Genomic DNA, 55,237 nt, shown 5'->3' with positions numbered 1-55,237 from the left:
ATCGCTTCGACCTGCCAGTCGCGCGGCACGAAGAATGAGGCGGTTTCGCCCAGCGCCACGCGCAGCGAGCGGACCAGCGGCGCGACCCGTTCGGCGAGCGAGAAGCTGCGATCCTCCGCCTGCAATCGCGCCAGGCCGGCGCCGGCGGTGTAGCGCCGCCCGTCGCGGGCCAGATAGCGGCGATCGACCAGCGTGTTAAGCAGGTAGGACAGGCTGCTGACCGGGATCGACAATGCGGTCGCGATTTCCCCCGCGACGACGGGGCGCTCACTTGCCACGACATATTCGATGATGTCGAGCGTGCGCATGGCGGATTTGACGGGCGGGGTGTCAGCCATCGATCAGGCTATAGCGGATAGGGGCGGACGTGCCAGTCCGATTGTCGTGTTCCCGCACGGACAGAAGGTGATCGCCGCAGGCGCCGGTGCTCCCGCCGCGGGATCACGGGCGCGTCATAGACGCGAATCCGCCAGGTCGGCGCCTTCGCGCAGGTTTGCGAGCTTCTTCCACGCGACGGCGGGATCGATCTTGCCATAGCCGGCGAAGGTGCCGAAGCCGCAGTCGGTGCTGCCGATGACGCGGTCCTTGCCGACGATGCCCGCGAAGCGCTCGATCCGTTGCGCGATCAGTTCGGGATGCTCGAGATAGTTGGAGCAACTGTCGATCAGCCCCGGCGCCAGGATTTTGTCGTCGGGCACGCTCGCGTCGCGCCAGACGATCCATTCGTGCTCATGCCGCGGGTTGGCCGCTTCGAACAGGATCGTCGCTGGCCGCGCCTTCAGGACGATCTGGATGATCCGCTCCAGCGGGATGTCGTGGTCGTGCGGCCCCTCGTAATTCCCCCAGCAGACGTGCATCCTGAGCTTGTCTGGGGGCAGGTTGGCGGTGGCGGCGTTCAACGCTTCGACGTTCGCCTCGATCACCTTCAGGAAATCGTCCTCCGCCATGTCCTGATACCCGGTGTGGCGCGACATGGCGAGGTCGGGGCAATCGAGCTGCAGGTCGAAACCGGCCGCGACGATCGCCTCGTATTCCGGCGTCATCGCGGTGACGAGGTCCGCGAGATAGGCCTCGTGGCTTGGATAGAAAGCGTTCTTCTGGAACGCGGTGATCAGGCCAGGCGAGGCGGCGTTCATGAAGGCGCGCACGGCGTTGCCATTATCGTTCAGCGCCGTCTGGAATCGGCGGATGTCGTCGTGGAGCGGGGCGAGCGTGACCAGCCTTACCGCGTCGATGCATGAGGCGCGGACGAAATCCTGCGACCCCATCATGTGCGCGAGCTTTGCGCGCAGGTCGGGCAGGGGGGCAAGGTCCCTTGCCGGCATCCGGTCGGTATGTCCGCCGAAGCCAGACAGCCGCTCGATCATGTAGGTCGAATAGCCGACCTTGCCGAGTTCGCCATCGCTGACGACCGTGACGCCCGCCGCGACCTGATTGGAGACGGCTTGCGTGACGGCCGCCTGAACCACGGTGTCGAATGCCTCGGCGTCGTAGGGCTCGCCCTTGTCGCGCGCCAGCAGGAGCGGGGTAAGCTCTGGGCCGCGCGGCAGGCTGCCGACATGCGTCGTCGCGATGGTCATGATGGCCCTATCCGAAAAGCGTCGTTCGTATCGGCGTAGCAATCACGCATGTGAACGACAAGGTCGGCCTGCTCACATCATGGCACCACCAGCACCGGCGTGATGAGCGCTCCGCTCTCGGAATCCGCGATGGCGCAGGCGGCATCGGCGCGTGGGCACGCGCCCGCGAGTGCGAGCGTAGATTGCGCCAGCAGTTGCGGCGCCGTGCCGGGGGCAGGGAAAGAGAACGGCTCCATCGCCGCTGCCCCCCGTCGCTCCGCCTCGTCAGACCTACGCGTCTTCCAGCGCGACGGCGTTGATGATGTGCGCCTGCGTATATTCGTGCAGCCCGGCTTCGCCCAGTTCCCCGCCCAGGCCGGATTGCTTCGTCCCGCGGAACGGGATGTTCGCGTCGATCGCGAGATACTGGTTCACCCAGACGGTGCCGGTGTCGATCCGCTTGGCGATCTCGGTCGCGCGGGCGACGTCCTTGCCCCAGATCGTGCCGCCAAGGCCGTATTCACTGTCGTTCGCGCGGGCAACGACGTCGTCGATGTCATCGTATTTCAGCACCGGCAGGACCGGGCCGAACTGTTCCTCGCGCACCAGGGGCGCGTCGTCATCCAGATCGCGGACGATCGTCGGCGGGATGAAATAGCCCGGCCGGTCGAGCGGCTCGCCTCCGGCCAGCACGGTGCCGCGGCCTTTCGCATCTGCCAGCAAGGCGCGGACCTTCTCGAACTGCATCCGGTTCTGGATCGGTCCGATGGTCGTGCCCTGCTTGGATCCGTCGTCGACGACCGCAGCCTTGGCGAGCTTTGCCAACTCGTCGCAGAATTCGTCGTACATCGATGACGGGACGTAGGCCCGCTTGATCGCCACGCAGATCTGCCCCGCGTTGGTCATGGCGCCGCCATAGACCTTTTTCGCAACGGCGCGCGGATCGACGTCGTCGAGGACGATCGCCGCATCGTTGCCGCCCAGTTCGAGTGTGACGCGCTTAACCCCTTCCGATGCGCTCGCCATCACCTTCTTGCCGGTCGCCGTGGAGCCGGTGAAGGCGACCTTTGCGACGTCTGGATGACCGCTAAGTTGCGCCCCAAGGTCGTTCTGGTCGCAGATGACGTTGACGACGCCCGGCGGCAGGATGTCAGCGCACAGTTCGCCGAACAGCAGCGTCGTGAGCGGGGTGGTCGGTGCGGGCTTTATGACCATCGTATTGCCGGTCACCAGGGCCGGGCCTGCCTTGTTCATCACGAGGATGACCGGGAAGTTCCACGGCGTGATGGCCGCGACCACGCCGAGCGGGGTGCGGTGCTCGATCACGGTCTGGCCGGGGTGGCCGGGCAATTCGCGTGGTTCGATCCGCATCGCGGTGAAGGCGCGCAGCGTGAAGACGCTGCCCATGATCTCGTTCATGGCTTGGTCGATGGGCTTGCCCTGTTCGGCGGTCAGCAGGCTGGCGAATTCACCGGCGCGCGCCTCCAGCGCGTCGGCCAGCTTGCCGACGAGCGCCGCACGATCCTCTATCGAGCGGGCGGCCCAGGCGGGAAACGCCCGCTTGGCGGCGGCCACCGCATCATCGAGGATTGCCGAATCGGCGCGCGGGCATTTGGCGAAGGGCTCGCCAGTCGCCGGGTTCGTGACGTCGAACGTGCCGCTGCCGGAAATCAGGGTGCCGTCCACTACCATGCGATATTCGCGATCCACCACCACCACTCTCCATCAATAGGGTCGATGCCGACCCGGTCTGTCGCCGGCGGCTCTCGACACTATAAGGCGATCGTGTCGATACCGCTCACGGCATATTGTGTTCCAGGCGTACAATCTTTGCAAGATGGTGAATGATGAAGTCCGATCCCGTTCTCGATCATCTGTTGGGATATCGGTTAAAGCGTGTGGCGATCGCGACCGATCAGGAGGCGCGGGGCGTACTGGAGCCGTTTGGCGTTACGCCGGCACGCCTGACGACGCTGCTGCTCGTCCGAACGAATCCGGGCTGCGACCAGACCGCGCTCGGCCGTGCGCTGTCGATTAACCGATCCAGCGCGATGAAACTGGTCAACGTGCTGAGCGAGCGCGGGCTGATCGAGCGTCGCCCTGGCCGCGATGCCCGCACCAACGCGCTGTACCTGACTCAAGAGGGCGGCGCGCGCCTGGACGAGATGGTCGCCGCGATCGAGCGATCAGACCAGGCGCTTGCCGACCGCCTGACGGCGGACGAACAGGCGGAGCTCGCCCGACTGCTCGACAAGCTGGTGTCGCAAACTACGGGCGATTGAAGCGACGACCAGCGAGATCAAAACAGCATTTGCAATATTGTTTGCCTAGGATACAATAACCCTCGGCGGCCGGCAGAGTTGCGACGTGGAGGAGGCCATGATGAGGCAGGGGGTATACGCATACGCTGCCGCCAGCGCGCTGGCATCGCTCATGGTCGCAGGCCAGGCGCTGGCGCAGACGGCGCACGCGACCACCGTCGAAGGTCCGCCGGACGCCGCGGTACCGGCCGGGCCGGTGGCCTGGTTCGATGCCAAGCTGTCGTTCGGCTGGCCGGATGCGAAGTATGACGAGGTTGGGGCCGGGCTGGCGCCGAGGCGGACCCTGCCGATCACGCTGGCATCGCGGTTCGCGAAGGCGCCCGAGTGGACGGTCCGCACCGGCGCCGAGGTGCGCCACAACTTTTCCGGCGGCGGTCGGGCGGCGTTCGGCGTCGACTGTACGCGGTACAGCCGCATCTTCCACGACGTCGCTAATTCGCCGATCATCGCCGACGACGGCTATCGCCTGTTGAACGCGCGGGTGAACTATACGCTGCCGAACGATCAAGTGACGCTGTCGCTGTTCGGCACCGACCTGACGAAGACGCTCTATCTCGTTTCCGGCAACGTCTTGCCCGCCTTCGGCGTGGCAGAGGCGAGCTATGGCCGTTCGCGCGAATGGGGTGTGAGTGCCGCCTAGAAGTTCTGATGGAGAGCCGATTGACCGACGCCGCCCCACCGCTTGCCCTCGACCGCCTCTTGCGTCCGCGATCGGTCGCCATCGTCGGTGCGTCCGACAAGCCGGGGTCGTTGGGGGCGTCGGTCCTCGCCAACCTGCTGCGGGACGGATATGACGGGGACATCTACCTGGTGAACCCGAAACGCGCGGAGATCGGCGGCCGGGCGTGCGTCGCAACCGTCGACGACCTGCCGCAGGGCGTTGACGCCGCAGTGCTCGCGATCCCCCGTGCGGGGGTGCTCGAAGCCGTGCGCGGGCTTGCTGCGCGCGGGGCTGGGTCTGCGGTCATTTTCTCCGCGGGCTTTGCCGAGGACGGGGCGGAGGGTCTGGCCGAACAGCAGGAGATCGCCCGTATCGCCCGGGCGAGCGGGATGGTGATCGAGGGGCCAAACTGCCTCGGGCTGGTCAATTTCGCCGACGGGATCGCGCTGTCCTTCGTCGAGATGCCCAGGGTGACCGCGATCGGCGTTCCGCGCGTCGGCATTGTGTCGCAATCGGGCGCGATGGCGGCGGTGCTTGCGACGACGATGATCGCGCGGCAGGTGCCGCTGGGTGCCTTCGTTTCCACGGGGAACGAGGCCGCGAGCGGGATCGAGGATTATCTGGCGCACATGGCTGCCGATCCCGGGACGACGGTGATCGGCCTGATCGCGGAGCACATTCGCCGGCCGCGCGCGTTCCTGTCTGCCGCACGGGCCGCACGGGCAGCCGGCAAGACGGTCGTGCTGCTGCATCCGGGTTCCAGCGAGGCAGGCAGGGCAAGCGCCGCGACCCATACCGGCGCGCTCGCGGGCGACCACGACGTCATGCGCGCGCATGTCGCGGCGGCGGGCGTCCTGCTGGTCGATACGCTGGAGGCGCTGGGCGACGTCGTCGAGATCGCGCTGCGCTGCCCCGGCATCACGGCTCGCGCGGTCGGGATGGTCGCGGAATCGGGCGCGTACAAGGCGCTGACCCTCGACCTTTCCGAGCGTGTCGGGCTGGCGCTGCCGGTGTTGACGGATGCCGATAGCCCCGCCCTGCGCGCGGCTATCCCGCCGTTCGTTCCGGTCAGCAACCCGGTGGACGTGACCGCGCAAGGTCTGGTCGATCCGTCGCTCTACGGCCGGACCATCTCGGCGCTGGCGGGCGACGTGCGCATCGATTCGATCATCGTTACGCTGATCCAGACCGATACGCACACGTCACACGTCAAGTTCGCCGCCGTCGCCGAGGCGGTGGAGATGCTGGGCACTGCCAAGCCGCTGATCGTCGCCGGTGTGGACGAGGGCGGCGGGGTGTTACCCGAAGACATCGCCGCCCTGCGCGCGGCGGGTGTCCCCTACCTGCCGACGGCCGAGCGGGTGGTACGCGCGCTGGCGGCGATCGGCGCGGGATTGGATGTGGTCGATGGCGCCTCTGCCATGGCCACCGGACTGACAGATGTGCAACCGGGCGCGACCATTCCAGAATACCGGTCGAAGGCGTTGCTGGGCGCGCACGGCATCGCCTTTCCACCGCACGACCTCGCGACTTCGATCGCCGGTGCTACAGCCGTTGCGAACCGGCTGGGCTATCCAGTCGTATTGAAGGCGCAGGCGGCGGCGCTGTCGCACAAAAGCGACGCTGGCGGCGTCATCGTCGGAATCGCTGACGACGCTGCCCTGGCTGCGGCCTGGGAGCGTATGCACCGCGATGTCGCGAGCGCACGCCCAGGGCTGGTGCTCGATGGCCTGCTGGTGGAAAAAATGGGCGCGCGCGGGGTCGAGTTGATCCTCGGCGCGCGCAACGATCCCGAATGGGGCGCGACGGTCCTCGTCGGGTTTGGCGGCGTGGCGGCCGAATTGCTGGAGGATGTCGTCCTCCTGCCGCCCGGCCTGTCGATCGAGGCCATCGAGGCGCGGATCGATACCCTGCGGATGGCGCCGCTGCTGCGCGGGTTCAGGGGTGCGGTGCCGGCCGATGTGCGCGCGGTTGCCGTCATGGCGCAGCGGCTCGGGGCAATCGTCGCGGCGACCCCGAACATCCGGGAGGTCGACCTGAACCCGGTGATCGCTCTGCCCGAGGGGCAGGGAGCGGTCGCGTTGGATGCGCTGATCTCAGGATGAGGCGAAGCTCGTCACGGCACGCGAGGTAAAGTCCCGCGTTAGTCGCGCGGGTTCATGTTGGCCGGATGATGGCTGCGGCGGGAAATGGACGGCTGCAGCGGGTTGGGGGGGCACTGAACCCACCCCCCCTTTTCCGTTATCGTGGGGATGGAGCGCTCAGCGTCCCGCCTTGCTCTTGTCGTACGCACCAAGCCCGGGCTTGTAGCTTTTCTCGTCGATGAACTGGCGGATGCCTTCCCGGCGGCCGTCGGTCTTGTCGTGAAAATTCGCAGCTTCCTGCATCCGCACCAGATAGTCCTCAGCCTCGTCATAGGTCATGGTCTTGACGCGGCGGACGGCGTCCTTCGCAAACTTCAGCGCGACCGGGTTCTTGTCGAGCAGCTTCGCCGCGACCTCCCGCACCCGAGCCTCCAGCGCGGCAAGCGGGACGCTTTCGTTGACCAGCCGCATCGTCGCAGCCTGCTGGCCATCGATCAGGTCGCCGGTCAGCGTCAGCCACATTGCGTCGCGCATCGGCAGCAGGTCGACGACGACCTTCGTGACGCCGCCGCCGGGCAGGATGCCCCAGTTGATTTCGCTCAGGCCGAATTTGGCTTCGTCAGCGCAGATCGCCAGATCGCAGGCGAACAGCGGACCGAAGCCGCCGCCGAAGCACCAGCCGTTCACCATCGCGATCGTCGGCTTCTGGAACCAGCGCAGGCGGCGAAACCATCCGTAGCTCTCCCGCTGCGACTTGCGCACGCCGCGCAGACCCTGCGCCTCGGTTTCGCGGAAATACTCCTTCAGATCCATACCAGCCGACCAGGCCGTTCCTTCACCTCCAAGCACCAGCACGCCGACATCGTCGCGGAACTCGATCTCGTCCAGCACGTCCATCATCCGGCGGTTGAGCGTGGGGCTCATGGCGTTGCGCTTTTCCGGTCGTGCGAAATTGACCCAGGCAATCCCGTCCGCGATCCGGACCGAGACGACGTCCTGCTCCTCACCCTGTGTCATGCATCCTCCTTGAATGTATCCTAGGGATACAATAACGAGCCGTCGAAAAAATGCAAGAGGTGCCCGGTCGGCGAATTTGGCGATTGCGGGGGCTTTCCGAAACAGATATTCCATCAATCAGCGGAAATATTCGCATATGAGAAGGGAGGATATTCGGGTGGATGTGAGCCTCCGTTCGTGACGGCACGTTGCCTCCATGTCGCGGCACGTCCGGTCGCTGACGACGGAACCGTCCGCCACGCCGTAACGTCCTTCCTGCGCGACATCGGTCTGACGACGATCTTCGGCAATCCCGGTTCGACCGAAATGCCGCTGCTGTTGGTCGGTCCGTTCCTGTTCGCCGAGCGACCGACCGGATCGCCGCAGCCGTTCGGCAAATGGGCGTGTGAGCCCGCGCGGGCGCAGGATGTTCCGGCGGCGATCGCGCGCGAGATCGAAAGCTCGCGGCCCTGTGCGATGGTCCACACGGTGATCAGCTACACCACGCAGGGCCGCAAGCTGAAGGCCGGCCCGTTCATGAAGAAGAGGTCGACGTTTTCCGACCGAGCCGCGCGTTCGCGCTGGCGACGGGACGGCGGATCGGCGGATCGGCGTCACCCGCCTGCCGCCGCGCACCTATGGTTTCGCAGTGGGATCGCGTTTTGATGATGGTGGGTGAATCGGACCGGATCGCGATAGAATGGGCCTGCACGACGCTCATCAACCGCTACGCCCTGTTGAACGACGCGGCGCGGTGGGAAGAGGTGGCCGCGATGTATGCGCAGGACGGGTCGATGACCCGTCCGACCGCGCCCGACGCGCCCATCGTCGGGCGCTCGGCGATACTGGCCGCGTTTCAGGCGCGTCCGCCTCGTACGACGCGACACGTCGTCGCCAACGTCGTGGTCGACGTGATCGACGAGACGCACGCCACCGCGTCCAGCGCGATGCTGCTGTTCACCGCGCCTGACGCGGCCCCGCTGGTCGGCGGCTTCGAAGACCGGTTGGTACTGACCCACGAGGGTTGGCGCTTCGCCGAGCGGCGCGGCACGCTGACCTTCCAACCCTGATGCGAGGATCCGTTCGATGAGCAATGCCGCCTGCCTATCCGCAGGACAGATGGGGTGGCGGCAGGTCGTCGCCGTCACCGTCGCGGTGCTTTTGAATGCGCTCGATGGATTCGATGTGCTTGCGATCACCTTTGCCGCGCCTGTCATCGCGCGCGAATGGGGGATCGACAATATCGCGCTGGGGGCGGCGATCTCCGCCGGGCTGGTGGGCATGACGATCGGATCGCTGCTGCTCGCTCCGGCAGGGGACAGGTTGGGACGACGCCCGCTCGTATTGTTCTGCGTCGCGATCATGGGTGCGGGGATGATGCTCACCGCCACTGCCACAACCGTCACCATGCTGTGCGTCTGGCGGGTTGTGACTGGTATCGGGATCGGCGGTATGCTGGCGGCGATCAACGCCGTCGTGGCCGAATTCTCCAACGAGCGACGGCGCGACTTCGCGATCGCGTTGATGACCGTCGGCTATCCGATCGGGGGGCTGGTCGGCGGGTTCGCATCGGCGGCGCTGGTCGCGGACGGGTGGCAGGCGATCTTCATCGCAGGCGGGGCGCTGACGCTGATCATGCTCCCGGTCGTCTGGCTCGCGATGCCAGAGTCCATCGCGCTGCTGGAACAGCGCGGGCGACCTGGCGATCGTGACCTCGCCGAGCGGCTGATGCGACGGCTGGGACACGAACCGTCGCGAGAAGTCGTCACACCCAAACCGGTCGCGCGACTGGCCACGATCGAGCTTTTCGCGGCAAGGCACCGCGCGCTGACGCTATGCCTGATCGTCAGCTATTTCCTGCACATCGTAACCTTCTATTTCTTCTCGGGCTGGTTGCCGAAGCTGATGACCGACCTCGGCTTCGCGACCCCCGATGCGATCCGCACGTCCGCGATCATGAGTATCGGCGGCGTCATCGGCGGCAGCCTGCTGGGCTGGTCGGCGCCGCGGTTCGGGCTGGGGCGGCTCGTCCCGCTGGTCATGGTCGGGACGACGATCACGATGGCTACTTTCGCGCAACTGAGCACGCTGGCGGCGTTGCAGATCGCGGCCTTTGCGACCGGGACGTGCGTTTTCGCCGGGATCGTCGGGCTTTACGCTCTGCTCGCCCGTGGCTTCCCGCCAGATCTGCGCGTTACCGGCACCGGGGTTGTCGTGGGCTTCGGGCGCGGCGGTGCGATCGTCGGGCCAGTGATCGGCGGCTTCCTGCTGCAGAGCGGCGTATCTCTCGGCACCTGCATCACCGTCGTCGGCCTGTTGTCGCTCGGCGCCGCGATTGCGGTGCGGGGGGCGGTCGCCCGCGTCTAGGGCGCGAATCTCCGGTTCAGGCTTGCTCCGCGGGCTCGCGACCCCGCTTCTAGTGACGCGCTGTTGCCTTGATGGCGCGTGTTCGCTGACCGTCGTCGCGCCTACCAACCAGCATATAAAGATATCTTTATATCATTATTGACAACCTCTGGCCGATGGTGTTGAACGGCCACGTCGAGGTTCCCCATCCCAGGCATGGCGATGGGGCTAAGACGGGAAGCCGGTGATGTCCTTCGGGGCAGAATCCGGCGCTGCCCCCGCAACTGTAAGCGGCGAGCGGCGGCTCCAATTCGTGTCACTGGGTTCCCGCAAGGAGCCTGGGAAGGCCGGAGCCACCGCGTTGACCCGTGAGCCAGGAGACCTGCCTTTCGACGCCATAACGTTCCTCGGACGGGGGTTCCTCCGGTGGATCGCGCTTGATGCGACGGTCCGTGGCTTGCCGCCATCCGGGCCTGTTCACGCCTTGAGCGCTTTCGCCTGACCTCCCCGCCCGCAAAGCCTGGGTGAGTCATGACGAATAGCGGGTTCACATTCTCGATCAGCAGCATCCCGTTCGACGAGGATTATCGTCCGGCCGACAACACGCGCATCACCACCAACTTCGCCAATCTCGCGCGCGGGGAAAGCCGCCAGGAGAATTTGCGCAACACGCTGGTGATGATCGACCACCGCTTCAACGCTCTGATGCACTGGGACAATCCCAGGGGCGATCGCTACACGCTGGAGCTGAAGATCGTCTCGGCCGCGCTCACGCTCGGAGATGGCGCGGACGACGAAGCATTTCCGCTGATCGAGATCCTGCACACCACCGTCACCGACCGGATCAGCGGCGAGCGCAGCGACGGGATGATCGGCAACAACTTCTCGTCCTATGTGCGCGATTACGATTTCAGCGTCGTCCTGCCGGATCACCTGCAGGCCGGTGGTGGCGGCGCGCCGGAGGGCTTCGGCGATCTGCACGGCAACCTGTTCAAGCATTTCCTCGGATCGAGCGCCTACCGCGACAATTTCAGCAAGCCCCCGGTCATCTGCCTCAGCGTATCGAGCAAGGAGGTGTATCGCCGGACCGCCAACGTGCATCCGATCCTCGGCGCCGAGTATCGCACCGACAAATTCTCGCCCACCGACCAGTATTTCGCAAAGATGGGCATGAAGGTGCGGTATTTCATGCCGCCGCACAGCGTCGCGCCGTTCGCCTTCTACCACACCGGCGATCTGGTCAGCGACTACACCAACCTCGAACTTGCCAGCACCATCGCCACGATGGAGACGTTCCAGAAAATCTATCGTCCGGAAATCTACAACGCGAATTCGGTCGCGGCGGAGCATTATCAGCCGAGCCTGAAGTATCAGGACTATTCGCTGACGCGCATCGTTTACGATCGCGAGGAGCGCAGCCGCCTCGCCGCCCAGCAGGGCAAGTTTGCCGAAGAGCATTTCATCAAGCCGCACTGGCCCACGCTCCAGCGCTGGTCCGCGACCTGCGGCCGCTGATCCCCACCCACACGACAGGTATTTGCATCATGACGACATTGTTGCCGACGACGACCGCGGGCAGCCTGCCCAAGCCATCCTGGCTGGCCCAGCCCGAGACCCTGTGGTCGCCCTGGAAGCTGGAGGGCGAGGAACTGGTCGCGGGGAAGCAGGATGCGCTGCGCCTGGCGGTCGACGATCAGCGGCAGGCCGGTATCGACATACTCGGCGACGGCGAACAGACCCGCCAGCATTTCGTCACGACGTTCATCGAGCATCTGGACGGCGTCGATTTCGAGAAGCGCGAGACGGTGCGTATCCGCAACCGCTATGACGCCAGCGTGCCGACCATCGCCGGCGCCGTCTCGCGCCCGACGTCGGTGTTCGTCGACGACGCCCGCTTCCTGCGCGCCCAGACCGATCAGCCGATCAAATGGACGCTGCCTGGGCCGATGACGATGATCGACACCCTGTACGACGCGCATTACCGGAGCCGCGAGAAGCTGGCATGGGAGTTCGCCTGCATCCTCAACGAGGAAGCGCGCGAGCTGGAGGCCGTCGGGGTCGACATCATCCAGTTCGACGAACCCGCCTTCAACGTGTTTTTCGACGAAGCGAACGACTGGGGCATCGCCACGCTGGAGCGCGCGGCCGAAGGGCTGAAGGCCGAGACCGCCGTCCACATCTGCTACGGCTATGGCATCAAGGCCAATACCGACTGGAAGAAGACGCTCGGCTCCGAATGGCGCCAGTATGAGGAAACCTTCCCGAACCTCCAGAAGTCGAAGATCGATATCATCTCGCTCGAATGTCAGAACTCGCGCGTGCCGATGGACCTGATCGAGCTGATCCGCGGCAAGAAGGTGATGGTCGGCGCCATCGACGTCTCGACGGACACGATCGAGACGCCGGAGCAGGTCGCCGACACGCTGCGCAACGCGTTGCGCTTCGTCGATGCCGACAAGCTCTACCCGGCCACCAACTGCGGCATGGCGCCGCTGTCGCGCGCCATCGCACGGGGAAAGCTGCAGGCGCTGGGTGCCGGTGCCGAAATCATGCGAAAGGAACTGGCGGCCTGAGCGACGGCCGACATCGTCCGGCGCGAACGATGCCGTGCCTTGCCTGAGGGTTTGCCCGGTGCCGTTGATCCCGCCCGCTCATGATGATGAGGGGCGGGATCAACGGCACGGGGAAATCGATGCACAAGCGGTTCGCACGCGCCTGCGCGTCACGGTGACCGCCAGGCCGGGTTATCGTCTGTGAAGGTCACATCGTTAGCCGGGCGCGGATCGACGCCCACATCCTCGCGATTGTCGGGATGGTGGTGATCGCCGCGATCGTCCACGTCCCGGCGCGCTGCGAAGGACGTGCTCGGCATCGTGGTGCGCGCTGCCATCGCGCTCCTCTTCTTCATCTACGGCGCGCGGATGTCTCGACCGGCGATCTGGACGGGCGTCCTCCACCGGCGGCAGCGCTCGCTGGTGTTCGCGACGATATACGTCCGACGCTTCAGCCGCTCTGGTAAGACGGGACGCCACTCGATCGGATCTCAAACAAGGTCTGCTCCCAATTCAGCAGCCCAGTCCCGCACCTACGTGCAAGCTTCTCACCAAAAGGAGTGAACCGCTCCGGGTTTGCCGGAGGCCATGCGGCATGGTTGGGAGCCCGCGAAGCATTCGCTTCCGAAAAGATCGCTAAAAATGGAACTGGATATCGGTTTGAGTGTGGCTCCCTCCGTCTCCGCCATTATTGCCGGTCGCCGCTTGCCGACAATCACACCGGTGCGGGCTGTGGCGTGGCGCGCATTTCCGGGGCACAACGGCTTCTGCGTTACGAAACATCAGGAGAGGTTGCATGCTCGTGGTCCATCATCTCGGGCTTTCGCAGTCCGAACGGATCGTCTGGCTCTGCGAGGAGCTCGGGTTGGAATATGAGCTGAAGCGGTACGATCGCCGCGCGGACAACCGGCTCGCCCCTGATTCCTACAAGGCGCTTCATCCGATGGGGATCGCCCCGGTAATCTCCGACGGCGATCTGGTGCTCGGTGAAAGCGCCGCGATCTGTGACTATATCAACGCGCGCTACGGTGGCGGGCGGCTGAGCCCCAGGCCGGACGACGCGGATTTCGCGGACTATCTGTTCTGGTTCCACTGGTCGAACGCCACATACATGGCGACCAAGATGATCGCCATGGGGATAGCGTTCAGTGGTGGCGACGCCGCGAAAGTGCCGTTCGTTGCGGAACGCGCGCAGCGAAGCGAGGAATTGCTAGAACGGCGGCTCGGCGAGGCACCTTTCCTCGCCGGTGAGCGGCTGTCGCTGGCCGACATCATGATGGTCTACAGTCTCACGACATCGCGCGCGTTCGGAGCGGCGCCGCTGACCGGCCTGGACAACACCCAGGCCTATCTTCGCCGCATCGCCGATCGGCCGGCATACCAGCAGGCGATGGCCAAGGCGGAGCCGGGAATGCGGCCGATGATCGACTGACGTCGCCATCGCGCCCGCCGCGCGGGATCAGGGGCTCGCGTGACCTGCCGTCGACTCACGCGAGACCAGGCGGCGGGGCCAGCGATATGACGGCAGCAATCCCGTTCAGCCCGGACGGCCGCTCACAATTCCCGTAGCGCTTCGGCAGGGCGCGCGCGCAGGGCTGGCAGGCTTCCCGCCACGCCGGTGCCGAGCGTCACCGCCATCGCCGCGACAAGCGTCGCCGCGACGGTATCCCAGCGCGGCGCCCAGCCGATCGCGAACACCTGCGTGACAACGTACCATCCGGCACCCGCGCCGATCGTCAGCGCGACGACGGCGAGAAGCAGCGACAGGATCGCATATTCGATCGCCTGCGCGCCAAGCACCTGCGCCCGGCTGCCACCGAGCAGCTTGAGGATCACCGCGTCGTAACGTCGCGCGCGGCCCGACGCCGAGACCGCACCGATCAGCACCGCGATTCCCGCCGCCACCGTCACGGCCGCCGCCGCGCGGATCGCGACCGCGACCTGGCCGAGCACCGCGCCGAGCTGACCGATGACGTCGCCGACGCGGATCAACGTGACAGATGGCAGCGCCGCCGCCACGCTCCGAGCGACCGCGCCGTCGTGTGCGGGCGCGGCATAGACACTGGCGAGCAGCCCGTGCGGCGCCTCCTCGATATAACCGGGGGAGAAGATGATCGCGAAATTCAGGCCCAGCCCGCCCCAGTCGATCTTGCGCAGTGCGGCGATGCGGGCGGGCACGTCCACACCGAGCACGGATATCGTGACGCTGTCGCCGATCTTGAGGCCAAGCGCGCTGGCGGCCTTGTCCTCCAGCGATACGAGCGGCGGGCCGCGATAATTCGATGGCCACCACTGGCCTGCGACGATGGCGTTGCGCGGCGGCAGCGTCGCCGACCAGGTGATCGTGCGGTCGCCGCGCAATACCCACGCGCCTTCCGGCAGCGTCTTCATGTCCGCCACGCGCTGCCCGCGCAATGCCACGATCGAACCGCGCAGCGACGGCAGCGTCTCGATCGTCGCGCCCGGCGCCGCGCGATCGACCGCCCGCCTGAAAGCCACGGCATCATCGGGCTGGAGATCGATCGCAAAGAAGCGCGGGGCTTTGGCCGGCGCGGCGTTTCGCAGTTCGGACGACAGGCTGGAATCGATCACGGCCAGCGCGACGAACAGCGAAAAGCCCAGCCCCAGCGCCACCACCAGCCGGTCGGTCTGTGCGCCGGGCCGGTGGAGGTTGGCGATCGCCAGCCGGATCAGCGGCGCTTTCGGGCGTGGCAAGCGCGATGCCAGGAAGCGCAGCGAAATGCCGACAAGCCAAAGCAACACGATCAACGCGCCGACAGCGCCGACGAAGCCGAGCGCGAGCAGCCGGTCCGATGCTGTCAGCACCGCCAGCGCGACCAGCGCGGCGGCCAAGGCCGCCATCAGCGCGATGATAACAGGCGCAGGCCAGCGGCGCGGCGCCAGTGCATCCCGCAGCAACGTGGCGGCGGGCACGTCGCGCGCACGCGCCAGCGCGGGGATCGCAAACAGCAGCGCAACCAGCACCGCCAGCAGCGCGGCGGTCGCCAGCGGCACTGGATAAAGCGCCAGCCGTGGCGGCACCGGCAGCGCAGCGCCGGCCACGGCCGTGATGATCCACGGCACCGCCGCACCGACCGCAAGGCCACCCGTCACGCCCACCGCCGCGACGATGCCGAGCTGCGCCAGGAAAATCCCCGCGATCGTTTGCGAGCGTGCGCCGAGCACTTTCAGCGTCGCGATGATCCGCGTCTTGCCGGCAAGGTACGCCGCAACCCCGCTGCCGACCCCGACGCCGGCGATCGCCAGCGCTGCCAGCCCGACCAGCAGAAGGAACTGCCCGAACTGATCGATGCCGCGCCGCAGGCCGCCCGCGGCGCGGTCGCTGGTCCTGGCGGTCCACCCCGCGCCCGCAAGCCGCTTGAGCAACCGGTCGCGCACGATGCCCGCGCTGGCGGGATCGGGCAGGGCGATACGGTAGCGGCTTTCGTAGAGGCTGCCGGGCTGGACGAGCGCCGTAGCCTCCAGCCCCGCGATGTCGATGATCGCGGGCGGCCCCAGCGCGAATCCCGCGCCAAGCCGGTCGGGCTCGTCGGCGATCAGCCCGATCACGCGCAGGCGCGCCGCTCCGACGCGCAAGCTATCGCCCGGCTTGACGCCCAGCCGCTCGGCCAGCGCAGGGGCGATCGCGATCTCGCGGCCTCGCGGTCGATCCGACAGGGCGCCAGCCGCCAGCCGGAATCGCCCCACCAGCGGCCATGCCGCATCCGTGCCGCGTAGATCGACAAGCGTCGCCGGCCCGCCCGCATCCGCCATCGCGCGCATTGATATTGCTTCGGAGACACGGCCGGCCGACGCGAACGCCGCCAGCTCTTCCACCGTCGCGCGGCGCTGCGATACGAGCAACTCCACGTCGCCGCCCAGGATCTGCCGTCCGTTCGCATCGAGCGCCGCCACCATGCTGGCGGCAAGGCTGCCGATCCCCGCCAGCGCCGCCGTGCCAAGGAACAGGCACACCGCAAGAAGCAGCAACCCGCGCCCGCCGCGCCGCAGATCGCGCAATGCCAGCCGCCAGACGGTGCTCAAGCGGTGCGCCGATCGTCGATGATCCGGCCATCCGCCAGATCGATCACGCGGGCGCAGCGCGCCGCCAGCGCCGGATCGTGGGTGATGATGAACAGGGTCGTGCCGCTCGCGGCGTGGCGCGCGAACAGCAGATCCATGATCGCGGCGCCCGTGGCGGTGTCGAGGTTGCCGGTCGGCTCGTCGGCGAAGATCAGCGCGGGCCGCGAGACGAGGGCGCGGGCGATCGCGACCCGCTGCTGCTCGCCGCCTGAAAGCTGCGCGGGATAATGATCGATGCGATGCGCCAGCCCGACAGCGGCAAGCTCGGCCGTGGCGCGCGCGAACGCCTCCGGCTCGCCGGCGAGTTCGAGCGGCACCGCCACATTCTCAAGCGCCGTCATCGTCGGCAACAGGTGAAATGCCTGGAGCACGATGCCAATCCGCCCTCGCCGCGCAATGGCCAGGGCATCCTCGTCCAGGGCCGAGAAATCCAGATCCGCCACGCGCACCGTGCCGCCGCTCGGCCGCTCCAGCCCGGCAAGGATCGCCATCAGCGATGATTTGCCCGATCCTGACGGGCCGAGCAGCGCGACGCTCTCGCCGGCTTCGACGCGCAGATCGATCGCGCGCAGGATTTCCACCCGCGCGGGCGCGCGGCCGAGCGCAAGGGATACGTTGCGCGCTTCGATCAGCGCGCTATCGGGGAGGGATGATCGGGTCACGGTTCAAGCGATATGGACGGCGATGGGCAATTGTCCATCTCGCATTGCTGTTGTTCGCCGGTATCGTGCCGGCCGCGCAGGCCGCGCCGCGCGCGCCGCTGATCTGGGCGTTCGGCGACAGCCTGAGCGCAGGCTATGGCCTGCCCCCCGCGCAGGGCTTTACCGCGCAGTTGCAGGCGGCGCTCCGCCGCGCCGGTGTAGCCGCCACGGTGCGCAACGGCGGTGTCGCCGGGGATACGGCCGCGCAGGCCCGCGCGCGCCTGCGATGGGGCCTGCGGGGCTTGGGAGCGACGCCTGATCTGGTGATCGTCGAGCTTGGCGCGAACGATATGCTGCGCGGCCTGCCGGTGGCGCAGGCGCGCGCGAATCTCGATGCGATCCTGATCGAGCTGCGCAACCGCCGCATCCCGGTGCTGCTCGCCGGGATGCGCGCCGCGCCAAATCTCGGCCCCGATTACGTCCGGGCGTTCGACGGCATGTATCCTGCACTGGCCAGGGCGCATCGCACGCCGCTCTATCCGTTCTTTCTCGATGGTGTGGCGGCGAATCCGCGCCTGCTTCAGCCCGACGGGCTGCATCCCAACGCCCGAGGCGTGACGATCATCGTCGCGCGCCTGCTGCCAAGCGTGCGTCGAGCGCTGTCAACGGGATAGCGCGACGGGCCTTGCTGCCGCTAAATTGTTGCAGCTGGGCGAAAAGAGTAAAGCTTTGCCAACCCTTTCGTGCCACAGGCGCGGTCATGAGGGCGTTCGCAAAACGGCGGGTGACTATATCGTGCCGGTTGGCGCTGGCGCTTCTCGCGTTGCTCTGCGGCCTCTCCGCCGAGGCACGCGCGGTGAACGCCAAGCCCGCGTCATGCTACGCCGTCACCGATCGCGCGGCGGCGGACAGCATCCTGTCGTCATTGCGCTTTTCGTGCACCGGTACGCCGCGCGACTATCAGCGCGGGAGCCTGTGGATCACGGTGCGGCTGGATCGTCTGCCGCTCGACCCGCGCGATCTTGCGTTGCTGATCCACCAGTCGCGCTTCGATCGCCTCGCGGTGGGATTCACCTACGCTGACGGGACCATGCGCTGGCAGGAGGTGAGGGGGGGCCGTTTCGGCGCCCACTGGCGCGCCGGTGGCCAGATCCTGTTCGAAGCACCGGAGGAGGCAACGCCGGTCACCGCCGTGACGATGCGACTGGACCGGCTGGCCGCATACGAACTCGTGCACGCGCGCCTCATGCCCAGGGGCGAAGCGGCGATGCAGGCGATGGGGCTGGCCGCCGCCGTCGGTGCGGCGCTGATGCTGTTGCTGATCGGCGCCGTCTACACATTGTCGCTCGCGATCGCGGTGCGTCGTCCGTATCTTGGCTGGCACGGCGCATGGGCGGTGTGCATGTTGCTGTGGGGGTTGGTCTGGTCGCAGTTTCATCTCTTGCTGCTGCCCGGCATGGCGGGCAGTGCTTCCGCGCAACTCTGTACCTTTCTTTCCTGCCTCGCCGTCACGCTGGCGACGATGAGCGCGCTGACGTCCTTCGCGACGGGGCTGGTGCCACGCGCGTTGAAGCGGGCGACGCTCGTGCTCGGCGGCGCGGTGGCGATCGCAGGAGTGCCGATCGCCTTGGTGCGTGGCGGCGATCTGATGATGCTCGGCGCCGCGCTCGGCTATCTTATAGTTGCCGATCTGCTGGCGGTTTCGGCATGCGTTGCGCTGGCGTGGCGACGCGGGGCGCGCGAGGCGCGCGATTTCGCGGCGGCGTGGTCCGTGCCGATGGCGACGTTGGCGTCGATCCAGTTCGTCGATATCGACGACAGTTTCTGGGGGGGCGGTTCGAAGCTGGTGATCCTGCTCGCCGCGACGTGGCAGACGCTATGGCTGGTCATCGCGGTGACGCGGCGGCTGGGCCGGCTGCGGATCGAACGCGATCGCGCCCGCGCCGGCGAGGTTCAGGCCTATGAGCTGGCGCGGCGCGATTCATTGACCGGGTTGCGCAACCGGCGCGGCTTTGTGGAAAGCGTCGCCCCGCTGCTCAATCGCGCGCGCGCCGACGGGCTGCCGGCAGCATTGCTGCTGGTCGATATCGATCGCTTCAAATCGATCAACGACATGCACGGTCATGAGGCCGGGGACGCGGTGTTGAACCGGGTCGGCCGGCGTATCGCATCGTGGGAGGGGGCGATGTGCACCGTGGGCCGGATCGGCGGGGAGGAGTTCGCCCTGCTCAGTATCGGCCTGGAGGGCGCGGTGCTTGAGCGTTTCGCGGAGAGCGTGCGCGCCGGGATCGCCGATTGCGATCACAGCGACCGGATCGGCGGAAAAGCAGTTACCGCCAGCATCGGCGTGGCGGAAACGCATCCGGCCGCCGAATTCGGGCTGCTGTTCAAGCTATCCGACGAGGCGCTTTATGATGCCAAGCGCGGCGGCCGCAATCAGGTGGTATTGCGCCGGCTGCTGCTGGAAGAACCGGCGCGGCCAGAGCGGCGCGGAAGCGGACGTCCGTTCGCCGGCCGGCGTTGATCGTGCCTCCCGCCCAGTCGAAAGGCTGCGCGCGGTGCGCCGTCAGCGCACCGGCCAGCGGCGGAACTCCATCCCAGTGCGGCCGGCGGGCAGGCTGAAGACCATGCCGTCCTCACCCACGGTGATCGTCCCGCCGAAGCGTTGTCGCGCGCTGCCGAGGAAAGCGGGGTACATCACCCGTGACGGGAGCGGTGGAATGTTGTGGCTGAAGACGAGGTTCCTCACCCCGGCCGCCTGCGCTTCCGCAGCGGCATCCTCCGGCGAGGTGTGATAGTTCAGGATATCCCGCGTGATCTTGGTCAGCCCCGGCTGGCCGCGTCGTGCCAGCGCCTCCGTCATCAACCCCACGAGGCGGGGTTGCAGCCCTTCATGCACGAGCAGGTCAGCGCCCTGCGCGTTGCGGGCGATCGATCGGGTGGCGCTGGTATCGCCGCTGAAAACGATCGAGCGCCCCTTGTACGTGAAGCGGTAGCCGACGGCCGGCTCGACCGGCCCGTGATCGACGCGAAAGGCGGTGACGGTGAGGCCGTCGCCTTCGAAAACTTTCACGGGTGACCAGTCGCCACGAGGGGGCAGCGCAAATGGCAATCCCCGTCCGCCAGCGCCGGACGGCGGGGCGACTCCTGCGCCATGGTGCGCGGTGCGGAAGCCCGAATCGATCGCATAGGCCCGATCGAAGCCGGCGACGACGCTATCGGTGCCGGCTGGCCCGTGCACGGGTAGCGGGCGCGTGCGCGCCGCGCCAGTCCAGGCATAGAGCATCATTGGCCCGAGGCCATCGATATGATCGGAATGGAGATGCGTCAGGAACACCGCCTCGATCCTGCCAGTGGGAATGCCCATCAGCATGATGTTGCGCGCGCCTCCTTCGCCCGCGTCGACGGCGAAGACATGTCGGCCCGCGATCAAGACGCTGCATGTTCCGGCGCGGGTCGGGTCCGGCATCGGGGAGCCGGAGCCGCACAACGCCACGTGGAGGCCATCGGGCAGCTCTCGCGTGACGTCCACGCCGGCACGGGCATCGATCGCGGCGCGCGCGGCGCCCCGGCCGACCGCGCCGGGAAACGCTGCCACAGCAAGGGTCAGCGCGAGCGCCACGCCGCCGCCCACCCATCCGATCGCGCGCATCATCCTGCCCTCCGACAATTACCTGAACGACAGGATACGCGATATTATGGCATTATCAATGCCGATACCTTGCGGATCGCACCGCGCGTGTTAGGATTGCGTCGAAGACGAACGGGGAGGATGAAATGATGACTCAGCTATCGCGGGTGCTGGTGGCGCTGGTCGGCTTGTTCAACGTCATCTTGGGGCTTGGCTTCCTGCTCGATCCGGCGGGCTCGGCGCTGCGCTTCTTCCTGTCGCCGCTCGGGACGCAGGGGATGGCGACCCTGCGCGCCGACTTCACCGCGTTCTTCGTGGTCGGCGGCGTGTTTGCGGTAATCGGCGCCTGGCGGCGCGAGGGTGGGCCGCTGCTGGTGCCGATCGCGTTGCTCGCCGTGGCCATCACGGGGCGAGCGGTCAGCCTGATCGCGGACGGCGCGGCCGCGACGGCTTTTCCGCCGATGGTGGTGGAAGCGCTGATGATTGCGCTGCTGCTTTTCGGGCGCCGCGCTTTTGCGGGCGCGCGGCCATGAAGCGCTGGAAGAAGATCGCGCTCGGCACCGTCGGCGCGGCGGCGGTCGCCGGGTTTGCGGCGAAAGATTATGTGCTGCTGCATCTGCCCGGCTGGCTCGCGCCGCGTGTGCATCCGTTCCGCGAGATCGCCTGGCAACCTGGGCCGGCAAGGCCATTGCTGCCGCCCGCGCAACGGCCGCCCAACATCGTGCTGATCGTGGCGGATGACCTTGGATACAACGATATCAGCTTCAACGGCGGAGGCGTGGCGCGGGGATTGCTCAAGACGCCGAACATTGACGCGATCGGGCAGCAGGGCGCCAGCTTCGCGCAAGGCTATGCCGGGAACGCCACCTGCGCGCCATCGCGCGCGGCCTTGTTGACCGGGCGTTATCCGACGCGCTTCGGATTTGAGTTCACGCCGACCGATACGCGCTTTGCCAAGACGATCGCGGGCTTTCCGAGCAAATGGCAGTACAAGACGATTCTCGATCAGGCGGCGGTTGACCATGATCCCCCGCCTGATGCGAAGGGTATCCCGACCAGCGAGCGCACGATCGCCGACATGTTGCGTGGCGGCGGCTATCACAGCATCCATCTCGGCAAATGGCATTTGGGTGGAGAGCGCGGGATGCGCCCGGAGCAGCGCGGCTTCGACGAGAGCCTCGGTTTCATCATCGGCGCGCAGATGTTCATGGATCAGCGCGATCCGAACGTCGTGAATGCGCAGCAGGATTTCGATCCGATCGACAAATACCTTTGGGCGAACCTGCCGTTCAGCGTGCAATATAACGGCGGCGAGCGCTTTCATCCCGATCGCTATATGACCGATTATCTGACGCATCAGGCGATCCGCGCGATCGACGCAAATCGCAACCGGCCGTTCTTCCTCTATCTCGCCTATAACGCGCCGCACACGCCGCTTCAGGCGCTGAAGAGCGATTATGACGCGCTATCGGCGATCCCCGATCACCGCACGCGCGTCTATGCCGCGATGATCCGCGCGCTCGATCGCGGGGTGGGGCAGGTGATGCAGGCGCTGAAGGCGCGCGGGCTGGACGATAACACGCTGGTGATCTTCACCAGCGACAACGGCGGCGCACATTACATCGGGCTGCCCGAGATCAACCGACCGTATCGAGGCTGGAAGGCGACCTTCTTCGAGGGTGGAATCCGCGTGCCGTTCTTCATGCGCTGGCCGGCGAAGATCGCGCCGGGCACGCGGGTGAACGGCCCGGTCAGCCATTTCGATATCTTCGCCACCGCCACCGCCGCTGCCGGCATGAAGCCACCAGCGGATCGCGTGATCGACGGGATCGACCTCGCGCCCTATGTCGATGCGCGCCACCAGCCGATGCCGCGGCGTACCCTGTTCTGGAAGAGTGGCGCCTATCAGGCGGTGCGCGATGGCGATGCCAAGTTGCAGCTGCTCGATATCCCGCGCCAGTCGCTGCTCTATGAGCTGAAGGGCGACCCGACCGAACAGCGCGACGTTGCCGCCGCCAATCCGGCGGAGGTGAGGCGACTGACCGCGCTGGTCCGCGCGCATGATGCCGAACAGGTAAAGCCTTCCTGGCCGGCGCTGATCCGCTCGCCGATCGCGATCGATCGGCCGTTGGGCACGCCACCGCGCAATGGCGAAACCTATATCTACTGGTCGAACTGATGGCGGCGGAGGATGGGCGGCACAAGCGATCGGAGGCAAGCCGGCGCAAGATCATCGCGGCGATGGTCGCGCTGGTGGGCGAGGGTGATCCCGCGCCCGCCGCCGAGAAGATCGCTGCTCGCGCCGGCGTGGGGCTGCGCACGGTTTTCCGCCAGTTTGCGGACATGGAGGCGATCTACGCGGGCATGGCCGAGCGGCTGGCGGACGAATATCGGAACTGGCTGGACCCGTTCACCGCGACTGACTGGCGCGGTCAGCTGGCCGAAATGATCGAGCGCCGGCTCGAAACCTATGAGCGGCTGATGCCGTACAAGCGCGCCGCCGACGCGCATCGTCATGCCTCCGCGACGATCCAGCAGCGACATGCCGTCGTGGTGGCGACGATGCGCGCCCGCTTGCAGGGATTGTTGCCGCCGGCGATCGCCGGTGATGAGATCGGGCTCGAGACGATCGACCTGATGCTGAGCTTCGAAACCTGGCAGCGGCTGCGGCTGGATCAGGGCCTTCCGGTGCCGCGTGCGCGGATGGTGGTGGAAAGCGCGGTCGCACGGGTGCTCGCTTCGCACCAAGAGGAACCTGCGGCATGACGCTGGATTATGAGTGTTTCTGGTCGTTCCGATCGCCCTACAGCTATTTCGTCACGCCGCGACTGGTGGCACTGGAGCGGGATTTCGATGTGCGTTGCAATCTGCGTGTCGTGCGTCCGATTGCGGTGCGTCAGCCGGAATTCTTCAGCAACGGCGATCCCCTCTGGGTAAGCTATCTGATGCGCGATACCGTGCGGACGGCAGCCTTTCTGGGCCTGCCTTATCGCTGGCCGCGCCCGGATCCGGTCGTCATGGACATGGCGACGCGCAGTTACCCGCAGGAGCAGCCCTATATCCACCGCCTCAGCCGGCTGGGTCAGCTTGCGGCGGAGCGCGGACGCGGCTTGCCATTCGTCGCGGCGGTCAGCCACCTGATCTGGAGCGGCATTGTCGACAATTGGCATGAGGGCGATCATCTGGCGCGCGCGATCGCAGGCGCGGGCCTGGACCTCGCCGAAATGGACCGGGTGGTAACCGCGGAAGGCGGCCGGCTCGCCGCAGCGATCGAGGCGAACGAGGCCGATCAGCGCGCTGCCGGCCATTATGGCGTCCCACTGATGGCGTTCGGCGGAGAGCCGTTCTTCGGGCAGGACCGTTTCGATCAGCTCGTCTGGCGGATGAAGCAGGCCGGGCTGGAGGCGCGGGGCGGGCGATGAGGTCTGCCCCGGTGTAACGCCACCTGCCCCTTGCGTTATCCCCGCGAACGGTTTCTTGTGGTGCGAAACAGAGAACGGCGAGTGGGGGGACGGCATGGGCATGGCTGGACGGATTCTGGCGGGCGTTGCGCTCGCGGCGATGGCGGCGGGCGGCCTCGCGCAGAGCGCGCCCACCGACAGCAAGGCGATCGAGGCAAGGTTCGATCAGCAAGTCAGCAGCGCCGACCAGCTGGCGTGGCTGAAGGAGATGGCGTCCGAGCCCAATCATGTCGGCTCCCCGCACGACAAGGCCAATGCCGAGGCGTCGCTCGCCAAGTTCAGGCAATGGGGATGGGACGCGCGCATCGAAACCTTCCATGTCCTTTATCCCACGCCGGTTTCCACGACGGTGGAGATGGTGTCGCCTGAGAAGATCGTGCTTGGCGGGCAGGAGCCGCCGATCGCCGGCGACGATACCTCCGCGAACACCGCACATGCGCTGCCACCCTATGTCGCGTTTCAGGGTGACGGCGATGTCACCGGCGATCTCGTTTACGTGAACTATGGAATGCCCGGGGATTACCAGGATCTCGCGCGGCGCGGGATCGACGTGAAGGGCAAGATAGTCATTGCGCGCTACGGCACCGGCTGGCGCGGGCTGAAGCCGAAGCTCGCGCAGGATCACGGCGCGATCGGCTGCATCATCTATTCCGATCCGGCCGATGACGGTTATGGTCAGAGCGACGTATATCCGGTCGGCGGCGCGCGGCCCGCGGGCGGCGTGCAGCGCGGCTCCGTGGCGGATATGCCGCTTTATCCCGGCGATCCGCTGACGCCCGGCGTAGGCGCGACACTGAACGCCAAGAGGCTGAAGCGAGAGGATGCGAAGACGATCCTCAAGATCCCGGTATTGCCGATGTCTTACGGCGATGCGCAGAAGCTGCTCGCCCGGCTTGGTGGGCCGGTGGCGCCCGAGCCTTGGCGTGGCGGCCTGCCGGTCACTTATCACATGGGCGGCAACAACGGCGTTTCCGTTCATCTCGCGGTGAAGTCGGACTGGAAGCTGACCCCGGTCTATGATGTGATCGCGACGCTGAAGGGCGCGCGCTACCCCGATCAATGGGTGATCCGCGGCAACCACCACGATGGCTGGGTGTTCGGCGCGTCCGATCCGCTTTCAGGCAATGTCGCGATGCTTTCCGAGGCGAAAGCGCTGGGCGAGCTTTATCGTCAGGGCTGGAGACCGGCGCGGACGATCGTCTACACGAGCTGGGACGCGGAAGAGCCGATGTTGCTCGGCTCCACCGAATGGGCCGAGCAGCATGCCGACGAGCTGAAGAAAAAGGCCGTGATCTATATCAACACGGACAACAACGGGCGCGGCACCTTCTATGCGCAGGGCAGCCATCCGTTTCAGCATCTCGTCAATGGCGCCGCCGCCGATGTGACGGACCCTGAGACCGGTGCGACTGTAGCGGCGCGCGCGCGTGCTTCCGTGCTGGTGGGGGCGTTCGAGGGCAAAGAGCATCCGGGCGAAGCGACGCTGGAGGCCGCGCGGAACGGCGGCGATCTGCCGCTCGGCGCACTGGGATCGGGATCGGATTATTCCGCCTATCTCCAGCATCTCGGCCTGCCGGCGCTGAATATCGGATTTGGCGGCGAGGATGAATCGGGCGGCGTCTATCATTCGGTCTACGACAGCTTTCATCACATGACGACGTTCGATGATCCGGGCCTGAAATATGGCGCGGCCTTATCGAAGGTCGTGGGCCGGCTGGTGCTGCGACTGGCCGATGCCGATCTGCCGGTGCAGCGCTATGGCGATTTCGCCGATACGGTATCGACCTATCTCGGCGAGGTGAAGAAACTCGCCGCCGATCGCCGCGCGCAGGACGAGCAGCGCGATCGATTGCTTAGCGACGGCGCGTTTCGGCTGGCGAGCGATCCGCTAAAGCCGGTCGGCGCGCCGGCCGCCGAACCGATGACGCCGCATATCGAGCTTGCGGCGCTGGAAAATGCGGTCGATACGCTCAAGCAATCCGCTTCGGCGTTCGACAGTGCGCTGGCGGCGCGTGGCGCGGGGCTGACGCGGGCGCAGCGCGATCGGCTTGGCGCTCAACTCCGCGATATCGATCAGCTGCTGCTCGACGATCGCGGCCTGCCGGGTCGTCCGTGGTACAAGCATCTCATCTATGCGCCGGGCCGCTTCACCGGCTATGGCGCGAAAACGCTGCCGGGGGTGCGTGAAGCGATCGAGGAGCGGCGTTTCGACGACGCCAACGATTATGCCGCGCGGACGGCGAAAGTGCTGCGCGACTATGCGGCGCGGCTCGATATGGCGCGCCGGACGTTGGAAGAAAGATAGACCGTGTAAAGCGGAGACGGCGTGGCCGATGGCCGGCCGCCTGGAACGAAAGGAGCTGGATCGTTCCATGATGACATGGTTTCGCGAGCGCTATCTCGATCTGCTCGGGTCGATATATATCTATAACGAGCATCGCGGTTACAGGTCGATCGATCGGGTGCTGGAGGCGGTTCGCCGCCGCGCGCCCGACGATCACGCGCTGATCGCCGCGATCGAACAGCACCGTGCCGACGAGCGCAAACACTATGTCATGTTCAAGCGCTGGTTCGAATTGCGCGGCAGCATGCCGTATTTCATCGATCGCACCTGTGGCCATATCGACCGCTTCGTGGAGATCATGTTCCGTTCGACGATCGACGAACTCGATACCGATGCCATCGTCGCGCGCGACGATCTGTTCGAGCGGCTGTGCCGCGTCATCGCACTGACCGAGCAGCGTGGGCATCGCCAGGTGGAAATCCTGCTGCGGCATTCGCTGGTGCGGCATGATGCGGTGCTGATGCGGATCTTCCGGATCATCGAGCGCGACGAGCCGAGCCACTGGGCGCCCTACCAGGGCTGGCTCCACAGCCACGGGAAGCGTGATCCGAAATGGTGGGAGCGGGCGATCGATACGTTCATCCACTCCGAGCTGTTGTTCTTCAAACTGCCGGTGTTGTTCCTGCATCCGCGCCTTCTCCGCCGGACGCAATGGGCCGATGCGTCCGACCCGGCCGAGGCGCTGGCCTCCTCATTTTCCCTCGCCGTGCCGCGGTAGCCCGGCGGGCGGAAAAGCAGGAAGGCGCGTCGCCCAATGCCCGCGCTTGTTCAGCGATCATTGGCGGCGGGCGTGTTCAGGGAGCCGCGGTCATCCCCGGCAGCGTGCGGAACGCGGCGCGCAGGCGCTCACCCCATTCGCGTGAAATGGCGATGAAGCGCGGGTCATCGGCTTCGATCCGTTCTCGTGTCTGAAACGCGAAGCTGTCCGCGCGCATCACCGCCAGATCCAGCGGCATGCCCACCGAGAGGTTCGAATGGAGCGTTGAATCCATCGATACGCACACCGCCTTGACGACCTGTTCGAGCGGCATGTCGATCCTCAGAACCCGGTCGAGGATCGGCTTCCCGTATTTATGCTCGCCGATCTGGAAATAGGGCGTGTCGTCTGTCGCTTCGACGAAATTGCCAGCCGAATAAACCATGAACAGGCGATGCCGCCCGCCCGCGCGCTGCCCGGCGACAAGGATCATCGCGTCCGCCCCCGCGCCGCCGGCCTGGATCGACTCGCGATAGCGATCCTGCTGCGCCTGCATCGCCTCGCCCACCAGTTCCGCGATGCGATAGATGCTTTCGGCGTTCAGCACCGTTTCGATCTCTGGATCGTCGGCGGATTTCTCGATCGCCTTGTTCAGCCGGGTGATGACGCCCTGGGTGATCGAGAGATTGCCCGAGCACAGCATCCCGATCGCGCGCTCGCCCGAAACCTCCCAGGTGAACATCTTGGCGAAGCGCGAGATGTTGTCGATTCCCGCATTCGTTCGGGTATCGGATAGCAACACCAGCCCATCGGTCACGCGCACCGCGACGCAATAGGTCATGCGAACTCGTGCCCCCGTTTCATTGCTGCTGCTGCTGCTGCTGTTGCTGCATCGCTTCGATATCGCCTTCTCCGCGCGCGATCCTCACGTCGGCGGAAACGGTTCCCGGCCCCCCGCCGGTCACGATCCCGCGTAACGGGGCCGCGTCATTGGCGTCAAGACCAGTGCACAGGCGCACGTAGTGATCGGTCGGGCTCAGCCCGTTCGCGACGTCGAACCCGACCCAGCCGAGCCCAGCCACATGGGCTTCTGCCCAGGCATGGGTTTCGAGTTGCTGGTAGGCCTCGTCGCCGGCCAGCAGATAGCCGGTGACGTACCGCGCCGGCACGCCGCGCGCGCGGGCAGCGGCGATGAAGATATGCGAGTGGTCCTGGCATACGCCGCCGCCGCCCGCCAGCGCCGCGGCGGCGGGGGTGGCGCTGTCGGTCATCCCGCTGCGATAGGGCAGGGCGGCTCGCACCTCGGCGCTCAGCGCGTGCAGCCCCGGCAGCGCGCCGGCCCCCGGCTCCAGCCCGCCGCCAAGCGCGCGGATTGCCTCGTCAGGCTGCGTCAACGGCGTGTCGCGCAGGAAAACCTCCGGCGGGCACGCGCGCCGCAAGCCCTTGATGATCCCGGCGCGATCCTCCGTTTCGACGCGGCCGTGCGCCACGATCTCCAGCTCGTCGTGGTGACGGTGGCTCAGCCATTGTGCGAAACGCTCGCCATAGCCGCCCATGGTGCCGTGCGTAGTCTCCTCGCCGTCGATCTCGACGTGCCAGTCTATCACGCGCTGCCCGTCGAAGCTTGGCGGAAACAGTTTGAGGCGCAGCGCCAGCCCCGCCGCGCCGGCCGGATAACGCATATGGGTGAGGTGGCGGACGAGGAGCAGCATCAGTTGAAATGATAGGTCTGCGCGATCTCGCGCGACAGACGGTTGGTGACGTTGAGGGCATTCTGCACGAATTCGTGCAGCCCCTCCTCGAATATCTCGCCGCTCTCGCGGTCGCGCAGCTCGGCCAGCATCGCGGCGGCGGTGTCATGCGCCGCGCTGCGCCCGCCGTGCGACTGCGCCAGGCGATCGAGATGCCAGCCGATCTGGCCGAAGCAGAACGAAATCGAGCGCGGGAATTGCGGGTTGAGCACCAGGAGGTCGGTGATGCGCCAAGGGGAATAATCGCCGCCGCCATAGACGTGGTGATAGACCCGCGCGGCGGCCAGGGCATGCAGCACCGATGTCCACTGATAGTGATCGCGCACGCCGCCGACGACCGAGGTTTCGGGCAGCAGCACGTAATATTTCACGTCGAGCAGCCGCAGCGTCATCTCCGCGCGTTCGAGCGCGCCGCCGATCCGCAGGAAATCATGGCCTTCGTTGCGCAACTGCCCGGTTTCCACTGTGCCACGAAAGGTGGAGGCGCGGGTTTTCACCCAGTCGAGCAATTCGGGAAGGTTGCGCCGCGCGCTCGTCACGTCATATTGCTCCAGCCGGCGCCAGTCGTCGTTCAGCGCCTCCCACATGTCCTGCGTCAGCGCCGTGCGCACCGCCCGCCCGTTCGCGCGGGCCTGAAGCAAACAGGCGCGGATCGACGAGGGGTTGTTCTCGTCGAGCAGCAGCAGCCGGACGATATCCGCCTCCGCCACGGCACGATCGCCCTCGATCAGCCCGTCGGCGCCGGTGACGCGAAGCACGGAGCGCCATTCCTCGCGGTGGATCGGGCCGGGCAGGATCGTCATGCGCTGCCCCATCTGGATCAGCCGCGCGGTGCTTTCGGCGCGCTCGATATAGCGGGCCATCCAGAAGATGTTCTCGGCGGTGCGGCTCAGCATCTCAATCTTCCAGCACCCAGGTGTCCTTCACCCCGCCGCCCTGCGACGAATTCACCACCAGCGAGCCTTCGGTCAGCGCCACGCGGGTCAGTCCGCCCGGCACCAGTCGCATCCGCTTGCCGACAAGGCAGTAGGGACGAAAATCGACGTGACGGCCCACGATCTCGTTATGGCCGAGCACCGGCACGGTGGAGAGATCGAGCGTCGGCTGCGCGATGAAGTCGGCCGGGTCGGCGCGGATGCGCTCGGCATAGGCGGCCACCTCGGCGCGCGTCGCCTTCGGGCCGATCAGCATGCCGTAGCCGCCGGAGCCGTGGACCTCCTTTGCCACCATCTCGTCCAGATGATCGAGCACATAGGCGCGCTCTTCCGGCACGGCGCAGCGCCATGTCGGCACGTTTTCGAGGATCGGCGTTTCGGACAGGTAGAAGCGGATCATCTCCGGCACGAAGAGATAGATCGCCTTGTCATCCGCGATACCCGCGCCCGGCGCGGAGCACAGGTTCACCCCGCCCGCACGATAGGCGCCGAACAGCCCCGGCACTCCCAGCAGCGAATCCGGGCGGAACGTCAGCGGATCGATGAAATCGTCGTCGATGCGGCGATAGATGACGTCGACCTGCTTGGGGCCGCGCGTCGTTTTCATCCATACCTTGTCGTTATCGACATACAGGTCGAGCGGTTCGACCAGCTCGACGCCCATCAGATCCGCCAGGAAGCTGTGCTCGTAATAGGCGGAATTGAACGCGCCCGGCGTCAGCACCACCACGGTCGGATCGCTGCCGGCGCCCGCAGGGGCCACTTCCTTGAGCGTCGCGAGCAGATCGTTCGGATAGGAATCGACCGGTGCGACGTGGGTGGAAGCGAACAGCTCGGGAAACATGCGCTGCATGATCTCCCGGTTTTCCAGCATGTAGCTCACGCCGGATGGTGTGCGGCAATTGTCCTCCAGCACCTGGAAGCCGCCCTGGCCGGTGCGGATGATGTCGATCCCGACGATATGGCTGTAAACCCCGCCGGGCGGATCGAAGCCGATCATCTCCGGCAGGAAGGCGCGGTTGCGATAGATGAGGTCGCTCGGCACGATCCCGGCGCGGACGATCTCGCCGCGATGATAGACGTCGTAGAGAAAGGCGTTGAGCGCCTGAGCCCGCTGCCGGATGCCGCGCGCAAGCGTGCGCCATTCCGCGCCGGAAAACACGCGCGGCAGCAGATCGAAGGGTATGAGCCGTTCGGGATCGCCGCCTTCGCCATAGACCGCAAAGGTGATGCCGATCCGGCGAAATATCGTTTCGGCTTCCTTCAGCCGCGCGTTGAGCCCTTCGATCCCGACTTCATCGATCCAGCGCTGAACCTCGGCATAACAGGGCCGAACCGCAGCGTTCTGATCCGTCATCTCGAAAAAGGCCATTCGCTCTCCTTCGCTCGTCATTTGATGATGCGCTGCACAAGATTATTTGCAAGAGCGAAATTGCGCGCGACAAGCGGGCCGGGCCCTCGAACCGCCGATCGATCGTTTGAGTGACTGAGGTGCAGGCGCAGTCATTGATCGGCGCCTGATCGAGCAGCTCGCCGGTCATGCGCGAAATGACGGCGTCGGCACGCGCAATCCCCGCCTTCCGCCCAGTTGCCGCGCCGCCGCGATTGACCAGAAGAAGTGCGGCGGACGCGAGCGTAATGTGAGCGTTGTCAACATCTGCTTGCCCGCCCGGCATGGGCGGCGCTATGTGCGTGGATGGCAAAGGCTTATCACCATGGTGATCTCCGGGCGGCTCTGGTGGCGGAGGGCGTGTCGCTGCTCGAAAGCCAGGGAGCGGACGATCTGTCGTTACGTGAACTGGCGCGACGCGTCGGCGTGAGCGCGACGGCGTTGTATCGCCATTTTCCCGACAAGGCGGCGCTGATGGCCGCCGTCGCGCGTGAGGCATTGGCGAAGCTGGCGAGCGCGCAGCGCGAGGCGTCGGAGCGCGCTGGCGGCGGGGTGGCCGGGTTCAGCGCGACGGGCGCGGCATATGTGCGTTTCGCGCGCGACAATCCCGGCCTGTTCCGGCTGGTATTCGCGCATCCAGTGCCGCCGGGTTTCCACGACAAGGAAGACGATGCGATGGCGATGCTGAAAGCCACCGCAGCGGCGCTGGCGCCGCCAGGCACGGATGCGAACGCCTTTGCACTGCGGGCATGGTCGCTCGCCCACGGGCTGGCGATGCTCATGCTGGACGGTCAGGTATCGGTGGACGACGGGACGATCGATCGGGTGATCGACGTCTCCGCGATCCGCGGCGGCTGAGCGTCAGCCCTCGCGGACGGCGTTGATGATGGCGCGTCCGTAGGCGGTTTTGCTGAGCGCCTCGCCGCGTGCGAGTGCCTGTTCGGCGGTGATGAAGCCCCGGGTGAAAGCGATTTCCTCCAGGCAGGCGATCTGAATGCCCTGGCGGTGCTGGATGGTGCGGACGAATTCGGATGCTTCCAGCAGACTGTCATGCGTGCCGGTATCGAGCCACGCATAGCCGCGCCCCATCTGCTCGACGTATAGATCGCCGGTGTCCATGTAGAGGCGATTGAGATCGGTGATCTCCAGCTCCCCGCGCGCCGATGGCTTCAGATCGCGCGCGAGATCGATCACGCGATTGTCATAGAAATAGAGGCCGGTCACGGCGTGGTTCGATCTTGGGGTGGCCGGCTTCTCCTCCAGACTGATCGCGCGGCCGGTGTTGTCCAGCTCGACGACGCCGTAGCGCTCCGGATCATCGACACGATAGCTGAACACCGTTGCCCCTTCGGTGCGCGCGACGGCGCTCGCCAGCAAATTGGTCAAATGCGCGCCGAAGAAGATGTTGTCGCCCAGCACCAGCGCGACGCGATCGTCGCCAATGAAGTCACGCCCGATCGTGAAAGCCTGTGCGAGGCCCTCGGGGCGTGGTTGTTCGGCATAGGAAATGGAAAGGCCCCAGTCGCCGCCGGTGCCGAACATGCGCCGGTAATTGTCGATGAACTCGGGGCTGGAGATGATCAGGATATCGCGGATCCCCGCCATCATCAGCACGGACAGCGGATAATAGATCATCGGTTTGTCATAGACCGGCAGCAGCTGCTTGTTGATCGCCAGCGTCGCCGGATGCAGCCGGGTGCCGGACCCGCCGGCGAGTATGATGCCCTTCACGTGGGTGTTCCGATCAGTTCGTCGAGAATGTCGTCCAGCGCGTCCTGCCACGGGCGCGGGTCGATACCGTAAGCCGCGCGGATCGCGCCATGATCGAGCCGCGAGTTGGCCGGGCGCCGCGCCGGCGTGGGATAATCGGCGGTGGCGATCGGCTCCACCATCGGCGATGGGCCGCCCCGCCGCGCCGCGCCGGCGAAGATCGCGCGGGCGAAGCCGCACCACGTCGTCTCGCCGGCGTTGCTGAAGTGGAAGGTGCCGGTCGGCGCATCCGCGTCGTCCGCCATGCGCAGTGCGATCGTCGCGACCGCGGCGGCGAGATCGGCGGCGCTGGTCGGCGCGCCATGCTGGTCGTCCACCACGCGCATCGTGTCGCGCTCGGCGCCGACGCGCAGCATCGTCCGGATGAAGTTGTTGCCGTGCGCGCTCACCACCCATGAGGTGCGCACGATGGCATGCCGCGCGCTTCCGGTCGCCACCGCGAGATCGCCGCCGAGCTTCGACGCGCCATAGACGCCGAGCGGCCCGGTCTGGTCGTCGGGCGCCCAGCGGCCGTGCTTCGATCCATCGAATACATAATCGGTCGAGACATGGATCAGCGGGATATCCGCCGCCTTGCAGGCTTGCGCGAACGCGGCCGGAGCGAGCGCATTGACCGCCCAGGCGTTGACGCTGTCCTCCTCCGCCTTGTCGACCGCGGTGTAGGCGCCGCCCGAAATCACCGCCGCCCATGGCCGCGATGCGACCAGCGCCGCGATCGCCTGCGTATCGCGCAGGTCAAGCTCGTCGATATCGACCGCTACGATGCCCCAGCCGTCTGGCCACGGATAGCGTCGCAGCTCGGTGCCGAGCTGCCCGTTGCCGCCGGTGACGAGGATTTCCCTCACGCCGCAAGCCCGCGACGCTCGGAAGCCTTGGCCTGGACCAGCGCGCGCCACCACGGCTCGTTGGCGAGATACCAGCGCACCGTCTTTTCGATCCCGCTCTCGAACGTCTCCGCCGGCTCCCAGCCCAGCTCGTCGCGGATCCGCGATGCGTCGATGGCGTAGCGCGCGTCATGGCCGGGGCGATCGGCGACGAACGCGATCTGCTCCCGGTACGAACGCCCGTCGGCGCGCGGCCGCTCGCGATCGAGGATCGCACAGACGGTTTCCACAACCTCGATGTTCTTTTTCTCGTTATTGCCGCCGACATTGTAGGTACGCCCGGGCGCGCCGCGCTCGAACACCGCCTGCAGCGCGCGGACATGATCCTCGACATACAGCCAGTCCCGCACGTTGGTGCCCTGGCCGTAGACCGGCAGCGGCTCGCCGGCGAGCGCCTTGGCGATCATCAGCGGGATCAGCTTTTCCGGGAAGTGATACGGGCCATAGTTGTTCGAGCAATTGGTGATGAGCACCGGCAGCCCGAACGTATGGCCCCAGGCGCTGACCAGATGGTCGCTGCCGGCCTTGGACGCCGAATAGGGCGAGCGCGGATCATAGGACGTTTCTTCGGTGAACAGGCCGGTGTCGCCCAGCGAGCCGTAAACCTCGTCGGTGGAGATATGGTGGAAGCGGAAAGCCTGCTTCGTCATGCCCTCCAGCGATTGCCAGTAAGCCCGCGCCTCGGCCAGCATCGTGTAGGTGCCGACCAGGTTGGTCTGGATGAAAGCGTCTGGCGCGTCGATCGAACGATCGACATGGCTCTCGGCGGCGAGGTGCGTGATCACTTCGGGGCGGAAATCCGCGATCGCCGCGCGCACCGCGCCCGCGTCGCAGATGTCCCCCTGGACGAAGCGATAGCGGTTGCTGTGCGCCACTTCCTCGACGGTGGAGAGCGTGCCGGCATAGGTAAGCTTGTCGAAGTTCAGCACCTCGTGATCGCTATCGGCGATCAGATGGCGAATCAGCGCCGAGCCAATGAACCCGGCGCCGCCGGTGACGAAGATACGCATCGGATTACCTCAGGAAAGCGGCGCCAGCGGGCGGCCGTCATAAGGGAAGGGGCTGTCGAAATCGGCCAGTGCGGGCAGCTTCGCGTCCTTGGCTGAAAGCTCGGGCAGGGTGCCGGCCGGCAGCGACCAGTCGATTCCCGCGCTGTCCCAGCGAATGCCGCCATCGCAATCCGGCGCGTAATAATCGGATACCTTGTACGTCACCTCGCAATCCTCGGTCAGCGTGATGAAGCCATGCGCGAAACCGATCGGCACGAACAATTGCCGCCCGTTCGCCGCCGAAAGCTCCGCTGCGACATGCCGTCCCCAGGTTGGCGACCCGCGCCGCACGTCCACCGCTACATCGAGGATGCGCCCGCGAATGCAGCGCACCAGCTTGTCCTGGCCGTGCGGCGGCGTCTGGAAATGCAGGCCGCGCAGGGTAAACGCTGGCACGGAAAGCGAATGATTGTCCTGCACGAAACGGCAGTCGATCCCCCGCTCCGCGAAGCGCCGCTCGGTATAATATTCGGTGAACCATCCGCGTGCGTCGCCATGGCGCACCGGCTCGATCAGCTGGACTGGATTATCGTTCATCGAGGCGGTGCATAGACTGGCGGGCGTTCGCGGACAATTAAGATGCGGACAATCAGGATGCGGCGGCGGGTCAGTATCCGGCTTCCAGATCAGCGACATTCTGCATCGGCTTGCCGTTCAGAAAGGCGGCCAGATTGTGCAGGAAGAGCGCGCTGGCGCGCTGGAACATCTTGGGGCGGCCGCTGCGCCCGGACAGGTGCATGGTTATCATGCAGTTCGGTGCCGACCACAAGGGATGCTCGGCCGGCAGCGGCTCCGGGTTGGTCGGGTCGAGAAACGCGCCGCCGATCGTTCCGCCATGCAACGCGGCCAGCAGCGCCTCGTCGTCGATCATGTCTCCGCGCGCGATGTTGATGAGCCACGCGCTGCTCTTCATCGCCGCAAGCTCGGTCGCGCCGATCATCGCCTTGGTATCGGGTGTCGAGGGGGCCGCGAGCACCACCCAGTCGAAGTCGCCCAGCATTGCGCGCCATTGATCCGGCGTAAGCGAGCCGTCGCGCCCCGAACGGGTGACGCCGGTCACATCGACGCCAAACGCCTCCAGTTGTTTGGCGATCAGGCGACCGATCGCGCCAAGCCCCACCACCAGCGCTTTGGTGCCATATAATTCGGTCATGCCCGGCGCATCGAGCAGCCATTCGTGGCGGTCAGCGGCGCGGACGACCTCGTCGTAGCGCTTCGCCGCCGCCAACACGCCCATCACCGCATATTCCGCGACCGCGATCGCATTGATCCCCACGCCATTGGTGACGATCGCCCCCCGCTCGCGCAGCACGTCGAGCGGAAACGCATCCAGCCCGGCGTAGATCGTCGATACCCATTTGAGATTCGGGCCGGACGCGCGGATCGTTTCCGCGACGCTCGCGCTCTTCTCCATATCGACCCAGGCGATATCCGCATCGGCGATCATCGCCTTGGCATCCACGACGGATTTCCACCACGAAACAGATACTTCGCTGGGGATATGCGGTTCGAGCAACGGGCGCGCGTGCGCGGGCAGGACGGCTTTCATGGCATGACGATAGCGTCTTGAGCGGTCCGCGCCTATCGTGCGTGACGTGATAAAGTTTCGTTTTGCGGCTGCCTCCCTCCCGATCGCGCTGATCGCCGCCGCGCCTGCCGGTCTTTCGGTGGAGAGCCTTGAGGCGCTGCGGGCGATCGACCTGCGGCTCGGGACGATCGGCTATCGCCTCGCAACCGCCAACGCGGCACTCTGCGACCGGCAGTCCCGCACGACCGGGGCGCTGGTTCACGCGGTCACGCAATATGACCGTGCGAGCGAGGCGGCCGCAAGACAGGCATTCGGCTTCGCGCCGCCGGTGGCGGTGGAAGCGGTGGTTCCGGCTTCACCTGCCGCGCGCGCGGGGCTCCGGCCCAATGACGGCATCGTCGCGGTCGATGGCGTGGCGACTGTCGATCGGGCGATCGCCCCCTCGGTCGCGGATCGCGATGCCGTGCTGGCGCAGATCGCGCGCGGCACCGGAAAGGTGCGGTTCGATTTGCTGCGTGGCGGGGATCGGCGATCGGCGCAGGTCGATGCGGTTCAGGGATGCGAGGCAACCTTCGAGGTAGTGCTGGGCCCTGAATTGACGGCCCAGTCCGATGGCAAAGTGGTGCAGATCGGGGTGCGCTTCCTTGAGCGCTATAGCGACGCGGAAGTGGCCGTGATCGCCGCGCATGAGCTTTCGCACGTCATCCTGAAGCATCGCGCCCGGCTGGAAGCGGCGGGGGTGAAGGGCGGGCTGTTCGGTGAAATGGGCCGCAACGCCCGCCTGGCGCAACGCGCGGAGGAAGAGGCCGACCGGCTGAGCGTCCATCTGCTCTACAATGCGGGTTACGACACCGCCTCGGCGGCGGCATTCTGGCGCGCGCATGGGCGCGACGTGGACGGCGGCTTTTTCCGCAGCCGGACCCATCCATCGACCAGAGCGCGTGTCGCGGCGATCGAGGCGGAAGCAGCCACGCTGGCGGCGTCACCCGCGCGTCCGTCAATCCCGGCGCTCGTAGCGGAGCGGGAGCGGCCGATGCGGTGAGCGGCTAAGCCTCCACCCGCCAGTCCCACGCCAACGGATCACCGTCCATCACCTCCACGCCGGCGGCGATCAGTTCGTCGCGGATCGCGTCGGAGCGGCCGAAGTCCTTGGCCGCGCGCGCCTCGCGGCGCTCGGCGAGGCGGGCCGCGATCGTTGCCTCGTCGATCGTCGCGCTCGCCGGGCGGACGCGCAGATCCTCGCGGCGCAGGCGGGAAAGATCGAGCCCCAGCAGCGCATCGAAATCGGCCAGCGCAAGCAGGCGCTCCTGCGAGGCGATCTTGCGGTCCGCCAGCATCGCATCGAGCACCGGCAGCGCGCGCGGGGTGTTGAGATCGTCAGACAGCGCCGCATCCAGTTGTTCGCGATAGCCGTCGGCCGAGCTGGCCGATGGCGCGGGCGGGCGGGCACGCAGCCCCTCCACGGCCTGCACCAGCCGCTTCAGCCGCACCTGCGCCGCCGCCAGATTCTCCCACGAGAATTCCAGCTCGCTGCGATAATGCGCCTGCAGGCACAGCATCCGATAGGAAAGCGGGTGGAAGCCGCGATCGACCAGCGCGGCGAGCGTGAGGAACTCGCCCGATGATTTGCTCATCTTGCCCGCGCGTTCGACGAGGAAGTTGTTGTGCATCCACAGGGTGGCCCCGCTGTCGGTGCATTCGCAATGCGCCTGGTTCTGCGCGATCTCGTTGGGATGATGAATCTCGCGATGATCGATTCCGCCGGTGTGGATGTCGAAATGATCGCCAAGATATTTCTTGCTCATCACCGAGCATTCGAGGTGCCAGCCCGGCGCCCCCCGGCCCCACGGCGAATCCCATTCCATCTGCCGGTTCTCGCCGGGCGGGGAGGCGCGCCAGATCGCGAAATCCTGCGGATGGCGCTTGCCTGATACGGGATCGATCCGGCTCTCGCCCTCGTCGTCGCGCACACGCGCGAGCCGACCGTATTCGGGGACGGTGGAAACGTCGAAGTACAGGCCGCTTTCCAGCCGGTAGCAGTGTTTCGCCTCGATCTTCGCGGCGAAATCGATCATGTCCGCGATATGGTCGGTGGCCAGCGGAAAGCGCGCGGGGTCGCCGATGTTCAGGTCGCGCAGGTTCTGCTTGAAGGCCTGTGTGTAATGCGCGGCGATCGCCCAGATATCCTGCCCGGATTTCTTCGCCGCCGCCTCCATTTTGTCGTCCCCGGCATCGGCATCCGAGGTGAGATGGCCGACATCGGTGATGTTGATGATGTGGGTCAGGTCATAGCCCTTCCAGCGCAGCGTGCGCGCCAACGTGTCCGTGAAGACATAGGCGCGCAGATTGCCGACATGGGCATAGTTGTAGACGGTCGGGCCGCACGAATAGACGCCCACTTTCGGTGCGGCGATCGGACGGAACGCCTCGGGCTGACGGGTGAGGCTGTTATAGAGGGTGAGCGGGGCGCCGTGCATGGCTGCGCTCCTAGCGGGCAATGAAAGCCCCCGCCAGCCGGGAGTCTGGCGGGGGCGGGCATAGCGACGAGCGCCTTGCCGTTCGTGCTGGATGAGCCGGTCATCCGAAAGCGTTGAACGGCTATTCGATCCCGAACGTCACGCGCATATTTCAATGGCCTGCCGGAACATTTCAGATTGTTTCAGCGCGCCAGCGGCAGCGAGACGGTCGCGACCGCGCCGCCACCCTCGCGATTGGCGAGCGCCACGTGCCCCTCGTGCCGAATCACGATCGCCCGCGCGATGGCCAGGCCCAGCCCGGTGCCGCCGGTGGCGCGGTTGCGTGAAGGGTCGCCACGCACGAAGGGGTCGAACAGGCGATCGGCCTTCGCCGGATCGATGCCCGGTCCATCGTCCTCGATGCGGATGGTCGCTTCGCCACCGGCCACCGCCCAGTTCAGCCGGGCCGCATCGCCATAGCGGATCGCGTTCCCGATCAGATTGGCGAACACGCGGCGCAGCGCGCGGGGATCACCGCGCACCACCGCGCGGGGGCCGGGCGTGAGCGAGACGGCCGCGCCGCCGACGCCCATGTCCTCCACAACGCTGTCCAGCAGGCTCCCCAGCTCGACGAGTGACGAATCGCGTTCGCCCGCCTCGTCACGCGCGAAATTCAGCGTGTCGGAAATCATCGCGCGCATCTCGTCGATATCCGCCGAAGCGCGGTCGCGCGCGCCCTCGGGCAATTGCTCGACCCAGAAGGCGAGGCGCGACAGCGGCGTGCCCATGTCGTGCGCGATCGCCGCCAGCATGTTCGTGCGCTGTTCGGCGTGGCGGGTCAGGCGATCGTGCATGTCCGCGACGGCAGTGGTCAGCGCGCGGACCTCGGCCGGGCCGCCGGCGGGAAAGACGGGGCGATCCGCGCCGGCGCGCGCCTGGTCTGCGGCGTTGGCCAATCGCCGCAGCGGGCCGGAGATGATGCGTGCGATCCACCACGCCGGAATCGACAGCAGCAATATCGTGATCGACATCGCGATCAGCGTGCGGCTGTGCCAGTTGCTGAAGCGCGGGCCGGGCCGCCCTTCCACGATCCGCCATCCCGCCGGCGTGCGCCAGCCGAAGGCGAACCCGCCGACGAACGCGCTGGGGATGCCGGGCGGGGTCCGCACGATCATCGCCACCACATCGCCATGCGGCACGTGCAGCGCATGGGCGAGGCGCTGCGCCGCGTCCGTATCGGCGTGTTCCGGCCCGAGCGGGATCGGCGGGCGATCCGCGGTATAGATGCGCAGCGGCGGCCCGGGATCGCCCGGTTGCCGCCCGGTGCGCAGTGCGAAGGCGATGCTCGCGATGCCGCGCGGCGGGTCTTTCGGCGGTGGCCCGTTGAACGTGACCGCGAACAGCACCACCGCCGTCAGCACGATCGCGCCCAGCACCAGCACCAGGATCGGCGCCGCGATGGAGCGTACCGGGCGATGCTCAGCGATGGTCGACATCGACCGTGAACATATAGCCTTCGTTGCGGACGGTGCGTATCAACTCGTCATCGTCGTCCCGGGCGAGCTTGCGGCGAAGACGACTTATCTGCACGTCGATCGCGCGATCGAAATGCTCGGCGTTCACCCCGCGCGAGAGGTCGAGAAGCTGGTCGCGGGTCAGCACGCGGCGGGGATGCTCGACGAACGCGAGCAGCAGCCGGAATTCCCCGTCGGACAGGTTGATGACCACCTCGTCGGGATCGATCAGCTGCCGCCCGACCGGATCGAGCCGCCAGCCGGCGAAGCGTTGATGCGGGCGCTCCCCCGGCACGGTGCGCGCGCCGCCCTGGTTGCGCCGCAACACCGAGCGGATACGCGCGAGCAACTCGCGCGGGTTGGCAGGCTTCGCGACATAATCGTCCGCCCCCATCTCCAGCCCGACGATCCGGTCGATCTCCTCGCCAATCACCGACAGGATGATGACCGCCGGTGAGCGCGCCCGATCGAGCGAGCGCAGGATCGACAGGCCATCCTCGCCCGGCATCATCACATCGAGCACGATCAGCGCATAACTCTCGCTCGCGAGCAGCCGGCGCATCTCGGCGCCGTCGGCGGCGGTATCGACGATGTAACCGTGCGTGGAAAGGAAGCCCGCGGTAAGCTCGCGGATGCCGGGATCGTCGTCTACGATCAGCAGGCGGGTTTCCATATCCATGTCGACAGCGGCATTTAGCATGGACGCAAGATTAGGCGAGCGATGTCTCGCGCAGGTTTCAGCGCCGCAATATTCGGCGGATCGCGCGCCGCCGTGACGATCTGGCAACAGGTCGGCACAACATCATGCCGTTAAACTTGCCTTCCCGGCCTCGCGCTGGTAGGGGCCCACCGTTCACGGCGCGGACATGGTTCGACGCCGGCCTAGCTATTTGGCCCGTACCAGCCGATTCGGAGAAGTTCGAGTTTATGCAGATCATCGTTCGCGACAACAACGTCGACCAGGCACTGCGCGCGCTCAAGAAGAAGCTGCAGCGTGAAGGCGTCTATCGCGAAATGAAGCTGCGCCGGCACTATGAGAAGCCGTCGGAAAAGCGCGCCCGCGAGCGTGCGGCGGCCGTCCGTCGCGCCCGCAAGCTCGATCGCAAGCGCGCCGAGCGCGACGGCGCGCGGTAATTACCGCGTTGGCGCGCCGCCTCCGATGGGGCGGCGGCGCCAATTCTGCCCGAATCGCGACCGGCTGAAAGTCGAGCGGTCCTGTTCGGCGCGGCCCAGCCTCTGCATCGAGGGAAATCATGTCGACCGTAACCGCCGTTCCGATTCCGCCCGTCAAGCGCAGCTATATCGTGTGGCTGGTGCTGGGCATCGTTGCCGTGCTGGTCGCGGCGGCCGCGCTCGCTTTCCAGGGTGACGATTTCCTTGCCCGGAACGCCCGCCAGAAGGGCGTGATGACCACCGCGTCGGGCTTGCAGTATCAGGTGCTAACGCCCGGCGCGGGCGCGAAGCCCACCGACACCGATGTCGTGCTGGTGAATTACGAGGGCAAGCTGCTCAACGGCACCACGTTCGACAAGTCGCAGCAGCCGACGCCGTTTCCGGTAACCGGCGTCGTGCCCGGCTTCAGCGAAGGGCTGAAGCTGATGCCGAAGGGCTCGAAGTATCGCTTCTGGATCAAGCCGTCGCTCGGCTACAAGGACAAGGCGACCGGCCCGATCCCGGCCAATTCGGTGCTGGTGTTCGATGTTGAACTGATCGATTTCCTGCCGGAAACCGTGCTTCGCCAGATGCAGATGCAGCAACAGATGCAACAGCAGATGGGTGGCGCCGGCGCCGGCGCCGGCGCTCCTCCGGGTGCGCCCGCCGGCCCCGGAGGCCGCTGACACCAAGATTTTGCGCGACTAGAAAACCGGTCGGCTGTGATGCCGCCCGGTTTTCTGCTGTCCGAGACGTTTTAGTGGCTGGCCGCAGGCGCGCTTGATTCGAGCGTCCGTTGATCGCGCCCTTCCAGCACCAGCGCCGTCAGCCGCCCGGTGGCGAATGCACCGGTATCGATCCCGATGCGGTTATGGCGGAATTCCGGTGCGTCGCTGATCGTATGGCCGTGGACGACCACGCCATCGAAGCTGCCGTCGTGGCTCAGAAACTCGCGGCGAATCCAGCGCAGGTCCGCCTCCTTCTGCTCCTCGAAGGTGGCGCCGGGGCGCATCCCGGCATGGACGAAGCGATAGTCACCCAGCGAAACCCCGCTGCCGAACGAATCGAGAAACGCGAGATGCTCGGCCGGCACCAGGCGCTGGATCAGTGCCGCCAGTTGCTCGAAATCGCACGCGTCATAATCGTCCGGATCCGCGCCGTAGCTCAGCATCGTCTCGCGGCCGCCGGCCCGGTGAAACACCGTCAACGCATGCCGATCCCCTGCCGCGGCGTGGAGCAGCAATTCCTCGTGATTGCCTTTGATGAAATCGCAGTGCCGATCGGAAGCGGCGAGTTGCAACGCCCGCTCCACCACGCCACGCGAATCAGGCCCGCGGTCGATCAGGTCGCCGAGGAAGATCAGGCGAACCTGCGCGCCGATCCCGTCGCTGTCGCGGTCGATCGCGTCCAGCAATTCATCGAGACAGTCTGATCGCCCGTGAATGTCGCCGATCGCATATACGCGCACGCCGTCGGGCAGTGCGGGTGGTGGCGTGACGGGGGCGGGGGCGGATTTGCGGAAGAAACGCGAAATTACCATCTGCACTCTATAGCCGTGATGGCGATCGATATGGACCGCTTAATGCGGGTATCAAGCCATTCCGGCGAAGATGGATTTCGTCCGGGCGTGTTCAGGCCGCGCGGCGTTGCTCGCCGGTTCCGCTCCGCGCCAGATTCGCATCGCCCCAGATGCCGCGCGTGTCCAGCACGTGCTTGTCCGCACGTTCCTCGATCGGCACCGAGCGGAATATGTCATGATCGACCAGCACGATCATGATCGGGCAGTCCGCGATGGCGCTGTCGATGTCGATCAGTCGCGCTCCCGCCTCCACAAGGCCGTCGGGCAGGGTGGCGGCGTAGGGTTCGACCACGGCGATCCGCGGGCCGAAGCGCGCGGCCAGCGCCTCCGCCACCTTCAGCGCGGGGCTTTCGCGGAAATCGTCGATGTTCGGCTTGAACGCGAGGCCGAGGCAGGCGACCGGCAGGCCGGGCAACGCCTCCAGCAGCGCGGTGGCGCGCGCGATCACCCAATCGGTCTTTCCGTCGTTCACCTCCCGCGCGGTGCGGATCAGCGGCGTCTGCTCGGGCGCGGCGTGGACCAGGAACCAGGGATCGACCGCGATGCAATGGCCGCCGACGCCTGGGCCGGGCTGGAGGATGTTGACGCGCGGATGCCGGTTGGCGAGCCGGATCACCTCCCACACATCGACGCCCATCTTCTCCGCAACGATGCTCAGCTCGTTGGCGAAGGCGATATTCACGTCGCGGAAGGCGTTTTCGGTCAGCTTGGTCATTTCCGCCGCGCGCGCGCTGGTGGTGACACAGGCGCCGCGCACGAACCGGCGATAGAAGGCCAGCGCCTTGCGCGCGCAGCGCGGCGTGATCCCGCCGATCACGCGATCGTTGTCGATCAGCTCCACCAGGATCCGCCCCGGCAGCACGCGCTCCGGGCAATAGGCGATGGCGATATCCGCCGCCTCGCCCGCGACGCCGGGCACCTTCAGATCGGGGCGCAGCCGCGCGAGGAGATCGCGCACCTGCTCCGTCGTGCCGACCGGAGATGTCGATTCGAGAATCACGGTATCGCCGGCCTTCAGCACCGCCGCGATCGTCGTGGCCGCGTTCAGCACATAGCCGATATTGGGCGCGTGACCGTCGGCAAAGGGGGTCGGCACCGCGATGACGAACACGTCGGCCGCCTCGATCTCCAGCGACGCGCGCAGGCTGCCCCGCGCGACGACGCCGGAAACCAGGCCGTCGAGATCGACCTCCTCGATATGCACGCGGCCGGAATTGATGGTCTCGACCACGGCGGGGGTAACGTCGATCCCGACGACCCTGGCGCCGCTGCGCGCGATCACGGCGGCGGTCGGCAGGCCGATATAGCCAAGCCCCAGGACGGCGACCTTCAGCTCGTTATCCGGCACCATCGGCAATAACCCCTGCAATCCGAACCGCCGCGTGGCCGTCGCCAAAAGGATTGTGGGCGCGCGCCATCGCGGAATAGGCGGCCTTGTCGTCGATAAGGGTGAAGACTTCGGAAACGATACGGTCCGCATCGGTGCCGACCAGCTTCGCGGTGCCGGCGGCGATGCCCTCGGGGCGCTCGGTAGTGTCGCGCATGACGAGCACCGGCTTGCCGAGCGCGGGCGCTTCCTCCTGCACCCCGCCCGAATCGGTAAGTGCGAGATGGCACATGCCCAGCGCGCGGATGAAATGCGGATAATCGAGCGGCTCGATCCGGGCGATATTGGGCCGATCGCCCAGAATCGCGTCCATGACCGCGCCGACATTCGGATTGGGATGCATCGGGAACAGCACGGCGGTGTCCGCGCGCGCCGCGATCCGCGCGATGGCGTTGGCGATATTTTCCATCCCGCCGCCGAAATTCTCGCGCCGATGCGTGGTGACGAGGATCAGCTTTCGCCCGGCGAACCGCGCCGCCACCTCGTCCAGCCCGGCCGCAAGCGAAGGATCGGCATCGATCCGCGCGCTCGTCCAGTGCAAGGCATCGATCACGGTATTGCCGGTGACGTGGACGCCTCCGCGGATATTCTCGCGGGCCAGCGCCTGCGCGGCGGTGGTGGTGGGGGCGAAATGCAGGTCCGCGATCGGCGCGACGATGCGGCGGTTCACCTCCTCCGGCCAGGGATGATAGATGTTGCCGGAGCGCAGGCCCGCCTCGACATGCGCGACCGGGATCTTGCGGTAATAAGCGGCGAGCGCGCCCGCCATCGCCGTGGCGGTGTCACCCTGGACGATCACGCGCGCGGGCTGTTCCCGATCCATGACCTCGCCCAGCCCGGTCAGCAATCGCGCGGTGAGCCGGTCGAGCGTTTGCCCCGGCTCCATGAGATCGAGATCGATATCCGGGGTGAGCCCCGCGATGGCCAGCACCTGATCGAGCAGGCCGCGATGCTGCGCCGTAACGCAGACGCGCGGCGTGATGCCGGGGATCGCCGCCAGAGCACGCACTACCGGGAACAGTTTGATCGCTTCGGGCCGCGTGCCAAATATCAGCAGAACTTTCATGCCGCCGGATTATCCGGATTGGCTTAAGGACGCGCTAAGCATCTGCCGCTAAGCAAATTGTCGATGCGACCATGCACCGATAAAGACGCTGGCGTCGCAACAGGGACGAATGAATGTCGATCAAGCCGCTTCGTAAAGCCGTATTTCCTGTCGCCGGGCTCGGCACCCGCTTCCTTCCCGCCACCAAGGCGATGCCGAAGGAAATGCTCACCGTCGTCGATAAGCCGCTGATCCAATATGCGGTGGAGGAGGCGATCGAGGCGGGGATCGAGCAGATCATCTTCGTCACCGGGCGCGGCAAATCCGCGCTCGAGGATCATTTCGACATTTCCTATGAGCTAGAGGCGACGCTTAAGGATCGCGGCAAGAGCCTGGCGGCGATCGAGGGCATCCGCCAGCGACCCGGCTCGCCGGTCTATGTCCGCCAGCAGGAGCCGCTCGGGCTGGGCCATGCGGTATGGTGCGCGCGCGAGATCGTGGGCGACGAGCCGTTCGCGGTGCTGCTGCCGGACGAATTGATGGCGGGGAAGCCCGGGCTGCTTGCGCAGATGTGCGAGGTTTATCAGCGCACGGGCGGCAATGTCATCGGGGCGCTGGAGATCGACGCCGATCAGACGGATAAATACGGAATCATCTCTCCCGGCGCGCGCGATGGCCGCGTGGTCGAGGTTGCCGCGCTGGTCGAAAAGCCGGCGTTGGGCACCGCGCCGTCCAATCTCATGATTCCGGGCCGCTATATCCTGCAACCCGAAGTCATGCGGATTCTCGATAATCCGGTGAGGGGAGCGGGGGGCGAAATCCAGCTCACCGATGCGATGGCGCAACTGATCGGGAAGCAGGCGTTCAACAGCGTGCTGTTCGATGGGCAGCGCTACGATTGCGGCGACAAGGCAGGGTATATTCAGGCGAACCTCGCGCTGGCGCTCGCGCGGGACGATATCGGGCCGGTGGTGCGCGAATTCGCGCGGAAGCTGGTCGGATGATCCTCGTCACCGGAATGGCCGGGTTCATCGGCCATGCGGTGGCGGCCGCGCTGGCGGCGCGGGGCGAGCGTGTGATCGGGATCGATAATCTCAACGATTATTACGATCCGGCGTTGAAGCGCGCGCGCCTCGCCGATCTATCGGCGCGTTTCGGTGATGCTATCGCGTTCGTCGAGGCTGATATCGCGGACGAGGCCGCGCTTGACGCGGTCGTCGCGGGGCGGGGCGTGGATCGCATCGTGCATCTCGCGGCGCAGGCCGGGGTGCGATACTCCTTGGAAAATCCGCGCGCCTATGTCCGTGCCAATCTGGCGGGGCATGTGAACATTCTTGAACTCGCCCGGGGGCTGGGTGTCCGCCACCTTGTCTATGCTTCATCCTCGTCGGTTTATGGCGGCAATGACAAGATGCCGTTCAGTGTCGAGGATCGGGTCGATCGGCCCGTATCGCTCTATGCGGCCACCAAGCGGGCGGACGAACTGCTCAGCGAAAGCTACGCGCATCTGTTTCGCATTCCGCAGACGGGGTTGCGCTTCTTCACGGTCTACGGCCCATGGGGGCGGCCCGATATGGCGCCGTGGCTGTTCACCGCCGCGATTCTGGAGGGGCGGCCGATCAAGCTGTTCAACAATGGCGTGATGCGGCGCGATTTCACCTATATCGACGATATCGTGGCGGGTGTGCTGGCCGCGCTCGACAGGCCGCCCGCCGACGATCGTGCCGAGAAGCCCGGCGGAAGTGTGACGCCGCATGCGCGTTACAACCTCGGCAACAACCAGGCCGAGGAGCTGGTGCGGCTGATCGATGCGATCGAGGCGGCATGTGGACGCGGCGCCGTGCGGGAGATGCATCCGATGCAGCCCGGCGACGTTTGCGCCACCTATGCGGATATTGGGGAGACGACGCGAGATCTCGGCTTCGTGCCCGTCACCCCGATCGCGCACGGCATCGCGCGGTTCGTCGACTGGTATCGCGGCTATTATCGCATCTAGCAACAGCCCCCAAGACCCACGCGCTATTTTCTCGGTGTTTGGCTCGCCGTCTGAGAGGAAACCAGCGCAGATCCCGCAAAAGAAAACAAAAAAATAGCGGCCCGGAGACCGCTATTTCTTCCGAATTCCCTACGAACTCAGTTGCTGCTCGAATTGTTGTTCGAGTCAGCGATCACGACGATACCGGCGATGACGGCGGCAGCGGCGAGGACGGCGATGAGAACACCACCGCCAGCGAGCTTTTCCTTCGAAGCCGACGGGGTCGCAGCGCGCGACTGACCCACCGACAGGCTGGACGCCGGGTTAGCCGGCGCGGCGATCGCCGGAGCGACGGCGAGCGACGCGGCAGCGGCGGCGGCGATATATTTGGCAAGACGCATGATAAACTCCCTTTCCGGTCCGGGGGCGTAATTGCATCAACCTCCGGTGTTTGCAAGCCTCTAAAGCCGGACGGTTAACAAAGTTCCGCTGGATTGAGTCACGAATTTGTAATTCTGCAACGACAGGCCGGGTCTTTTTGAAGTCGAACCGTTCGCATCCTGAAGTAGAGCAAATCAGCGATAAGCAATTCCCCGGCCGTATCGTGACCAAAAAACGAGATAGCACGAATCGCTTCCATAGCGGCCAGGCTTCCGATCATGCCTACCATCGGACCCATAACGCCGTCTTCAGCGCACGATACTGCCTCTCGCCCCGGCTCGTTACCTACCAGGCAGCGATAGCATGGCTTGTCGGATTCCCATCCGCGATAGACCGCAAGCTGCCCGTCGAATTGCCCGACCGCGGCAGACACCAGTGGAATATGTGCGGCGAAGGCCGCGTCCGCGACAGCGAGGCGCGTTGCGAAGCTGTCGCTGCCGTCGATCACTACCGTCGCGTCGGCTAGCAATTGCGCGGCATTGCCGGGGTCAAGGCGGGCGGCGCGCTCTTCTATTGCGATATGTGGATTGATCGCGCGCGCGGCATCTGCAGCCGCACTTACCTTTGTTCTACCGACATCGGCGGTACGGAAAATCGTCTGACGCTGAAGGTTCGACAACTCGACGCGATCGTCGTCGATAAGGATAAGACGCCCGATCCCTGCTGCTGCCAAGTACTGGATCGCTGGGGAACCGATCCCGCCCGCGCCCACGAGCGCGACCGACGCGCACTTGAGCCTTATCTGACCGACACCACCGATCTCTCGCAGCACGATGTGCCGCGCGTAACGTGCCAGCTCGTCCGCGCCGAGCGTCACTCGCTCCATGCGAAATCAATCGATGTGCGATACCAGGTGTCGGCACCGGGGGCAGCCAAGTTCGCCCGCGCCATCCGCGATGTCAGGCCGACCGCATATTGCTCGACCGTTGGGCAGCCGATAGCGCGTGGCATAATCTTACGCACATCGCCGTCTCGGTCGACCAGCACGCCAAGCTCGACGTGCAGCGAAAAGCCTCCTGGCTCGCGTACCGCAACAGCGCAGCGTCCGGCCGCCACTTCATCACGAACGAATTTCGACAGTTCCGGCGTAGGCTCGGTGCGTCGGATCAGCGGCAGCTCCGCCAGAGTCGACCATTCCGTCGCAGGCAGGTTGGCACTGGGCCGCTCGCTGCCGGCGAGCTGCAACATCATGAGCAATATGGCGGGGATCATCATGTCATCGCCCGGTCGATCCAAAGCCGCCCGCGCCGCGCACCGTCTCATCCAGTATCGCGACTTCTCCGAGCACGGCGTGCAAGACCGGCGCGGCGACGAGCTGTGCGATGCGCTGTCCGCGCTTCACCTCGAACGGCTCATTGCCAAGATTGGCGAGGATCACCTTCACCTCGCCGCGATAATCGCTGTCGATCGTTCCCGGCGTGTTGAGACAGGTGACGCCATGGTTGAGCGCCAGACCGGAGCGCGGGCGCACCTGCACTTCATAACCATCCGGTATCGCGATCGCGAAGCCGGTCGCGACAGCGTGCCGCGCACCGGGCGCGAGAGTCAGATCCTCGGCCGCGACGATATCCATCCCGGCCGCGCCAGCGGTTGCATAGACTGGCAGGGGAAGGCCGGCGCCGTTGGCCAGGCGCTGTATCTCGATCGTTATCTGGTCAGTCATCGCCCTTCATATAGTGGAAGCTGCGCGCGTCGCCACCGGAAGCGTTTGCGATCCGTGTCAGGCGAGCGCCTCGGCGATGCGCTGCGCCAGCCGCTCTGCGACGGCCAGTTTGGACAGCCGCTCCCAACTTTCAACCCCGGCTGCGGTGACGATGTGGATCGCGTTCGCGTCTCCGCCCATCACATCGCCCGACACATCATTTGCGACGATCCAGTCGGCGCCCTTGCGCGTGCGCTTGGCGACGGCGTGATCGACCACCTTTTCAGTCTCCGCAGCGAATCCGATGAGGAGGCGTGGTCGATGCGGACTGTGCGCCAGCGTCGCGAGGATGTCCGGATTTTCGGAGAGATGCAGCGTTGGGGTGCCTCCCTCGGTCTTCTTGATTTTCTGGGCAGCCGTCTGCTCTGCGCGCCAGTCCGCGACTGCCGCGACCATCAGGGCGGCATCGACGGGCAGCGCGCGATCGACGGCAGCGGCCATCTCGCGCGCAGTTTCAACATCGATGCGATCGACGCCGGCCGGCGTAGGCAGTGTGACGGGGCCGGCGATCAGCGTAACCCGCGCGCCGAGCTTGGCGAGCGCTCCGGCAAGAGCGAAGCCCTGCTTCCCGGAACTGCGGTTGGCGATATAGCGCACGGGATCGATCGACTCGTGCGTCGGCCCGGCGGTGAGCAATATGTGGCGGCCGGCCAGTGGTGTGGTGCGGGGCGCGAATTGCGCCTCGATCGCCTGGGCGATCGCCGCCGGTTCCGGCAAACGACCGGGGCCATATTCGCCGCATGCCATCGCGCCCTCGTCCGGCTCGAGCAGGAGCACGCCGTCCGCGCGAAGCTGCGCGACGTTGCGGCGGGTTGCGGCGTGCTGCCACATGCGAACGTTCATCGCGGGGGCGGCGAGCACCGGCTTGTCGGTGGCGAGCAGCAATGTGGTGGCGAGATCGTCGGCGATGCCCGCCGCCATCCGCGCGATCAGATCGGCTGTGGCGGGTGCGACGACGACCAGATCGGCTTCTCGGCTGAGCTGGATATGGCCCATTTCCGCCTCGTCCTTCAGATCCCAGAGGGTCGTGTAAACCTTGTCCTCCGAAAGCGCGGCGAGCGTCATCGGAGTGACGAAATGCGCTCCGCCTTCGGTCAAGACGCAGCGAACCCGGTGGCCCGCCTTGCGCAGCAGGCGAACCAGCTCACACGCCTTATAGGCCGCGATGCCGCCGCCCACGATCAAAAGGATGCGTTTCATCGTACGACTCTTGTCACGGTGATGCGGCGCGTGTCGAGCGCGGCGGCGAGCAGATCGCGCAGGCTATCCGGCACGAAGATCAGGCCGGTCAGCAGCAGGGGCGCTACCAGCAGCCCCCAGTAGAAGGTATCGGCGCGGCAGAAGCATGCGATCAGCGCGGCATAGACGAGCAGCGTCGCCAACATGCGTCCCGCGAAGGGGTCGCGCCACCCGGCCCAGCCGGCGACCGCCAGCACTACCAGCGGCGCGGCGAGGGCCAGCGGCAGCATGGTAAGCGCCGTCGACAGCGCCATCGTCCTTATGAAAAAGCCGACGCCCAGCATGCCTGACCAGCCGGGCGAGGCGGGATCGAAAGGGCGGACCACGGCTCCTACGGCATGAGCATGAGCCGCGACGGCAACCGCGAAGATCGTTGTGGCGATAAACCATCCAAGCGCCTCGCGCCGGTCGCCATTCGTCAGCGCGAGGACGAACATCGCGCCGACGTACAACGCCGCCGTCTCGCGGATGAGCATCGCCGCCAGACCGAAGGCGACGGATTCGATCCAGCGCCCCGGTCGCCATAATGCGACGCTCAACGCGATCAGCAGTCCGGCCCAGATCTCGTGAAAAACGAGAAGTTCCGGCTGGACGCAAACGGCCATCCCCCCCGCCAGCAGCAGCACGGCGATCACGACCGGCTGCCACCGCGCCATCGCCGGCCGTAGCCGTTCCCACCAGGCGACCGCGACCACGATGACCAGCGCATAGAGCAGCAGCGGGACGATCGCCGGCGGAAAGTGTGCCTGTACGAGGGCCAGCGTAGGTAGCCGAAAAGTGACAAAGGGACGGAGCGGATAATTGCCGGTGCGGAGCGCTTGCGCGGTAACGAGATAATAGTCGCCGCCGTGTCGCACCGAATCGACGATCGATTCGTAAAGAAGCACGTCGGCGCGATTCTCGCTCGCCGGGGCCTTGGGATCGACTGGTGGCGGCCCGGCGGCAACCAAGGCCGTGAACGAAAAAACCAGCAGCAGCGCGAGCACCGCCAGCGCGATCCTGGCGCGCTGGCGCGGCCAACCGGCGAAGCGCGTCGGTTGCGCCAGCCAGAGCGGCGATCGCGCCCGCCCGCCCGTCATCACCAGTGCAGCGCGCCCAGGGTCGCGGCAGCCCCGGCGAGCCCGGCTATCAGCGCGACGGCCGCATAGCGCCAGCCGCCGCCGATCCGCACCGTGGCGATCTCGCGCAGCGGCGGGGCGGGGGGCGCGCCGCCCGGCGCCGGGAACCGATCCTCGATGCGACGGACAAGGTCAGGCAGGCGCGTGAGCGTGCGAACGTCCGCGATCAGCCGGTCGGCTATCGCCGCTTCCGGGCCCAGCTCCGTCCTGATCCATTCCTCCACAACGGGCCCAGCCGTGTCCCACATGTTGATATCGGGATCGAGGCTGGTCGCCACGCCCTCCACCATTACCATCGTCTTCTGGAGCAGCAGCAGATGCGGCTGCGTGGCCATGTCGAAATCCCGGGTGATCGAGAACAGGCCATCGAGCATCATGCCGATCGACATGTCCTTCACGGGCAACCCGCGCATCGGCTCGCCCACCGCGCGCAGCGCCGTGGCGAATTCGGCGACGTTGTGATGCGGCGGCACATAGCCGGCCTCGAAATGGATTTCGGCGACGCGGCGATAGTTCCCGGTGATGAGACCGTAGAGAATCTCCGCGAGCCACACGCGCGCGCGCCGATCGATCCGGCCCATGATGCCGAAATCGATCGCGACAATGCGGTTGCCGGGGACTGCGAACAGGTTTCCCTGGTGCATGTCGGCGTGGAAGAAGCCCTCCGCGATCGCCTGCCGCAGGAAAGCGTGAACCAGCGCGCGCGCCAGGGCAGGAAGATCATAGCCCCGCGCGACCAGCGCCGCGCGATCGGAAAGCTTGACGCCATCGATCCATTCGATCGTTAGCACCTTGCCCGTGGTGCGCTGCCAGTCGACCGCGGGGACGCGATAGTCCGGCTCTGCTGCCATCGCTTCCGCGAGTTCGGACGCGGATGCCGCCTCGCGCCGCAGATCGAGCTCGCGCGCCGTCCAGCGCTTGAACGTCTCGATCACCAGCCGGGGCTGGAGGCGCGCGATCTCGCCCCCCATCGGCTCGATCTGCGCGGCGGCCCATTCATAGGTTTCGATCGCGCGCGCGAATTCCTCCTCGACGCCCGGGCGAAGCACCTTGACCGCAACGTCCCGCCCATCGGTGGTCACTGCGCGGTGGACCTGCGCGATCGAGGCGGCGCCGACCGGAACCTCGTCGATGCTCGCGAAGAGATGGTCGAGCGGGCGACCGAAGCTTGCCAGCAATTGCGGGCGGATTTCGGCGAAGGGCACCGGTGGCAGCGCATCCTGCAGCCGCATCAGATCGGCCGCCGCGGCCTCTCCGACCAGATCGGGTCGGGTAGCTAGCGTCTGGCCGAGCTTGACCGCAGCCGGCCCGATCGCTTGGAAAGCATCGGCGTAACGCGGCGTTGCCGGTGTCCGCGCTCCTAAGCGCGCGAGGCGAAGCAGGCGACGCAGGCGCGGCGGCGTGTTCGGATCGCGCTCAATTCCGCGCAGCGCGCCGTGCCGCGCGAGTATCCGGCCCCATTTCAGGAGCCGCCAGCCATGGACGACGGCGGAGGTCAAATCTTCCAGCCGCTGTGGATCGCCACCAGCCCGCCAAGCAGCGGCTCGACCTTCGTCTGGGTAAAGCCCGCCGCGCGGATCATGCCCTCGAACGCCGGCATATCCGGGAAGCGACGGATCGATTCGATCAGATAGCGATAGCTGTCTCGATCATGCGCCAGCAACTCGCCGATCCGCGGCACGAGATGATGCGAGTAGCTGTCGTATATCTCCTTGAAACCCGGCCACTGCGTCGTGGAAAATTCGAGACAGAAGAAACGCCCGCCCCGCCGCAGCACGCGATGGGCCTCGCGCAGCGCCGCTGGAATATCGGTGACGTTACGAATGCCGAAGGCGATCGTATAGGCATCGAAAAAGCGATCAGGGAAGGTCAGCGTCTCGGCATTCGCCTCCGTCCACACCAGCCCGTCGATGCCGCGCTGCTGGGCGCGCTGCATGCCCACCTCCAGCATCGCCGGATTGATATCCGCGACCGTGATGCTCGCGCCGGCGCGCTCCAGCCGGAAGGCGATATCACCGGTGCCGCCCGCCATGTCGAGGATCTGCTCGCCGGCGCGCGGTTTCACGCGGCGCACGAAGCGATCCTTCCACAGGCGGTGCATCCCCGCCGACATGGCATCGTTCATTACGTCATAGCGGGAGGCGACGCTGGTGAAGACGCCGCCGACGCGCGCGGTCTTTTCGTCGCGCGCGATATCCTCATAGCCGAAAGAGACGATTTCACTCATGGCACCCAGCCCTAGCGGGGGGCGTGGCCGGCGGCTAGAGGCAGTGTAATGCCGGAGCTTCCCGAGGTAGAAACCACCGTTCGCGGCCTGGCGGCCGTGCTGGAGGGCGCAACGATCGCGTCGATCGAGGCGCGCCGCGCCGATCTGCGGCGACCTTTCCCCGACGACCTGCGCCAGCGGCTTACCGGCGCGTGCATAGTCTCGCTCGACCGGCGGGCGAAATACGGGCTTATCGGGACCGATCGCGGAGATACGATGATCTTCCACCTGGGCATGTCCGGGCGGTGGCGGATCGATCCCGAAGATGTGCTGACGCACGATCACCTGCTGATCGAAACCGCGGCGGGGCGTCGGCTCGCGCTCAACGATCCCCGTCGATTCGGGTCGGTCGATTTATGGCGCAGTGAGGCCTTGGATGGTTTTCCCGCCTTTGCGGCGCTTGGACCGGAGCCGCTCGGGCCGGACCTTAACGCGGCGTATCTCGTTCGTGCGCTCGCTGGGCGGCGAATGTCGATTAAGCTCGCGCTTCTCGATCAGCGGATCGTCGCCGGGTTGGGCAACATCTATGTCTGCGAGGCGCTGCATCTGGCGCATATTTCGCCGCAGCGGGCAGCCGGCGAAATCTCGCGCGCCAGGCTGACGCGGCTGGTCGATGCGATTCGCGCCGTCCTGCGCTCCGCGATCGAGGCGGGCGGCTCGTCGCTCAGGGATTATGCGCG

Annotated in this window: 56 protein-coding genes and 1 riboswitch (2 of these 57 running past the window's edge); of the genes, 24 read left to right on the top strand and 32 right to left on the bottom strand. The window is 66.3% G+C overall.

The genetic code is table 11. The features are described from left to right. The 4 genes from FFS35_RS04465 to FFS35_RS04455 all read right to left on the bottom strand — a co-directional run. Nucleotides 1–338, bottom strand: the 5' portion of a protein-coding gene (locus FFS35_RS04465) for an IclR family transcriptional regulator (protein ID WP_249341449.1). The gene continues 403 nt to the left of window position 1, outside the view; the window shows 338 of its 741 coding nt (coding positions 1–338); it begins with the start codon at nucleotides 336–338; the stop codon falls past the left edge of the window. Between the two features lie 114 nt (nucleotides 339–452). Next, nucleotides 453–1,580 carry a cobalamin-independent methionine synthase II family protein gene (locus tag FFS35_RS04460; protein WP_137785895.1) on the bottom strand — a complete coding sequence of 376 codons (1,128 nt, stop codon included), beginning with the start codon at nucleotides 1,578–1,580 and terminating at the stop codon, nucleotides 453–455. A 77-nt stretch (nucleotides 1,581–1,657) separates the two neighbouring features. Continuing rightward, nucleotides 1,658–1,816 (bottom strand): hypothetical protein, encoded by a 159-nt coding sequence (locus FFS35_RS19895; RefSeq protein WP_171007498.1) that lies wholly within the window; start codon nucleotides 1,814–1,816, stop codon nucleotides 1,658–1,660. Nucleotides 1,817–1,850: 34 nt separating this feature from the next. Next, entirely contained in the window at nucleotides 1,851–3,269 is a 1,419-nt protein-coding gene (locus tag FFS35_RS04455) for an aldehyde dehydrogenase family protein (RefSeq protein ID WP_137785967.1), read from the bottom strand. Nucleotides 3,270–3,406: 137 nt separating this feature from the next. On the opposite strand from FFS35_RS04455, the gene FFS35_RS04450 reads away from it, so the two are divergent. The 3 genes from FFS35_RS04450 to FFS35_RS04440 all read left to right on the top strand — a co-directional run bounded on the left by FFS35_RS04450 (nucleotide 3,407) and on the right by FFS35_RS04440 (nucleotide 6,646). Continuing rightward, the gene (locus FFS35_RS04450) at nucleotides 3,407–3,841 is read left to right on the top strand and encodes a MarR family transcriptional regulator (RefSeq protein WP_137785894.1); all 435 of its coding nucleotides are present in this window, start codon (nucleotides 3,407–3,409) and stop codon (nucleotides 3,839–3,841) included. Nucleotides 3,842–3,941: 100 nt separating this feature from the next. Beyond that, the gene (locus FFS35_RS04445; RefSeq protein WP_171007497.1) at nucleotides 3,942–4,520 is read left to right on the top strand and encodes a TonB-dependent receptor; all 579 of its coding nucleotides are present in this window, start codon (nucleotides 3,942–3,944) and stop codon (nucleotides 4,518–4,520) included. A gap of 8 nt (nucleotides 4,521–4,528) precedes the next feature. Then, nucleotides 4,529–6,646: an acetate--CoA ligase family protein gene (locus FFS35_RS04440; RefSeq protein WP_137785892.1), complete on the top strand. Its 2,118-nt coding sequence runs from the start codon at nucleotides 4,529–4,531 to the stop codon at nucleotides 6,644–6,646. Nucleotides 6,647–6,802: 156 nt separating this feature from the next. On the opposite strand, the gene FFS35_RS04435 is transcribed toward FFS35_RS04440, so the two are convergent. Next, entirely contained in the window at nucleotides 6,803–7,642 is an 840-nt protein-coding gene (locus tag FFS35_RS04435; RefSeq protein WP_137785891.1) for a p-hydroxycinnamoyl CoA hydratase/lyase, read from the bottom strand. 177 nt (nucleotides 7,643–7,819) lie between these two features. On the opposite strand from FFS35_RS04435, the gene FFS35_RS04430 reads away from it, so the two are divergent. The 5 genes from FFS35_RS04430 (at nucleotide 7,820) to FFS35_RS04410 (ending at nucleotide 12,540) form a co-directional block, all read left to right on the top strand. Next, complete coding sequence (locus tag FFS35_RS04430; RefSeq protein WP_137785890.1) at nucleotides 7,820–8,287, top strand: hypothetical protein; 468 nt, start codon at nucleotides 7,820–7,822, stop codon at nucleotides 8,285–8,287. Beyond that, a complete protein-coding gene (locus FFS35_RS04425; RefSeq protein ID WP_249341448.1) occupies nucleotides 8,287–8,691 on the top strand; it encodes a nuclear transport factor 2 family protein in 405 nt (134 codons plus the stop codon). The genes FFS35_RS04430 and FFS35_RS04425 overlap by 1 nt, the downstream gene beginning before the upstream one ends. A 16-nt stretch (nucleotides 8,692–8,707) precedes the next feature. Further along, entirely contained in the window at nucleotides 8,708–9,988 is a 1,281-nt protein-coding gene (locus FFS35_RS04420) for an MFS transporter (protein WP_137785888.1), read from the top strand. Nucleotides 9,989–10,148: 160 nt separating this feature from the next. Then, nucleotides 10,149–10,372, top strand: a riboswitch (cobalamin riboswitch). Nucleotides 10,373–10,498: 126 nt separating this feature from the next. Further along, nucleotides 10,499–11,482 carry a putative oxygenase MesX gene (locus tag FFS35_RS04415; RefSeq protein ID WP_137785887.1) on the top strand — a complete coding sequence of 328 codons (984 nt, stop codon included), beginning with the start codon at nucleotides 10,499–10,501 and terminating at the stop codon, nucleotides 11,480–11,482. A gap of 29 nt (nucleotides 11,483–11,511) precedes the next feature. Further along, nucleotides 11,512–12,540: a methionine synthase gene (locus tag FFS35_RS04410; protein ID WP_137785886.1), complete on the top strand. Its 1,029-nt coding sequence runs from the start codon at nucleotides 11,512–11,514 to the stop codon at nucleotides 12,538–12,540. A 149-nt stretch (nucleotides 12,541–12,689) separates the two neighbouring features. Here FFS35_RS04410 and FFS35_RS19890 read toward each other — a convergent pair whose 3' ends face one another. Then, nucleotides 12,690–12,857, bottom strand: a complete 168-nt coding sequence (locus FFS35_RS19890) for a hypothetical protein (RefSeq protein WP_171007496.1) — start codon at nucleotides 12,855–12,857, stop codon at nucleotides 12,690–12,692. 458 nt (nucleotides 12,858–13,315) lie between these two features. On the opposite strand from FFS35_RS19890, the gene FFS35_RS04405 reads away from it, so the two are divergent. Then, the gene (locus FFS35_RS04405; RefSeq protein ID WP_137785885.1) at nucleotides 13,316–13,951 is read left to right on the top strand and encodes a glutathione S-transferase; all 636 of its coding nucleotides are present in this window, start codon (nucleotides 13,316–13,318) and stop codon (nucleotides 13,949–13,951) included. Between the two features lie 122 nt (nucleotides 13,952–14,073). Here the strand turns inward: FFS35_RS04405 and FFS35_RS04400 are convergent, their stop codons facing one another. Both FFS35_RS04400 and FFS35_RS04395 read right to left on the bottom strand, forming a co-directional pair. Beyond that, nucleotides 14,074–16,563: an FtsX-like permease family protein gene (locus FFS35_RS04400; protein WP_137785884.1), complete on the bottom strand. Its 2,490-nt coding sequence runs from the start codon at nucleotides 16,561–16,563 to the stop codon at nucleotides 14,074–14,076. Further along, nucleotides 16,560–17,264: an ATP-binding cassette domain-containing protein gene (locus FFS35_RS04395; RefSeq protein ID WP_137785883.1), complete on the bottom strand. Its 705-nt coding sequence runs from the start codon at nucleotides 17,262–17,264 to the stop codon at nucleotides 16,560–16,562. Before FFS35_RS04395 ends, FFS35_RS04400 begins: the two co-directional genes overlap by 4 nt. On the opposite strand from FFS35_RS04395, the gene FFS35_RS04390 reads away from it, so the two are divergent. Then, on the top strand, nucleotides 17,252–17,917 hold the full coding sequence (locus FFS35_RS04390) for an arylesterase (protein ID WP_137785882.1): 666 nt from the start codon (nucleotides 17,252–17,254) through the stop codon (nucleotides 17,915–17,917). The two genes, FFS35_RS04395 and FFS35_RS04390, sit on opposite strands and share 13 nt — an antisense overlap. 86 nt (nucleotides 17,918–18,003) lie before the next feature. After that, nucleotides 18,004–19,767, top strand: coding sequence for a GGDEF domain-containing protein (locus FFS35_RS04385; protein ID WP_137785881.1), 1,764 nt, complete (start codon nucleotides 18,004–18,006; stop codon nucleotides 19,765–19,767). Between the two features lie 42 nt (nucleotides 19,768–19,809). Here FFS35_RS04385 and FFS35_RS04380 read toward each other — a convergent pair whose 3' ends face one another. Further along, nucleotides 19,810–20,898: an MBL fold metallo-hydrolase gene (locus FFS35_RS04380; RefSeq protein WP_212742164.1), complete on the bottom strand. Its 1,089-nt coding sequence runs from the start codon at nucleotides 20,896–20,898 to the stop codon at nucleotides 19,810–19,812. 125 nt (nucleotides 20,899–21,023) lie between these two features. On the opposite strand from FFS35_RS04380, the gene FFS35_RS04375 reads away from it, so the two are divergent. From FFS35_RS04375 to FFS35_RS04350, 6 genes are all read left to right on the top strand, one after another. Beyond that, nucleotides 21,024–21,407 (top strand): hypothetical protein, encoded by a 384-nt coding sequence (locus tag FFS35_RS04375; protein ID WP_137785880.1) that lies wholly within the window; start codon nucleotides 21,024–21,026, stop codon nucleotides 21,405–21,407. Next, nucleotides 21,404–23,053: a sulfatase-like hydrolase/transferase gene (locus tag FFS35_RS04370; protein WP_137785879.1), complete on the top strand. Its 1,650-nt coding sequence runs from the start codon at nucleotides 21,404–21,406 to the stop codon at nucleotides 23,051–23,053. The genes FFS35_RS04375 and FFS35_RS04370 overlap by 4 nt, the downstream gene beginning before the upstream one ends. Then, the gene (locus tag FFS35_RS04365) at nucleotides 23,053–23,640 is read left to right on the top strand and encodes a TetR/AcrR family transcriptional regulator (RefSeq protein ID WP_137785878.1); all 588 of its coding nucleotides are present in this window, start codon (nucleotides 23,053–23,055) and stop codon (nucleotides 23,638–23,640) included. The genes FFS35_RS04370 and FFS35_RS04365 overlap by 1 nt, the downstream gene beginning before the upstream one ends. After that, on the top strand, nucleotides 23,637–24,296 hold the full coding sequence (locus tag FFS35_RS04360; RefSeq protein ID WP_137785877.1) for a DsbA family protein: 660 nt from the start codon (nucleotides 23,637–23,639) through the stop codon (nucleotides 24,294–24,296). The genes FFS35_RS04365 and FFS35_RS04360 overlap by 4 nt, the downstream gene beginning before the upstream one ends. A 100-nt stretch (nucleotides 24,297–24,396) precedes the next feature. Next, nucleotides 24,397–26,640: a transferrin receptor-like dimerization domain-containing protein gene (locus tag FFS35_RS04355; protein WP_249341447.1), complete on the top strand. Its 2,244-nt coding sequence runs from the start codon at nucleotides 24,397–24,399 to the stop codon at nucleotides 26,638–26,640. 67 nt (nucleotides 26,641–26,707) lie between these two features. Next, entirely contained in the window at nucleotides 26,708–27,397 is a 690-nt protein-coding gene (locus FFS35_RS04350) for a ferritin-like domain-containing protein (protein WP_137785875.1), read from the top strand. A gap of 76 nt (nucleotides 27,398–27,473) precedes the next feature. On the opposite strand, the gene FFS35_RS04345 is transcribed toward FFS35_RS04350, so the two are convergent. From FFS35_RS04345 to FFS35_RS04330, 4 genes are read right to left on the bottom strand one after another with little or no spacing between them, the layout of a single operon-like run. Then, on the bottom strand, nucleotides 27,474–28,217 hold the full coding sequence (locus FFS35_RS04345) for a peptidase (protein ID WP_137785874.1): 744 nt from the start codon (nucleotides 28,215–28,217) through the stop codon (nucleotides 27,474–27,476). A 19-nt stretch (nucleotides 28,218–28,236) separates the two neighbouring features. Beyond that, on the bottom strand, nucleotides 28,237–29,088 hold the full coding sequence (locus FFS35_RS04340; RefSeq protein ID WP_137785873.1) for a transglutaminase family protein: 852 nt from the start codon (nucleotides 29,086–29,088) through the stop codon (nucleotides 28,237–28,239). Beyond that, nucleotides 29,088–30,023 (bottom strand): alpha-E domain-containing protein, encoded by a 936-nt coding sequence (locus FFS35_RS04335; RefSeq protein ID WP_137785872.1) that lies wholly within the window; start codon nucleotides 30,021–30,023, stop codon nucleotides 29,088–29,090. The genes FFS35_RS04340 and FFS35_RS04335 overlap by 1 nt, the downstream gene beginning before the upstream one ends. A 1-nt stretch (nucleotide 30,024) precedes the next feature. Further along, nucleotides 30,025–31,434 (bottom strand): circularly permuted type 2 ATP-grasp protein, encoded by a 1,410-nt coding sequence (locus tag FFS35_RS04330; protein ID WP_137785871.1) that lies wholly within the window; start codon nucleotides 31,432–31,434, stop codon nucleotides 30,025–30,027. A gap of 324 nt (nucleotides 31,435–31,758) precedes the next feature. Between FFS35_RS04330 and FFS35_RS04325 the strand changes: the two genes are divergently transcribed. After that, nucleotides 31,759–32,310: a TetR/AcrR family transcriptional regulator gene (locus FFS35_RS04325; protein ID WP_137785870.1), complete on the top strand. Its 552-nt coding sequence runs from the start codon at nucleotides 31,759–31,761 to the stop codon at nucleotides 32,308–32,310. A gap of 3 nt (nucleotides 32,311–32,313) precedes the next feature. Here the strand turns inward: FFS35_RS04325 and rfbA are convergent, their stop codons facing one another. The 5 genes from rfbA to FFS35_RS04300 form a co-directional block, all read right to left on the bottom strand. Continuing rightward, entirely contained in the window at nucleotides 32,314–33,183 is an 870-nt protein-coding gene (gene rfbA / locus FFS35_RS04320) for a glucose-1-phosphate thymidylyltransferase RfbA (RefSeq protein ID WP_137785869.1), read from the bottom strand. Further along, nucleotides 33,180–34,067: a dTDP-4-dehydrorhamnose reductase gene (gene rfbD / locus FFS35_RS04315; RefSeq protein ID WP_137785868.1), complete on the bottom strand. Its 888-nt coding sequence runs from the start codon at nucleotides 34,065–34,067 to the stop codon at nucleotides 33,180–33,182. Before rfbD ends, rfbA begins: the two co-directional genes overlap by 4 nt. Then, nucleotides 34,064–35,116 (bottom strand): dTDP-glucose 4,6-dehydratase, encoded by a 1,053-nt coding sequence (gene rfbB, locus FFS35_RS04310; protein WP_137785867.1) that lies wholly within the window; start codon nucleotides 35,114–35,116, stop codon nucleotides 34,064–34,066. Before rfbB ends, rfbD begins: the two co-directional genes overlap by 4 nt. A gap of 9 nt (nucleotides 35,117–35,125) precedes the next feature. Beyond that, nucleotides 35,126–35,692, bottom strand: a complete 567-nt coding sequence (rfbC, locus tag FFS35_RS04305; protein WP_137785866.1) for a dTDP-4-dehydrorhamnose 3,5-epimerase — start codon at nucleotides 35,690–35,692, stop codon at nucleotides 35,126–35,128. 70 nt (nucleotides 35,693–35,762) lie between these two features. Beyond that, nucleotides 35,763–36,704, bottom strand: a complete 942-nt coding sequence (locus FFS35_RS04300; RefSeq protein ID WP_137785865.1) for a D-2-hydroxyacid dehydrogenase — start codon at nucleotides 36,702–36,704, stop codon at nucleotides 35,763–35,765. Nucleotides 36,705–36,750: 46 nt separating this feature from the next. Between FFS35_RS04300 and FFS35_RS04295 the strand changes: the two genes are divergently transcribed. Continuing rightward, nucleotides 36,751–37,725 carry a M48 family metallopeptidase gene (locus FFS35_RS04295; RefSeq protein WP_137785864.1) on the top strand — a complete coding sequence of 325 codons (975 nt, stop codon included), beginning with the start codon at nucleotides 36,751–36,753 and terminating at the stop codon, nucleotides 37,723–37,725. A gap of 4 nt (nucleotides 37,726–37,729) precedes the next feature. Here FFS35_RS04295 and cysS read toward each other — a convergent pair whose 3' ends face one another. The 3 genes from cysS to FFS35_RS04280 all read right to left on the bottom strand — a co-directional run bounded on the left by cysS (nucleotide 37,730) and on the right by FFS35_RS04280 (nucleotide 41,332). Continuing rightward, nucleotides 37,730–39,160, bottom strand: a complete 1,431-nt coding sequence (gene cysS / locus FFS35_RS04290; protein ID WP_137785863.1) for a cysteine--tRNA ligase — start codon at nucleotides 39,158–39,160, stop codon at nucleotides 37,730–37,732. Between the two features lie 182 nt (nucleotides 39,161–39,342). Continuing rightward, a complete protein-coding gene (locus FFS35_RS04285) occupies nucleotides 39,343–40,635 on the bottom strand; it encodes a HAMP domain-containing sensor histidine kinase (RefSeq protein ID WP_249341446.1) in 1,293 nt (430 codons plus the stop codon). Continuing rightward, a complete protein-coding gene (locus tag FFS35_RS04280) occupies nucleotides 40,619–41,332 on the bottom strand; it encodes a response regulator (RefSeq protein ID WP_249341445.1) in 714 nt (237 codons plus the stop codon). Before FFS35_RS04280 ends, FFS35_RS04285 begins: the two co-directional genes overlap by 17 nt. Before the next feature lie 248 nt (nucleotides 41,333–41,580). Between FFS35_RS04280 and rpsU the strand changes: the two genes are divergently transcribed. Then, nucleotides 41,581–41,787 carry a 30S ribosomal protein S21 gene (rpsU, locus tag FFS35_RS04275; RefSeq protein ID WP_022686405.1) on the top strand — a complete coding sequence of 69 codons (207 nt, stop codon included), beginning with the start codon at nucleotides 41,581–41,583 and terminating at the stop codon, nucleotides 41,785–41,787. 119 nt (nucleotides 41,788–41,906) lie between these two features. Beyond that, nucleotides 41,907–42,491 carry an FKBP-type peptidyl-prolyl cis-trans isomerase gene (locus FFS35_RS04270; RefSeq protein ID WP_137785861.1) on the top strand — a complete coding sequence of 195 codons (585 nt, stop codon included), beginning with the start codon at nucleotides 41,907–41,909 and terminating at the stop codon, nucleotides 42,489–42,491. A 71-nt stretch (nucleotides 42,492–42,562) separates the two neighbouring features. Here FFS35_RS04270 and FFS35_RS04265 read toward each other — a convergent pair whose 3' ends face one another. From FFS35_RS04265 to wecB, 3 genes are all read right to left on the bottom strand, one after another. Further along, nucleotides 42,563–43,345 carry a metallophosphoesterase gene (locus FFS35_RS04265; RefSeq protein ID WP_137785860.1) on the bottom strand — a complete coding sequence of 261 codons (783 nt, stop codon included), beginning with the start codon at nucleotides 43,343–43,345 and terminating at the stop codon, nucleotides 42,563–42,565. A 91-nt stretch (nucleotides 43,346–43,436) separates the two neighbouring features. Further along, complete coding sequence (gene wecC / locus FFS35_RS04260) at nucleotides 43,437–44,735, bottom strand: UDP-N-acetyl-D-mannosamine dehydrogenase (protein ID WP_137785859.1); 1,299 nt, start codon at nucleotides 44,733–44,735, stop codon at nucleotides 43,437–43,439. Beyond that, entirely contained in the window at nucleotides 44,722–45,837 is a 1,116-nt protein-coding gene (gene wecB / locus FFS35_RS04255; protein ID WP_137785858.1) for a UDP-N-acetylglucosamine 2-epimerase (non-hydrolyzing), read from the bottom strand. The genes wecC and wecB overlap by 14 nt, the downstream gene beginning before the upstream one ends. Before the next feature lie 113 nt (nucleotides 45,838–45,950). Between wecB and galU the strand changes: the two genes are divergently transcribed. Next, nucleotides 45,951–46,820: a UTP--glucose-1-phosphate uridylyltransferase GalU gene (gene galU, locus FFS35_RS04250; protein WP_137785857.1), complete on the top strand. Its 870-nt coding sequence runs from the start codon at nucleotides 45,951–45,953 to the stop codon at nucleotides 46,818–46,820. Beyond that, complete coding sequence (locus tag FFS35_RS04245) at nucleotides 46,817–47,812, top strand: SDR family NAD(P)-dependent oxidoreductase (protein WP_137785856.1); 996 nt, start codon at nucleotides 46,817–46,819, stop codon at nucleotides 47,810–47,812. Before galU ends, FFS35_RS04245 begins: the two co-directional genes overlap by 4 nt. 137 nt (nucleotides 47,813–47,949) lie before the next feature. Here FFS35_RS04245 and FFS35_RS04240 read toward each other — a convergent pair whose 3' ends face one another. The 8 genes from FFS35_RS04240 to FFS35_RS04205 form a co-directional block, all read right to left on the bottom strand. Further along, on the bottom strand, nucleotides 47,950–48,192 hold the full coding sequence (locus tag FFS35_RS04240; protein ID WP_137785855.1) for a hypothetical protein: 243 nt from the start codon (nucleotides 48,190–48,192) through the stop codon (nucleotides 47,950–47,952). A 98-nt stretch (nucleotides 48,193–48,290) separates the two neighbouring features. Further along, nucleotides 48,291–49,049 carry a molybdopterin-synthase adenylyltransferase MoeB gene (moeB, locus tag FFS35_RS04235; protein ID WP_249341444.1) on the bottom strand — a complete coding sequence of 253 codons (759 nt, stop codon included), beginning with the start codon at nucleotides 49,047–49,049 and terminating at the stop codon, nucleotides 48,291–48,293. Continuing rightward, complete coding sequence (locus tag FFS35_RS04230; protein WP_249341443.1) at nucleotides 49,046–49,447, bottom strand: hypothetical protein; 402 nt, start codon at nucleotides 49,445–49,447, stop codon at nucleotides 49,046–49,048. The genes moeB and FFS35_RS04230 overlap by 4 nt, the downstream gene beginning before the upstream one ends. 1 nt (nucleotide 49,448) lies before the next feature. Next, on the bottom strand, nucleotides 49,449–49,895 hold the full coding sequence (gene dut / locus FFS35_RS04225) for a dUTP diphosphatase (protein WP_137785853.1): 447 nt from the start codon (nucleotides 49,893–49,895) through the stop codon (nucleotides 49,449–49,451). Nucleotides 49,896–49,952: 57 nt separating this feature from the next. Further along, complete coding sequence (gene coaBC / locus FFS35_RS04220) at nucleotides 49,953–51,134, bottom strand: bifunctional phosphopantothenoylcysteine decarboxylase/phosphopantothenate--cysteine ligase CoaBC (protein ID WP_137785852.1); 1,182 nt, start codon at nucleotides 51,132–51,134, stop codon at nucleotides 49,953–49,955. After that, nucleotides 51,131–52,252 (bottom strand): hypothetical protein, encoded by a 1,122-nt coding sequence (locus tag FFS35_RS04215; RefSeq protein ID WP_137785851.1) that lies wholly within the window; start codon nucleotides 52,250–52,252, stop codon nucleotides 51,131–51,133. The genes coaBC and FFS35_RS04215 overlap by 4 nt, the downstream gene beginning before the upstream one ends. Beyond that, on the bottom strand, nucleotides 52,252–53,790 hold the full coding sequence (gene ubiB, locus FFS35_RS04210) for a 2-polyprenylphenol 6-hydroxylase (RefSeq protein WP_137785850.1): 1,539 nt from the start codon (nucleotides 53,788–53,790) through the stop codon (nucleotides 52,252–52,254). Before ubiB ends, FFS35_RS04215 begins: the two co-directional genes overlap by 1 nt. Then, nucleotides 53,787–54,518, bottom strand: coding sequence for a class I SAM-dependent methyltransferase (locus FFS35_RS04205; RefSeq protein WP_137785849.1), 732 nt, complete (start codon nucleotides 54,516–54,518; stop codon nucleotides 53,787–53,789). The genes ubiB and FFS35_RS04205 overlap by 4 nt, the downstream gene beginning before the upstream one ends. A 48-nt stretch (nucleotides 54,519–54,566) precedes the next feature. On the opposite strand from FFS35_RS04205, the gene mutM reads away from it, so the two are divergent. Beyond that, nucleotides 54,567–55,237, top strand: partial view of a bifunctional DNA-formamidopyrimidine glycosylase/DNA-(apurinic or apyrimidinic site) lyase gene (mutM, locus tag FFS35_RS04200; protein WP_137785848.1) — the 5' portion only. The gene runs 145 nt beyond the window's last position; 671 of the gene's 816 nt are visible here — the first part of the coding sequence; the start codon lies at nucleotides 54,567–54,569; its stop codon lies off the right edge, out of view.

The organism is Sphingomonas sp. 3P27F8 (assembly GCF_005502745.1).
In the GTDB taxonomy this organism is placed as follows: Bacteria; Pseudomonadota; Alphaproteobacteria; order Sphingomonadales; family Sphingomonadaceae; genus Sphingomonas.
The sequence above is the reverse complement of the archived record's forward strand: the minus strand, read 5'-3'. Positions and strand labels throughout refer to the sequence as shown.

Coding starts and splice junctions, on each gene's coding strand:
- FFS35_RS04460 (WP_137785895.1), bottom strand. CDS start 1,580: ATGACCATCGCGACGACGCATGTCGGCAGCCTGCCGCGCGGCCCAGAG.
- FFS35_RS19895 (WP_171007498.1), bottom strand. CDS start 1,816: ATGGAGCCGTTCTCTTTCCCTGCCCCCGGCACGGCGCCGCAACTGCTG.
- FFS35_RS04450 (WP_137785894.1), top strand. CDS start 3,407: ATGAAGTCCGATCCCGTTCTCGATCATCTGTTGGGATATCGGTTAAAG.
- FFS35_RS04445 (WP_171007497.1), top strand. CDS start 3,942: ATGAGGCAGGGGGTATACGCATACGCTGCCGCCAGCGCGCTGGCATCG.
- FFS35_RS04440 (WP_137785892.1), top strand. CDS start 4,529: ATGGAGAGCCGATTGACCGACGCCGCCCCACCGCTTGCCCTCGACCGC.
- FFS35_RS04435 (WP_137785891.1), bottom strand. CDS start 7,642: ATGACACAGGGTGAGGAGCAGGACGTCGTCTCGGTCCGGATCGCGGAC.
- FFS35_RS04425 (WP_249341448.1), top strand. CDS start 8,287: ATGATGGTGGGTGAATCGGACCGGATCGCGATAGAATGGGCCTGCACG.
- FFS35_RS04420 (WP_137785888.1), top strand. CDS start 8,708: ATGAGCAATGCCGCCTGCCTATCCGCAGGACAGATGGGGTGGCGGCAG.
- FFS35_RS04415 (WP_137785887.1), top strand. CDS start 10,499: ATGACGAATAGCGGGTTCACATTCTCGATCAGCAGCATCCCGTTCGAC.
- FFS35_RS04410 (WP_137785886.1), top strand. CDS start 11,512: ATGACGACATTGTTGCCGACGACGACCGCGGGCAGCCTGCCCAAGCCA.
- FFS35_RS19890 (WP_171007496.1), bottom strand. CDS start 12,857: ATGGCAGCGCGCACCACGATGCCGAGCACGTCCTTCGCAGCGCGCCGG.
- FFS35_RS04405 (WP_137785885.1), top strand. CDS start 13,316: ATGCTCGTGGTCCATCATCTCGGGCTTTCGCAGTCCGAACGGATCGTC.
- FFS35_RS04390 (WP_137785882.1), top strand. CDS start 17,252: ATGATCGGGTCACGGTTCAAGCGATATGGACGGCGATGGGCAATTGTC.
- FFS35_RS04385 (WP_137785881.1), top strand. CDS start 18,004: ATGAGGGCGTTCGCAAAACGGCGGGTGACTATATCGTGCCGGTTGGCG.
- FFS35_RS04380 (WP_212742164.1), bottom strand. CDS start 20,898: ATGATGCGCGCGATCGGATGGGTGGGCGGCGGCGTGGCGCTCGCGCTG.
- FFS35_RS04375 (WP_137785880.1), top strand. CDS start 21,024: ATGACTCAGCTATCGCGGGTGCTGGTGGCGCTGGTCGGCTTGTTCAAC.
- FFS35_RS04370 (WP_137785879.1), top strand. CDS start 21,404: ATGAAGCGCTGGAAGAAGATCGCGCTCGGCACCGTCGGCGCGGCGGCG.
- FFS35_RS04365 (WP_137785878.1), top strand. CDS start 23,053: ATGGCGGCGGAGGATGGGCGGCACAAGCGATCGGAGGCAAGCCGGCGC.
- FFS35_RS04360 (WP_137785877.1), top strand. CDS start 23,637: ATGACGCTGGATTATGAGTGTTTCTGGTCGTTCCGATCGCCCTACAGC.
- FFS35_RS04355 (WP_249341447.1), top strand. CDS start 24,397: ATGGCTGGACGGATTCTGGCGGGCGTTGCGCTCGCGGCGATGGCGGCG.
- FFS35_RS04350 (WP_137785875.1), top strand. CDS start 26,708: ATGATGACATGGTTTCGCGAGCGCTATCTCGATCTGCTCGGGTCGATA.
- FFS35_RS04345 (WP_137785874.1), bottom strand. CDS start 28,217: ATGACCTATTGCGTCGCGGTGCGCGTGACCGATGGGCTGGTGTTGCTA.
- FFS35_RS04340 (WP_137785873.1), bottom strand. CDS start 29,088: ATGCTGCTCCTCGTCCGCCACCTCACCCATATGCGTTATCCGGCCGGC.
- FFS35_RS04335 (WP_137785872.1), bottom strand. CDS start 30,023: ATGCTGAGCCGCACCGCCGAGAACATCTTCTGGATGGCCCGCTATATC.
- FFS35_RS04330 (WP_137785871.1), bottom strand. CDS start 31,434: ATGGCCTTTTTCGAGATGACGGATCAGAACGCTGCGGTTCGGCCCTGT.
- FFS35_RS04325 (WP_137785870.1), top strand. CDS start 31,759: ATGGCAAAGGCTTATCACCATGGTGATCTCCGGGCGGCTCTGGTGGCG.
- rfbB (WP_137785867.1), bottom strand. CDS start 35,116: ATGCGTATCTTCGTCACCGGCGGCGCCGGGTTCATTGGCTCGGCGCTG.
- rfbC (WP_137785866.1), bottom strand. CDS start 35,692: ATGAACGATAATCCAGTCCAGCTGATCGAGCCGGTGCGCCATGGCGAC.
- FFS35_RS04300 (WP_137785865.1), bottom strand. CDS start 36,704: ATGAAAGCCGTCCTGCCCGCGCACGCGCGCCCGTTGCTCGAACCGCAT.
- cysS (WP_137785863.1), bottom strand. CDS start 39,160: ATGCACGGCGCCCCGCTCACCCTCTATAACAGCCTCACCCGTCAGCCC.
- FFS35_RS04285 (WP_249341446.1), bottom strand. CDS start 40,635: ATGTCGACCATCGCTGAGCATCGCCCGGTACGCTCCATCGCGGCGCCG.
- FFS35_RS04280 (WP_249341445.1), bottom strand. CDS start 41,332: ATGGATATGGAAACCCGCCTGCTGATCGTAGACGACGATCCCGGCATC.
- rpsU (WP_022686405.1), top strand. CDS start 41,581: ATGCAGATCATCGTTCGCGACAACAACGTCGACCAGGCACTGCGCGCG.
- FFS35_RS04270 (WP_137785861.1), top strand. CDS start 41,907: ATGTCGACCGTAACCGCCGTTCCGATTCCGCCCGTCAAGCGCAGCTAT.
- FFS35_RS04265 (WP_137785860.1), bottom strand. CDS start 43,345: ATGGTAATTTCGCGTTTCTTCCGCAAATCCGCCCCCGCCCCCGTCACG.
- wecC (WP_137785859.1), bottom strand. CDS start 44,735: ATGGTGCCGGATAACGAGCTGAAGGTCGCCGTCCTGGGGCTTGGCTAT.
- wecB (WP_137785858.1), bottom strand. CDS start 45,837: ATGAAAGTTCTGCTGATATTTGGCACGCGGCCCGAAGCGATCAAACTG.
- galU (WP_137785857.1), top strand. CDS start 45,951: ATGTCGATCAAGCCGCTTCGTAAAGCCGTATTTCCTGTCGCCGGGCTC.
- FFS35_RS04245 (WP_137785856.1), top strand. CDS start 46,817: ATGATCCTCGTCACCGGAATGGCCGGGTTCATCGGCCATGCGGTGGCG.
- FFS35_RS04240 (WP_137785855.1), bottom strand. CDS start 48,192: ATGCGTCTTGCCAAATATATCGCCGCCGCCGCTGCCGCGTCGCTCGCC.
- FFS35_RS04230 (WP_249341443.1), bottom strand. CDS start 49,447: ATGATGATCCCCGCCATATTGCTCATGATGTTGCAGCTCGCCGGCAGC.
- dut (WP_137785853.1), bottom strand. CDS start 49,895: ATGACTGACCAGATAACGATCGAGATACAGCGCCTGGCCAACGGCGCC.
- coaBC (WP_137785852.1), bottom strand. CDS start 51,134: ATGAAACGCATCCTTTTGATCGTGGGCGGCGGCATCGCGGCCTATAAG.
- FFS35_RS04215 (WP_137785851.1), bottom strand. CDS start 52,252: ATGACGGGCGGGCGGGCGCGATCGCCGCTCTGGCTGGCGCAACCGACG.
- FFS35_RS04205 (WP_137785849.1), bottom strand. CDS start 54,518: ATGAGTGAAATCGTCTCTTTCGGCTATGAGGATATCGCGCGCGACGAA.